The following is a 56551-nucleotide window of genomic DNA, read 5'->3' on the forward strand; positions in this document are numbered from 1 at the left end:
TATCTGGAAAAGGTATTGGATTCAGGGCTGGCTGAATTGAAGTCAATTTAACAATATGTTCACGCTCTCGCCCTGGGTGGTTTGATTGCTGGCGTTGCCATGGCTATCAAATCCATCAATCCGACCATTAAGGTCATCGGTGTGCAATCTGAAAATGTGCACGGCATGGCGGCCTCTTTCTATGCCGGTACCATGACCAATCACAGAACCAGCAGCACGTTGGCAGATGGTTGTGATGTAGCAAGACCCGGTTCGCTGACCTTCGAAATCGTCAAGCAATTGGTGGACGATATTGTGCTGGTTACCGAGGACGATATTCGTCACAGCATGGTCGACATGATCCAGCGTAATAAAATCATTACGGAAGGGGCGGGTGCACTTGCCTCTGCCGCGCTGCTCAGCGGCAAGCTGAAACATTACGTAGCAGGTAAAAAAACCGTCAGCATTATTTCTGGTGGCAACATCGATCTGACCCGAATTGCTGAAATTATCGAACAGAACAATATTCGTCAATTTAGCCTGTAAGGAATGCAGTCATGATATTAGACAGTGTTGCGACCAGTAATAGTAAAGAGAATACGCGTGCCTGGCGTAAATCTGATACCACTTGGGGGTTGGGTCTGTTCGGTACGGCAATTGGTGCCGGAGTACTATTTTTCCCGATCCGGGCCGGATATGGTGGTCTGATCCCGATATTGATTATGATGATATTGGCCTATCCCATCGCATTTTATTGTCACCGGGCTCTTGCCAGATTATGCCTCTCCGGCAGTAATCCTTCCGCCAATATCACCGAAACTGTCGAAGAGCATTTCGGCAAGATGGGCGGTGTGGTGATTACCTTCCTCTACTTCTTTGCCATCTGCCCCCTGCTCTGGATATATGGGGTCACCATTACCAATACCTTTATGGCGTTCTGGGAACATCAACTGCAACTGGTTCCGCTCAATCGGGGTGTTGTTGCTCTTGGACTTCTGCTGTTGATGGCCTTTGTGATCTACTTCGGTAAGGATCTGATGGTCAAGGTGATGAGCTATCTGGTGTTTCCCTTTATCGCCAGCCTGATCGTTATCTCCCTGTCGCTGGTGCCCTACTGGAACAGCGCAGTATTTGATCAGGTCAACCTGAGTGAAATATCCATGTTCGGTCACGATGGTATTCTGGTTACCGTCTGGCTTGGCATCTCCATCATGGTCTTCTCCTTCAACTTCTCGCCAATTGTCTCCTCTTTCATTGTCTCCAAGCGGGAAGAGTATGAGCACGAGTTTGGTCGCGATTTTACCGAGAAGCGCTGCTCCAAAATTATCTCTGGTGCCAGCATGCTGATGGTTGCCGTGGTGATGTTTTTCGCCTTCAGCTGTCTGTTTACCCTGTCGCCGCAAAATATGGCGGAAGCCAAGGCCCAGAATATTCCTGTGCTCTCCTATCTGGCCAACCACTTCTCCTCGATGACTGGCAGCAAGTCTGCGTTTGCCACCACGCTGGAGTATGCGGCGTCCATTATTGCGCTGGTTGCCATCTTCAAGTCCTTCTTCGGCCACTACCTGGGGACGCTGGAAGGGTTGAACGGCCTGATCCTCCGCTTTGGCTATCAAGGTGACAAGAACAAGGTATCTTTGAAGAAGCTGAACATGATCAGTATGTTGTTCATCATGGGTTCCACCTGGCTGGTCGCCTATGTCAACCCGAACATCCTTGACCTGATTGAAGCAATGGGTGCGCCAATAATCGCTTCTCTGCTCTGCCTGCTGCCGATGTATGCGGTGAGCAAGACACCGGCACTGGCAAAATATAAAGGTCAGGCCAGCAACCTGTTTGTCACCATCATCGGTGTGTTGACCATCCTGAATATTGTTTCCAAGCTGTTCTGAAAACCTTTTCTGCAAGTCATTAACCATTCAGGCCCCTTGGCGGGGTCTGGATGGTGCAGTCAGACGTGATCAATAACCGGTTTTTGTTGGTACTCATTATTTGTGCCGTCGGCAAGGCTATCCGTTATTTGATCGTCGGTGTAAACACTGTGGCAAACATGCCCTGACTGCAGTGACTCGACACTATTAATCTCGAGGCGATGTAATGAAGTTTGATTCGTTGGTTCTGGTTATCAATTGCGGCTCCTCATCGGTCAAATTCTCGGTACTGGAGAGTCAATCCTGTGAGGTGGTGATATCCGGTATGGCGGATGGTATTGAGACGGCCCATCCCCAATTGCAAGTGGGTAAAGAGCCCGCGATGTCATTACCTGAAAATAACCACACCTGTGCATTGGCTGCCATTGCGACGGAATTGAAAAAACGGGATCTGCTGGATGCGATTGTGCTGGTTGGTCATCGGATTGCGCATGGTGGCAGTGAATTTAGCGAAGCTGTGATCATTGATGAACATGTCTTGGCCAAAATAAAGCAGGTGTCACCCTTGGCCCCCCTGCACAATCACGCCAATCTGAGCGGTGTGATGGCGGCTCGTCAGCTATTTCCGACACAACCCCAAATTGCGGTATTTGATACCGGCTTTCACCAGACTTTGAAGCCGGAAGCTTATATCTATGGGCTGCCTTATCAATATTTGCAGGATTACGGTGTGCGCCGTTATGGCTTCCATGGCACCTCTCATCGCTATGTCGCCGAGCAGGCGGTCTCCTTCCTTGGGTTGAATGGCAACGATGCCGGTCTGGTCATCGCTCATCTCGGTAATGGAGCCTCTATTTGCGCGGTACAAGATGGCAAGAGCGTCGATACCTCGATGGGGATGACGCCGCTGGAGGGGCTGATTATGGGCAGTCGCAGCGGTGATATCGACTTTGGTGCGCTGGCCTATATCGCCAGCAAGACCGGGCAATCCATCGAAGATATCGAGCGGGTATTGAACAAGCACTCCGGCTTGCTCGGTATTTCCGGTCTCTCTTCCGATATGCGGGTGCTGGAGGCGGCTTATCACGAAGGGCACCCCGGCGCTAAACTGGCGATCCACGCCTTTGTCCACCGTATTGCCCGCCATATTGGCGGTCATGCCACCTCATTGCGCCGACTTGATGCCGTTATTTTTACCGGCGGTATTGGCGAGAACTCCACGTTTATCAGAAAACTGGTGTGTGAACGGCTGCAGGTATTTGGCATCGCCATGAGCGAAGCGTTGAATAAACAACCCAATGCCATGGGATGCCGGATTATTTCTGCACCCGCTTCGGCAATATTTGCAGCCGTCATTCCGACCAATGAAGAAAAAATGATTGCGCTGGATGCCATTCGCCTGGGTCAAGAGATCCGTCAGGTCGAGTGTGTCTGAATATTTCAACTGTAATGTCATGAATCGTGAACGAGGTTTATTGAATGAAAATTGATGTGCAATTGGAGCAGGATAGTTATATCCAGGCATGGCAAGGTTTTGCCGGTGAAAACTGGAAACATGAAATCAACGTTCGTGATTTCATTCAGCAAAACTATACCCCGTATGAAGGCGATGAACAATTTCTGGCCGATGCCACCGAGGCGACCACCACCTTGTGGAGCAAGGTGATGGATGGGATCCGCATCGAGAATGCCACCCATGCGCCGGTTGATTTTGATACCAATATTGCCACGACCATTACTGCTCACGGACCCGGTTATATCGAACAGGGGCTGGAAAAAATCGTTGGCCTGCAAACCGACAAACCACTAAAAAGAGCGCTGCACCCGTTTGGTGGTGTAAATATGATCAGAAGCTCTTTTGAGGCATATGGTCGGGAGATGGATCCCGAATTTGAATATACCTTCAGCGAATTGCGCAAAACCCACAATCAGGGGGTATTTGATGTTTATTCACCCGAGATGCTGCGCTGCCGAAAATCGGGAATTTTGACCGGTTTGCCGGACGGTTATGGCCGTGGTCGCATTATCGGAGATTATCGTCGGGTTGCACTCTATGGCATAGATTATCTTATCCGTGAGCGGGAGCTGCAGTTCGCTGATCTGCAACCGGCCCTCGAACGTGGCGAGAATCTGGAGCAGGTGATCCGTCAGCGTGAGGAGCTGGCTGAGCACAAGCGGGCACTGGTGCAGATCAAGCAGATGGCGGCGAGCTACGGCTGTGATATTTCAGCCCCGGCCCGCACTACCCAGCAGGCAGTCCAGTGGCTCTACTTTGCCTATCTGGCGGCGGTGAAGTCGCAAAATGGCGGGGCCATGTCCCTCGGTCGCACCGCCACCTTCCTCGACATCTATATCGAGCGGGATCTGAAGGCGGGGCTTATCAGCGAGCAGGATGCCCAGGAGCTGGTCGATCACTTCATCATGAAGATCCGCATGGTGCGCTTCCTGCGTACCCCCGAGTTTGACTCCCTCTTCTCCGGCGACCCCATTTGGGCCACCGAGGTGATCGGTGGCATGGGGCTGGATGGTCGCACGCTGGTGACCAGGAACTCTTTCCGTTACCTCCATACCCTCAAGACCATGGGGCCTGCGCCCGAGCCCAACCTCACCATCCTCTGGGCGGAAGGGTTGCCACGTGCCTTCAAGACCTATGCGGCCCGCGTCTCCATCGATACCTCATCCCTGCAGTATGAGAATGATGACCTGATGCGCACCGACTTCGAGAGCGATGACTACGCCATCGCCTGCTGCGTGAGCCCCATGGTGATCGGCAAGCAGATGCAGTTCTTCGGCGCCCGCGCCAACCTCGCCAAAACCCTGCTCTATTGCATCAACGGTGGGGTGGACGAGAAGCTGAAAATCCAGGTTGGCCCGAAAGTGGCGCCCATCATGGACGAGGTGCTGGATTACGAGACCGTCATGGCCAGCCTCGACAGCTTTATGGATTGGCTGGCGGTGCAGTACATCAGCGCGTTGAACCTGATCCACTACATGCACGACAAGTACAGCTACGAGGCCTCCCTGATGGCGCTGCACGATCGCGACGTCTATCGCACCATGGCCTGCGGCATTGCCGGTCTGTCGGTGGCGGTCGATTCGCTGGCGGCCATCAAGTACGCCAGGGTCAAGCCGGTGCGCGATGCGGACGGGCTGGCGGTCGATTTCGTGATTGAGGGGGAGTATCCCCAGTACGGCAACAACGACGAGCGGGCAGACTCCATCGCCTGCGATCTGGTCGAGCGCTTCATGAAGAAGATCCAGGCGCTGCCGACCTACCGCAATGCGGTGCCGACCCAGTCGATCCTGACCATCACCTCCAACGTGGTCTATGGCCAGAAGACTGGCAATACCCCGGATGGTCGCCGCGCTGGTGCGCCGTTTGCCCCGGGGGCTAATCCGATGCACGGTCGGGATCGCAAGGGGGCGGTCGCGTCGCTCGCTTCGGTGGCCAAGCTGCCGTTCAAATATGCCAAGGACGGGATCTCCTACACCTTCTCCATCGTGCCGGGGGCGCTCGGCAAGGAGCCCGCTAATCGCGAGAACAATCTGGTGGGACTGATGGATGGCTACTTCCACCATGAGCGGGATGTGGAAGGGGGTCAGCACCTCAACGTCAACGTGATGAACCGCGAGATGCTGCTGGATGCCATCGACAATCCGGACAAGTACCCCAGCCTGACCATCCGGGTCTCCGGTTATGCGGTGCGCTTCAACGCCCTGACCCGCGAGCAGCAGCAGGATGTCATCTCCAGAACCTTCACCAACATGATCTGATTGATGTGCCCGGAGTGAGCGGGTTTGCTCCGGGCTGACCACTTATATGAAATCAAGGAGAAAGCTAAAGATGCGACAGGTTATCAGTACCAAAGCGGCACCGGGTGCCATCGGCCCCTATGTGCAGGGCGTTACCTTAAGCAGCGTGACCGGCAACATGATCTACACCTCGGGCCAAATCCCGCTGGATCCGGTGAGTGGCGAGATCCCGGAGAGCATCGAGGCGCAGACCCTGCGTTCGCTGCAAAACGTTCAGGCAATTATCGAAGCGGCAGGCGGCCAGGTGCGCAACATCATCAAGACCACGGTGTTTGTCTCGGATTTGAACGACTTTGCTGCGGTGAATCAGGTCTACAACGACTTTTTCACCAAGCACGATGCCATGTATCCGGCGCGCTCTTGCGTGGAAGTGGCCCGCTTGCCAAAGGATGTGAAGATCGAGATTGAGGCGATTGCTGCGCTGTAGCCCCCATCGGAAGGTGTCAGCACGCCAAAACAAAGCGGCTGCCATTGGCAGCCGCTTTTTCTATCTGGTCATCGGGCAGATCAGGCGATCCGTTCGATACGAGCCATGTAGAAACCGTCGAAGCCGGTCTCGGACGGGCTCACGGTGTGATCGTCACGCAGACGGAAGTTCTCGTTGGCCGCGAGGAACTTGTCCACCTGCTGGCGGTTCTCCTGCGGCAGGATGGAGCAGGTTGCATAGACCAGCAGACCGCCTACCTTCACCATCTGGCTGTAACGCTGCAGGATCTCTTCTTGCAGCGCGACCAGCACCGGCAGACGCTCGGCGGTATCACGCCACTTGGCATCCGGATTGCGCTTGAGGACGCCCAGACCGGAGCAGGGCACGTCCAGCAGTACGCGGTCGGCGCTCTCTTTGAGGCGCTTGACGGTCTTGCTGCTGGTGATGACCCGGGTCTCCACGTTGTGGGCACCGGCGCGACGGGCACGCTGCTTGAGGTTCTCCAGCTTCCACTCTTCCACATCCATTGCCAGCAGACGGCCTTTGCCCTGCATCATGGCGGCGATGTGCAGGGTCTTGCCACCGGCACCGGCGCAGGCGTCGATGACGCGCATGCCCGGGGTGACCTCCAGCGCCGCAGCAACCAGCTGGGAGCCTGCGTCCTGCTGTTCGAAGCAGCCATCGGCAAAGGCCTTGGTGCGGAACAGGGCGGCGTCAGAGGTGACCTGCAGGGCAGTCTCCACACCTTCAACCGGAATGGTGGTGACCTGCTCTTTGGCCAGAATGGCTTGCAGCTCATCACGGGTGCACTTGAGGGTGTTGACCCGCAGGTAGCGCTTGGGCATCCAGGCCAGGGCGGCACGCTCGGCAGGCCAGGCTTCACCCAGCTGCTCGCTGCCGAGTTTCTCCAGCCAGCTCGGGCAACCATCCATCAATACCGGGTTCTTCTTCGCCTCGGTCAGACGGCGGCGGAAGGCATCTTCATTGAAGCGATCCAGGGTCGGGTTGTTGGGCTGGGCAATCTTGTGGAAGGCGTGCCAGCTGTGCAGCAGCGGCCAGACATTCTTTTCGGCCTGACGCACCTGAATACCGGTGAGGAAGCAATAGAGGCTGAGACGACGCAGCAGGTCGCCGGTGACCAGGGCAATCCTTGCCTGTTCTTGCGGTTTGAGTTCGATACCGGAGAAGTGACGGGCATAAGCGCGATCCAGGGTGAGACCCTGACCGAGCACATCGTCAACAATGGCAACGACCAGATCCCCGAAACGGGGCAACAGTGGGGATTTGAGCATGAGATTAACCTTGGCCAGATAAAGATGAACCGCACCTTTGTGAAGAGGGGCAGTTCTAAAATTGACAAATCCGCGCAATGATAGGGGTTAGACGGGGTTGGCGCAACACTCCCACTCGGGAATGGTGGAAAGGGTTGCTTCAGCTTTGTATTGATGTGGCCGAATAAAAATAAAGTACAGGCCGCAATTCAGGCGATTGCATTAATACAAGGACTAAAAACAATGCATGTGACGAAATACTCTACGGTGGCCTTGCTGATGGCCAGCATGCTGGGCTCAACCAGCCTGATGGCCAGCGAATGGGGCACGGTTGCCGCCAGAGCAACAGCAGACGAGGGTTATGAGGTGCGGGCCCATCAGTTCCGGGTCGCCAAAGTGCCGCTCGACTATTTTGCCGGACTGCAAGCCGGGGCGAGTGAGCTGACCCTGCCGCTGCCCGATGGGGGGGAGGTCACCTTTGCTCTGGAAGCCTACGACGTGCTGCCCGCAGACCTTGCAGCCAAGTATCCGCAGATCCGCACCTTCAAGGGTTACAACTCGGCACATCCGGTCGATACCGGGCGCTTCGATCTGGGGCCGCAGGGTTTCCACGCCATGTTCAGCCATCAGGGCCAGATGGTATTTGTCGATCCGCTGCGCAATGCCGAAGGGTATGCCGTCTATTACCAGAAGGATGCCCATAGCCGTCTGGAAGAGGATGCCGACAAGGTAATCGGGCCGGGTGTCAGCAAACTGGTGCGCAAAGTGCAGGTTGATGGCAATGCGCGCAAGCGTTACACCATCGCTATCTCGGCAGCCGGTGAGTACACCCGATATCACGGTGGCTCCACGGTGCTGGCCCTGGCGGCCATCACTACCCTGCTCAACCGGGTGAACGAAGTCTATCAGCGCGACGTGGGGGCCGAGTTCGTGCTGGCCAGCGGTAATGACAGTGTGATCTTTACCGATCCGGTCAGCGATCCCTTTGTTAACACCGATGCGGATGCGGATCGCAACGTCGATGTGCAGGCGCAGGCCTTTGCTGATGGGGATTTGGGGGCATTTGATATCGGCCATGTGCTCAACACCGGTGGCGGAGGCTTGGCGGGGTTGGGTGTGTTATGTGTTGATGCCATGCCGCCTTATTACGCCTACGGGGCCAAGTCGTCAGGTATGACGGGTTCGTCAGACCCCGTAGGGGATGCTTTTTTTATCGATTATGTGGCCCATGAGATTGGCCACCAGTTCGGTGCCGATCACACCTTTAACGGTACAACGGGCAGTTGTGGTGGGGGCAACCGGGCCACCGGGCAGGCGTTCGAGCCGGGCAGTGGCAGCTCCATCATGGCCTATGCCGGCATCTGCGGTGAGGAGAATATCCAGCCGCACAGCGATCCCTATTTTCATAGCAAATCCATCGAGCGGATGCGTGCGCACATGGCGACCGTATCGACTTGCGGAACCACACTCCCGTTGAGCAATAATGCCCCGCAGGCTGCCGCCGGTAGCGATTATGTGATCCCGGCCAATACGCCATTTGCCCTGAAGGGGGCGGGAGCGGACCTTGACGGTGATCCTCTGCTCTACAACTGGGAGCAGATCGATCTGGGCAACGAATCGAGCAGCATCGCCACCATGGTTGACGATGGCACCCGGCCGCTGTTTCGCTTTGTTTCCCCCACCCGTTCTGCCGAGCGGATTTTGCCAAGCTTGCCATCGTTGCTCTCCGGTACTTTAGCCAAAGGTGAAGCTTGGCCGACCACCAATCGGGATCTCAATTTCAGACTGACGGTGCGCGATGGTCAGGGTGGCGTTGCCAGCGATGACATGAAAGTGCAGGTGAACAATACCGGCGCGGCATTTCGTATCACCAGCCCACTTTCCGGGGTCACTCTCACGCCGGGGGGCAGTCAGTCCATTGCATGGGATGTGGCGGGCACCATGGTGGCTCCTATCAGTTGCAGCAAGGTGGACATCTCGGTGACCCAGGATGAGGGTGTGAGCTGGACAACCCTGGCGGCCGGTCAGCCCAACAATGGCGCTGCAACGGTGACGCTGCCCGCCAATCTCACCAGCAGCGTCAGGCTGAAAGTGGCTTGCAGCGACAACATCTTCTTTGCCATCAGCCCCCTCAAACTGCCTTTGGTGCAAGGTGGCTCTAATTCAGGTGGCGGTGGTGGTGGCGGGTCGCTCGGATTGTGGACGCTGGCACTGGCGCTGCTCGGCTGGCAACGGAGGCGCACATGAGGGTAATTCCCCTGTTGCTGCTTGCTATGCTAGGTGGCTGTCAGGCCGATGCCAGCACGCTGAAACAGGAGCTGAGTGCAAACCTCGCCAAGCAGGATTACCGCCTGATAGTAATAGCCGGGCGGGGAGAGTTCGCCCCCGGTATTGCAGCCGAGCAGCAGGCCTCAGCCAAGGCACGCTGCGGCGTGCGTTATCTGGATGGGTTGGGTGATGTGATAAGACCCGAGCAGAAAGAGGCACATGCCAGGCTGAGTGCTTATGCCAGCGAGTATAACCAGCTCATGGTGACGCACTGCCCGGCAGCATCGGGTGCTGACAAGCAGTAATACGTCAATATACCCATCCAGATGAGGGGCACTTCTGCCCCCAGGTTATCCGTGAAGGCGCCAATGGCGCCTTCATTTTTTCCGTTTTTGAAGGGAGTCCGCTTGTTTCACCGGAGGTGTGGAGATCGGTAGTAGCAGGATTTTTAAGCGTGATAGCGGTTTTGTGCGGATTTTCTTTTCTGTCTGTCACGCAGAACGGCCATTTACGCTGCACCATACTTGGGATCACCAAGGTAGGGCAAGGAGGCTCTATGAAGCATGGCATTGCGGTGATTATCACCAGTTTGTCTGTTCAGGTTGCGGCAGAACCCCAGTGGACCTTCATGGATGAGAGCGTGGCAAGGGGGGGCGTCTATGATGTGCGAGCTGACAAGGTCAGAGTGGTCGTTCCGGACAAGCCTTTTGAACCCGGGCATCTTGCCAGTGTGTTGACCTTGCCGCTACCCGATGGCACTACGGTGCAGTTTGATGTTCATCCCAATGCCCTGCTCCCTGACGCGTTGGCCCTACGTTACCCTTCTATCAATACCTACAATGGCAAGGCCATCGATCAGGCCACGGATACCGGTCGATTCGATGTCACCATGCATGGTTTTCACGGTATGTTTACTCACCGGGGGCGTACCTTTTACATCGATCCGCTTCAGGACGGTTTCTCCTATGCCGTTTATGAGCAGCAGGATGCCTGGCGCCGACAGTATGTGGATCAGGTGCTGGATTCTCTGGGGGCCGATCGCGAGCGGGCCGTGCTGGTCGATGGCAATTTGCGCAAGCGCTACACCATCGCCATCTCGGCAACCGGGGAATATACCCAGTATCACGGTGGTACCAAGGTTGCTGCACTCTCGGCTATTGCAACACTGTTCAATCGGGTCAATGAAGTCTATCGCCGTGATGTGGGTGCCGAGTTTCAGCTTGCAGCCGATACGGACAAGGTGATTTTCACCGATCCGGCAACGGATCCCTTCACCAACTCGACCCAGGATATCGCCATCAATCAGACCCAGCAGGGGATCTTGTTAAATCCAACCTTTGATTTGGGCCATCTGCTGGCGACATCCGGTGGCGGCGTGGCGACCCTGAGATCCCTGTGTAACCCCTTCAGCCGTTCACGGGGCATGACGGGGGGCTCACCGCCTGTCGGCGATGCCTTCTTTATTGATTATGTGGCGCATGAGCTGGGGCATCAGTTGGGGGCCGAACACTCTTTCAACGGCACAGCCGACAGTTGTGCGACGGGTCGCAAGGCTGATTCAGCCTGGGAGCCGGGCAGTGGCTCGACCATCATGGCCTATGCCGGGATCTGTGGTGAAGAGAATCTGCAGGTTAACAGCGCGCCTTTTTTTCACAGCAAGTCGATCGAGCAGATGCGCACCCTGATGGTTTCTCTGCCCACTTGCGGCACAGATCTGGCGCTTGCCAATAACGCGCCGGTCGTGGATGCGGGGGGCGATCGGGTGATCCCCGCCAATACCCCTTTCACACTGGTCGGCAGCGCGCTGGATCTGGACGGTAATCCCCTGAGTTACACCTGGGAGCAGGTTGATCTTGGCAATGCGTCCTACAGTGTGGCGACCATGATGGATGATGGAACCCGTCCGCTGTTTCGTTTTGTCTCTCCGACATCGGATCCCCGTAGAACCTTGCCCGCCATGAACTCGCTGATCTCGGGTGTATTGGCCAAAGGAGAGGCGTGGCCTGCGACCAATCGTAACCTTCAGTTCCGCCTTACCGTGCGCGATGGGCAGGGGGCGGTGAGCAGTGATGAAATGGTGGTTCAGGTGATCAATACCGGCGCGGCATTTGCCATCACAGCCCCGCAGATCGGCACCATGGTGGCGGGTAGTACCCAGATGGTGACATGGGATGTTGCAGGGACCGATCAGCCCCCCATTAACTGCTCTCGCGTGGATTTGGCACTGACACAGAATGGCGGGTCTAGCTGGACGACGCTGGCAAGCGGATTGGCCAATAACGGCTCGGCCAGTGTGGTGTTGCCTGCACCGTTGACCAGCACGGCCAGGCTGAAGTTGGCATGCAGCAATAATATTTTTTTCTCTATCAATGGGATAAAAGGTAATGCGTCGGCCACGACGGAGAGTGCAACCGTCATTACTGGCAACAGTGCGGGCGGCGGTGGTGGTGGCGCTGTGAGTCTTATCGTGATCTTCCTGATGGGAGGGGCAGCCGGATGGCGCAGATATTACGGCTAGTCGCCAGTTTGCTGCTTTTGCATATCTGCACAGGGCTGGTTATGGCCGCCTCTCTGACCGAGACAATAGAGGAGAGCCTTGCCGCGCAGGATTATCGGCTCATCGTGCGCGGCGGGCGTGGCGGTATGGCCCCGGGAGTTGTGGAGTCACTGCAAGCAGAAGCGAGGACCCGATGCGGAGTGCGTTATCTGGAAGGGTTCGGTGATGTCATTGAGATGGGCAAGGAGGCGGAGTTCGAGCAACGGATTGACTATGCCACCCGATATAACCGGCGGATGCTGGAAAAGTGCATGCCGGAGGCGATTGAGAGGTAATAGTGTGCAGGTAAGCACAGCGGGGAGGCAGTTGCCTCCCCGCTGCGTTATGGCTTGTCACTGGCAGACGGGCGGAGCACAATGCCTGCGTCACTCTCTTGATGGTCGTGGAACCATTATTTATTTGAAGGAAAATCAAGATGATGGATGTTGCTGATCTGCGCCGTGAATACTCCCGTGGCGGGCTGCACCGGGCCGACTTGCCGAGCGATCCGCTGGTGTTGTTCGAGAAGTGGTTGGCGCAGGCTTGTGAGGCCAAACTGACCGATCCCACCGCCATGGTGGTGGCGACCGTCGATGCCGAGGGTCAGCCCTGGCAGCGTACCGTGCTGCTCAAGCACTACGACGCCCAGGGGATGGTCTTTTACACCAACATGGGCAGCCGCAAAGCGCAGCAGCTGGAAGGCAACCCCCGTATCAGCCTGCTTTTCCCCTGGCACACGCTGGACAGACAGGTTCATGTGACTGGCCGGGTGGAGAAGATGAGCACCTTCGAGGTGATGAAGTATTTCCACAGCCGTCCCAAGGATAGCCAGATCGCCGCCTGGGTCTCCAAACAGTCGACCCGCATCTCGGCCCGTGGCGTGCTGGAGGCCAAGTTCCTCGAGCTCAAGCAGAAGTTTGCCAATGGCGAAGTGCCGCTGCCGAGCTTCTGGGGCGGCTTCCGGGTGGTGATCGAAACGGTGGAATTCTGGCAGGGTGGCGAACACCGGCTGCACGACCGTTTCTACTACACCCGCGAAGGGGATGGCTGGCATATCGAGCGTCTGGCCCCCTGATCGCGCTGTTCAAATTCGTTTTCACAAGGAGTGTGTATGCGTCTGTATGGTGATCTGCGTTCCGGCAACTGCTACAAGGTGTGGCTGCTGGCCCGCTGGCTGGATCTGCCCCTTGAGTGGGTAGCGGTGGATATTCAGGCGGGGGATATCCGTACCCCCGCGTTTTTGGCCATGAACCCCAACGGCAAGATCCCGGTGCTGGAGATGGGCCAAGGCGATGCGTTGGCGGAATCCAATGCCATCCTCTTCTATCTGGCGCAAGGCAGCGCCTTGTGGCCCACCGATCCGCGCCAGCAGGCCGAGGTGCTCAAATGGATGTTCTTCGAGCAGTACAGTCATGAGCCCTATATCGCGGTGGCCCGCTTTATCGTTCACTATCTTGGCCGCCCCGAGTCTCAGGAGGCGCGGCTCGACGGGCTGAAAGCCGGTGGCGAGAAGGCGCTGGCGGTAATGGAACAGCAGCTGAAACAGAGCCCCTACCTGTGCGGTGATGCGCCGACCATTGCCGATATCGCCCTTTATGCCTACACCCACGTGGCAGAGGAGGGGATCTTCTCCCTGCAGGGGTGGCCAGCTATCCGTAGCTGGATCGCCCGTATCGAAGCTCATCCCCGTCACCTGACGCTGCCGGCGGCCTGTCAGGCCAGCTGATGGAACTGCTGATCGAGGCGACTCTGTGGCAGCCGCAGTGGACTGCGCTGTTGCGGCACTGGCAGCAGCGAGGCCATCGCTGGCAACTGCTGCTGGGCAAAGAGGCGGCGTCCGCCCTCGATCAAAGCGATGCTCCCTGGGCGAGTTGTCCCCCTGACGGGGTGCTCTGCCCGGGGGTCCTGCTGGCCGCCTGGCTCGATGGCGATCTGCTGGCGGATTTTCATGTTGATCCCAGCCGCCAGATCCTGATCAGTGCCTCTACCTCGCTGCTGACCCTCGCCAGGGAGCAGGGGCTGCTGACCCTTGGCCCGGTGGGGGCTGACTTGCCGCTCACCCCCGAGGCCGATTTGGGCGCCGTGCTAAATCGCCTGCTGGCGCGCCGCGTGACGGTGCCGACCCTGGTTGAGGATCATCCGCTATCAGGCGTCGTGCTGCGACCACTGCAGGCGGCCGATGATCGTGAGATCGTGCGCTACTGCAGCGACGAGGCGCTGGCCCGCTACACCCTCAATATTCCTCATCCCTATCCGCCGGAGGGGGCCCGCGACTGGCTGGCGCTCAGCTGGCGCAAGGCGGCGCTTGGGCTTGGCTGGAGCTGGGCCATCACCTTGCCAGAGGAGCAAGGAGCGGCGCTGGTCGGGGTGATCTCCCTGCACTGGAATGGCGAGCTGGCCTGGTGGGTTGGCGTGCCCTGGCAGAATCGCGGTCTGGCCACCCGGGCCGCACGCTTGGTCAAGGGGTTCGCCTTTGACCAACTGCAACTGCCTGCGCTGACGGCTCGCCATATGCCAGACAATTTAGCCTCCGGCCGGGTGATGGCAAAACTGGGGATGCACTATCGCGGGCGGCGCCAGCTCAGCGGTCGTCAACCGTGCGAGGTGAGCTACTGGCGGCTGGATCGCGCTCCCACCTTGCCCAATTCCTTGCCCGAGGAAATTGCCCATTGGCTTGCTGATGAGCGGATCGCCGTGGTGATCCTGTGGGATCCCGCAACGAGCAATCGGCAGGCAGCCAACGGCAAGCTGGCCATCTCGCTCTTTGTGGATGAGACCGGATCGGGGGAGGCGCTCTGCTCTCTGCGCTACCCGCCGCATCTTGAGCAGTTGCTGGAGCTGCGCTGTTACCCCGTTGATCTGCTGGATCAGGCTGAACCGGAACAGATGTCCCATCTTGGTGGTGTGTTGCTCAAAGATCGGGATGAACAGGGGCTGGCATGGCTGCTGCAACTGGCCGCGCTGCAGCGCCAGGGGCCCGATCTGCTCAACCGTGAAGAGCGTGCATCACGGCTCCACTGGTTCAACCAATTGATGGCGCAGGCGCTGGAGGAACAGGGTGACTTGCCGCAGATACGTTATCAGCAGTTACGGCTGCTGGTGGAGCTGCCGGAGCTGGTCGACGAGCTGGATGGCTACTGGTATCAAGCGCCCGAATTGACCTTCGCGCGGTTGTCGAAGGAGGCTCCCGCCCTCTGGCTTGCCTACTGCGAGGCGATGAACCGGGTCACCCCGGCTACGCTGTCAGCCTTGCAGCAGCAGTTTGCAGCTCGTTTTCCTGAGTGCACCCTCCCATTTTTGGACAAAGGTACTCAGAGTGACCAGCCGTTATGTGGAATAATGCCTGCTCTGCTGTACGAGGAGTAATACCAGATGTTGAGAACCGAGCGCCCCGGTGACATGCTGCCGGTTTATGAGCTGCTGAGTGCCGCCTTCGGTCGTTCCGATGAGGCCGAACTGGTCAACCGCCTGCGCGAATGTGGCGCTGCCGTGGTGACCATGGTCGAAGAGGAAGAGTACGAGTTTATGGGGCACCTGATGCTAAGCCCGATCACCATTAACGGCCTGGAAGGGCCCTGGCTCGGTCTGGCGCCGGTCGCGGTTCATCCCGACTGGCAAGGTCAGGGGATTGGCTCGGACCTTATTCGTGAAGGGCTTGATACGGCGCTCGAGATGGACTGGAAAGGGGTGGTGGTACTCGGGGACCCGGTCTACTACAACCGTTTCGGTTTCCGCCCGGCCAGCGAGTTTGGCCTGCACTGCATCTATGAGGTGCCTGCCGACTGCTTTATGGCGATGGAGCTGCAGGAACGCGGTTTTGCGGGAGTGCAGGGTGAGGTGCTCTACCACCCGCTGTTTGATGAACTTCCCGACGAGTTACCGGATGCGCTGACAGAAGAGGCCCATCTATAGCGAGAAGTCGCAGCGACAAGCCATAACGAAAAAGCCCTCATCGAGGGCTTTTTCAGTTTATATCGGTCCCTGCTGGGCTGACTCAGGTCCGTCACTCGGGCAAGTTAACTCAGGCGACGATGTCCAGCTGGGTGCCCTTGCGATTATCTTCGCCCACCATGTCGCCCATCTGCCGGGCGAGCGGGCTCTGCTGGAATTGCATGTAGTCGCTCAGATTCTGTTGGCGCTGGTAGCGATTCGCCGCCTGATACACTTCAGCAGTGCTCGGGCCCGACTTGCTGTCGGTCTCCTGACCGCTGGCTTCCAGGTAGCGCTCCACCACGGCTTTATCCTGCTGGTTGGCCGTATAAGAGACCGCCATGGTCCTGCGAGCCGTTGCCGTCTCCTCGCTTTGCGCCTTCACCTCATCCTTTTTGGCCAACGCTTCATTGCGGGCTTTATTGATCTGCTCGGGTGTCACATCGGGGTAGGAGGGGTATTTGCTGTAATCGGGCAGTGGCATGGGCTGGGAGGTGATTTGCATGGTGGCGCTTCTCTTCTGAACAGGAACGACCGCATGATACGTGGCCGCTTTCGTTCAACAAAGCACCACATGCAGGTTCATCAAGAGTAGGTTCAGCTTCGCGAATAGATTGTTAATTGAGCAGCTGCGGAGCCATTTAAAAGGCGCCATAAGGCGCCTTTTTATCGTTCAATTACAGCAGGTTCAGTTGAAGAACCAGTAACCGCGGTTGACCAGACGGGTCAGCAGTTGCAGGAAACCGGCCTGATCGGCCAGTTCAACCATGTCGGCCTGAGTGATGATGTCTTTGTCACACAGCAGCGAAATGGCGGCGGGATCGATGCTTGGCAGGGTCCAGGCTTCGCCGTCGATATAGCACTGCTGGCTATCACCGCTAAACCAGACCGATCGCAGACCCGGCACCTTGATGGCGGGCTCGCCCTGGGTCAGCAGGTCGGCAACCTCTTCGGCGCTGTAGTCCGGCTCGACCGGATTGACATCCAGATCGTGCTTGGCCTCGGAGATCATGGTGCCGAACCACTCCTTGAACAGGGTCTCGTCATCGAGGGCCTGCTGCATCAGCTCACGCAGACGGTGCAGCTCGTGGGGCTGGATCTCGCCGTGACGGGCACGGGGCTTGAGATCCGGGTCGCTGTAACGCTCGGTACGCACCTCGTTGTCGATCAGGTGATCGGCAAAGGAGGAGATCAGCGCCTTGGCATCCGGTGCGCGGAAGCCGACCGAGAAGTTCATGGAGGGTTCGATGGCGTAGCCTTCGTGGGGGAATCTGGGCGGAATGTAGAGGATATCGCCCGGCTCCATGATGACGTCGATGATCGCCTCGAACGGTTCGCAGTGCAGCAGCGCGGCGTGGGCGGCAAACTCGTTGAGCGGCAGCGCATCGCCAACCCGCCAGTGACGCTTGCCCAGGCCTTGGGTGATGAATACATCGTAGTGGTCGATGTGGGGGCCGACACCCGCATGCGGGGTGGAGAAGCTCACCATCACGTCGTCCAGTCGCCAGCCGGGGATAAACTGGAACGGCACGGCCAGTTCGTTCACCTCGGGCGCCCAGTGGTTGCAAGCCTGTACCAGAATGGTCCAGTTCTCTTCGCCCAGATGGTCGTAGGATTCGAAGGGGCCGTGGGCTGCATCCCACTTGCCGTCGAAACGGGTGACGAGGCGGGACTCTACCACCTCTTCCATGGCCAGACCCGCCAGCTCGTCCGGGCTGATGGGATCCTGAAAGTCGGTGAAGCCGCCCTTGATAAGGAGCGGGCGCTTCTGCCAGTAGTGCTCGAGGAAGTGAGCGATATCCAGATTGAGTTCGTACATAGATCTTCTCGTCAAAGGGTTCGACAAAGGTCAGGAGAGGTCTTGCCAGAGGCGGCTGCCAAGCTCGGGCAAGCCCTCTTGCAAACCCTGTATAGGGTGCCACATAAAATAACCGGGGCCCTGTTGCAGATCATGCACAGGGCCCCGGTGGTGTCATTTATCCGCTTATTTCAGCAGATCAACCAGACGCTGGGCGTCACCGATGTAGTTGGCCGGGGTCAGCTTCTTCAGCTCAACCTTCACCGCTTCCGGCAACTCCAGGGTGTCGATAAAGGTACGCATCCCTTCGGCATCGACGCGGCGACCACGGGTCAGCTCTTTGAGCTTCTCGTAAGGCTTCTCGATACCGTAGCGGCGCATCACGGTCTGGATCGGCTCGGCCAGCACTTCCCAGTTGGCGTTCAGGTCAGCGGCCATGGCATCGCTGTTGGCTTCCAGCTTGGAGATACCCTTGAGGGTCGCCTGATAGGCGATCAGCGAATAACCCACCGCCACACCCAGGTTGCGCAGTACGGTAGAGTCGGTCAGATCACGCTGCCAGCGGGAGATGGGCAGCTTGCTCGCCAGATGTTGGAACACGGCGTTGGCCAGACCCAGATTGCCTTCGGAGTTCTCGAAGTCGATGGGGTTGACCTTGTGCGGCATGGTGGAGGAGCCGATTTCCCCCGCGATGGTGCGCTGCTTGAAGTGGCCCAGAGAGATGTAACCCCACACATCGCGGTCGAAGTCGATCAGGATGGTGTTGAAGCGGGCCATGGCGTCGAACAGCTCGGCGATATAGTCATGCGGCTCGATCTGGGTGGTGTAGGGGTTCCAGGTCAGGCCCAGAGAGGTAACAAACTCCTCGGAGAACTGGTGCCAGTCCACATTCGGGTAGGCGCTAAGGTGGGCGTTGTAGTTGCCGACTGCACCGTTGATCTTGCCGAGGATCTCCACCGCCATGATCTGCTTGAACTGACGCTCAAGACGGTAGGCGACGTTGGCCATCTCCTTGCCCATGGTGCTCGGGGTGGCAGGCTGACCGTGGGTACGGGAGAGCAGCGGCATGTCACGGTACTCGTGAGCCAGACGCTTGAGCTCGCTGATCAGCTTTTCGCAATAAGGCTTGATGACCTCTTCGCGAGCGGTTTTCAGCATCAGACCGTGGGAGTTGTTGTTGATGTCTTCCGAGGTGCAGGCGAAGTGGATGAACTCGCTGACAGCCGCCAGCTCCGGGTTCACTTCAACCTTCTCTTTGAGGAAGTACTCCACCGCTTTCACATCATGGTTGGTGGTGCGCTCGATCTGTTTGATACGGGCGGCGTCACTCTCGTTGAAGTTGCTGACGATGCCGTCGAGCAGGGCGTTGGCGGCCGCGCTCAGGGCAGGGACTTCCGGGATCCCGGCGTGGCTGGCCAGTTTTTGCAACCAGCGCACCTCGACTTCGACGCGAAAACGCAGCAGGCCGAATTCGGAGAAGATAGGGCGCAGGGCATCGGCCTTGTCGCCATAACGACCGTCAATCGGGGAAACAGCAGTCAGCGCGGACAGCTCCATGGGGTGAACTCCTGATGATTTGTGTGGGGGATCCGTATCCACTCGCGCGTGGTGCTGAGTCGTCGTCAGGGCGGATATGCGGCTGTTCACCCTGATGTTGACCTCGCTTGCCCGCGCGCGAGCCGATGATTAGTAACGTTTGGCCAGCTCCACCATCTTCTTGCGAGCGAAGATGATCTGGGTGCGGCTGCCACCGAGCTGACGCCACAGCACGCAGGCACGAATGCCAGCCAGCAGCAGGGCGCGCACCTTGTGCTGCACCAGCGGTTGCTGCAGGAACAGCGGGGTGCCTGCCACCTGAATGCGCGGCCCGATGGGGCTGATAAGATCGCTGTAGATGCTCGCCATGTTGGCCAAAATCTGCTCGTCGAGCAGATCGAAGTGCTGTTGCTGGCGACCAATCTGGCTGATCCGCTCACCCAGCATATTGAGAATGTCCTTGCGCTTGGCCAGCTTGCGCTCCAGTGCAATCAGACTCACCACGTAGCGGGTCAGCTCGGCATTCTTCTGGCTGCCGTCGGCACCCAGCTGCTCGACCAGCGCACGGTAGCCGTCGCGTATGGCCAGATGGGTGTTGTTGAACACCTCGAGCGGCTGGCTCGGGTTGGTCACCAGAATGCTGGAGAGGCTCTCGCGCAGGGCCGCCTCGTCACAGCTGCCGTCTCGGGCCACCTTCTGCACCAGATACGCGGCCTGGCAGATGCCGGCAAAGGCCATTGTTCTGTCTTGGAATTTATCGCTCACGTCTGCTGCCTTCTGTTAAGGATTCAAACCGGATGGCTGAAACGCTGTTCGATGATGCCGCCGCCCAGACACACTTCCCCGTCGTAGAAGACGGCGGACTGGCCCGGGGTGACCGCAGCCTGCTTTTCGTCGAAGATGACCCGGATGGTCTCGTCGTCGATGGGCTGGATCAGGCAGGGGATATCCTGCTGACGGTAGCGGGTCTTGACGGTGCAGCGGCGCGGCTCGCGAATGGGGGTGCGATCCACCCAATGCAGCTGGCTGGCGATCAGACCATCGGAGTAGAGGCGGGGATGTTCGCCCTGCGCCACCACCAACACGTTGCGCTCGACCTCTTTATCGACCACATACCAGGCCTCTTCGGTGGCATCTTTGCGACCACCGATGCCGAGCCCCTTGCGCTGGCCCAGGGTGTGATACATCAGACCCTGATGCTCGCCGATCACCTTGCCATCCACGGTCTCGATTTTACCGGGCTGGGCGGGCAGGAACTTGGCCAGGAAGTCCTTGAACTTGCGCTCGCCGATAAAGCAGATACCGGTGGAGTCTTTCTTCTTGGCGGTGATGAGATCCAGCTGCTCGGCGATGCGGCGCACCTCGGGCTTCTCCAGATCGCCAACCGGGAACAGGCTCTGACCCACTTGCTTCTCGCTCAGGGTATAGAGGAAGTAGCTCTGATCCTTGTTGGTATCGAGACCGCGCAGCAGGCGCGGGCGGCCTGTGCTGTCGTCACGGCGCACATAGTGGCCGGTGGCGATGTAGGTGGCACCCAGCTCTTCGGCGGCAAATTCGAGGAACGCCTTGAACTTGATCTCCTTGTTGCACAGGATATCCGGGTTCGGCGTGCGGCCCGCCTTGTACTCTTCGAGGAAGTGCTCGAACACATTGTCCCAGTACTCGGCCGCGAAGTTGATGGTGTGGAGTTTCATCCCCAGCTTGTCGCAGACAGCCTTGGCATCAGCCAAATCCTGGGCGGCAGAGCAGTACTCGTCCGTGTCGTCTTCTTCCCAGTTCTTCATGAACAAGCCTTCGACCTGATAGCCCTGCTGCTGGAGCAGGTAGGCCGAGACGGAAGAATCCACGCCGCCGGACATGCCGACGATCACCTTGATTTGGCTGTTGTCTGTCATTAGTCGAAGTTACCAGTTCGTTTAAACGGGGCGTATTCTACCAGAGTTTTGCGCCCCCGGTCACATATCCATGCCGCAGTTCCCATCAGGAGCCTGATAGCAGGAAATCGTTTTTCTGTTTGTCAGCACCATGATGAAAAAATGGTGCCAAACGATATCGGATAGCCTGTTCACGATCTGTCACGAGAGGCCGTCAGCAAGGTAAAGAGCAGCGCAGGAACCGGAGCGTATGTATATACGTGAGCTTTCCTGATTGCAAACAAGCGAGCAGCACATGAGCCTTGATCACGGCCTCGCAGTAAGAGCGTGGACAGGTTCTCAAATAAAGGCCTTGAGTGCCGACAGCGGCAGCCGTGTCCCCGCCAGATAATCCTCGATGCACTGCCACACCAGCGGGCTTCTCAGGGCCGGTTTGCACTCGGCGATCTCCTCCAGGGTGAGCCAGTGGCAAGCCAGCACATCGCCATCAGGATCCTCTGGATGGTGCTGACCGGGCGCTTTTTCAAGGTCGAAGATGATGGCGGTGCGCACATAGGTGGCCTCGCTGTCGGCCGGTTTGTAGAGATAGGTGCCAAGCCAGGCAGTAGGCGTGGCGGTCAGCCCCGTCTCCTCTTTCAGCTCGCGGCAGGCGGCGGTGAGCAGATCTTCACCGGCCTCCACATGACCGGCGGGCTGGTTGAAGCGGCGCTGGCCTTTTATCTCCTCTTCCACCACCAGAAAGCGGCCCTGCCACTGCACCAGCGCGGCGACCGTCAATCTGGCCTGCATGCGCTCGTGCGGCGTTTTCTCCTGCGATGCAGGAAGGTTATCGCTCATAAGGACTCCTTGTCTCGTTACCGGTTTGGCCCCGGCCGAAGCGGGGGCTCGATTCAGCGTGTTCGATTGCCTGCGGGTTGCGCGTTATTCCGAGGGCTTGCTACGGGCCGGTCGGCGCGCGGTGCCACGGCCGCCGCTGCGATTGGCCGGGTGCGGGCTCGTGTCACGGTTGTCGCGCCCCTGGCCCTGACCATGGGGGCTTCGGGTCGGTTGGGCAGCGCGCGGATTGCTGCTGCCTGAGCCCTGACTGCGCGGTTTGTTGGATGCCTGTGCCCTGCGCGGGGCGGGCGCCAACTCGGGAGCGGGCAGGGCGCGGCTCTCGCCGGGGGCCAGACCATCCAGGGTCCAGTCGCCGATGGCGTAGCGAATAAGGCGCAGGGTGGGGTGGCCGATATGGGCGGTCATCCGCCGCACCTGCCGATTGCGCCCCTCGATGATGGTGATCTCCAGCCAGCTGGTGGGGATCTCCTTGCGCTCGCGAATGGGGGGATTGCGCGGCCACACCACAGGTTCATCCATGATGCGCGCCTCGGCGGGCAGGGTCATGCCGTCGTTGAGCTCCACACCGGCGCGCAGAGCAGCCAGTTTCTCCTCGCTCGGCACTCCTTCCACCTGCACCCAGTAGGTCTTGGGGGTCTTCTCCCCCGGCTGGGTGAGGCGAGCCTGCAGCTTGCCGTCATTGGTGAGCAGCAGCAATCCCTCGCTGTCGCGATCGAGCCGCCCTGCGGCATAGATACCGGGTTCCTTGATGTAATCCTTGAGGGTCTCCCGGCCCGCCTCGTCGGTGAACTGGCAGAGCACCATGTAGGGCTTGTTCAACAGCAACAGCTTGCGATCTTCGGGCGCCAGCTCCGGTTTGCGGGGGGCGGCATGACGGGGTGCGGCTGGTTTGGCCGCCGAGCGCGGGGCGTTATCGCGCGGCGAACGGCTGACAGAGAGACGGGAACGGGGAGATTTCATCGGATACACACTTCAGACAGACGATGGCAGCGAGTGTACCACAGGGTGCTGAGGGCAGGATGAATGGCTGTTGCGTCACAACAAGCAGCGCCCAGAGCTAATTCGTCTAGCTCAGCAGGCTCTCGATGACAATAGCCTGACGGGCGGGGGCCGAGCCTGCCTGCAACAGGGCGTGGCTGACTACATCGTCGATCATCGCCTGCGCCAGTCGGGTGAGGGGGCGCAGGGTCTCCCGTCCACTGCCAACCGGCACCGCCAGCAGAATAATGGTCTCTACCGGCCCGATTTGAGAGCCCCACTCGATGGGCTCCTTGCAGCTAAGCAGGGTCAGCGCTGGCTGGCTGATCCCTTCGCTCAATACATGGGGCATGGCAAGGCCCGGGCGGATGATGGTGGCAGAGACCTGCTCGCGCCCCTCTACCGCGGCGGTCAGGGTGGCGCGGTTGGTGACCAGCTCGGCGGGCAGCAGATCGATCAGATGTTCGAGTGCCTCGCTCTTGCTCAGCGGTTCGGGGCTGTGGGCCAACTGGCGCAGGGCAAAATGGTAGTCGGGCAGGGCGTTGGCCAGTCGCAATTCGGCCAGCGCGGCGGTGCGCGGGCGCACCAGCGGTTGACCCAGTTCGCCGCACCAGCAGGTGAAGGCCATATGGGCCAGTTCGGCATCGCACCCTTCGATCTGCAACTGGCAGAGATCGCCGGGCTGGGTGGCGAGGGTCAGCAGGGAGAGCTGGTTGCTGGCGGCAACGGTCTGGCGCCGGGTGAGGTTGGCGCAGCGGATGGTGGATTTGAACATCCCCGCCAGCCGGTTCAACTGCTTGGCCTGGGTGATGCTCAACCCCTGCTGGCAGTAGAAGGTGATCTCGCGGGTCAGCATCAGGCCGGGATCGGCAGGGCCTTGAGTACGGCGTTGGCATCCAGCAGCACGGTTTCTAGTGTCACCTGATGGATGGGGCAGCCGAGGAAGCGCTCTTTCTGCTCGATCTCGATATCGGAGGCAATCAGCACCAGATCGGCGCTGGCAATATCGCGGGCGGTCAGCATGTTCTCCATGCCCATGGCGCCCTGAGTTTCGACCTTGATCTTGAGCCCCAGCGCAGTGGCGGCTTTTTGCAGGGCATCGGCAGCCATATAGGTATGGGCAATACCGGTCGGGCAAGCGGTGACGGCGACGATCTTCATCTGCTCTCTGTGATGCTGACAAGGGGGAGCCACAAGATAGCGCCAGCGGGGGGCTTTTACCAAAAGTCCATATGAAAAGTGGGATCTTGATGGGGATATGCCTGCCCCTTGAGCGGCAGCGCAGGCAGATGTCGGGCCAGTAGGGTGTCCGGTTTCCCCAAACAACAAGGGCCACCCGTGTGGGTGGCCCTGAACAATCAGCGACAATCTTGAGGGGATCAGGCGGTCTGGGCTGCCAGCTCGGTGGCTTTCAGTTCGCGCTTGATGCGGCGGATCTTGCGCTCTTCGGCCACGGCTACGCAGGCCATCAGCACCAGACAGGTGGCTGCGGCGATGTCCAGCGCGGCGAAGGTGCCGGTCCAGCCGGTCAGACCGAAGATGGGGGTGCCATCGGCGATCATGCCCAGACCCAGTTTGGCGAAGCTGTCACCAATCAGGTAGGCAAAGGTGCCCTTGACGCCATCGGCCACGCTGATGCCCTGCTTGGGTACGAAGCCCACGGCGGCCACGCCGATCAGCAGTTGCGGACCAAACACCAGGAAGCCCAGGGTGAACAGTGAACCCAGGAACATGAACTGGGTAGTCGCATGCTGGTAGAGACCCAGGGTGGCGATGATCAGCGCCAGCGCCACGCAAGCCACCAGACCACGACGGCCGTTGGCCAGATCGGAGAGGTAACCCCACATCAGGGTGCCGACCAGTGCGCCCACTTCGAAGAAGGTGAAGCCCTGAATGGCGATCTCTTTGGAGAAGCCCAGTACCTGGTGAGCGTAGACGGTGGACCACTGGTCGATACCGATGCGCACCACGTAGAGGAAGATGTTGGCAAAGCAGAGCAGCCAGATCACCTTGTTCAGCAGCACGTACTTCACGAAGATCTGACCCTTGGTCAGCTTCTGTTCTTCGGTGGCGATATCTTCTTCGCTCGCCACTTCGTCAAACAGCTCTTCTACCTTGCCCAGACCATAGGCTTCCGGTGAATCGCTACCAAAACGCAGGCCGATAAAGCCGACGACCAGCGCGATGATGGACGGGAAGATAAACATGCCGAGCACGTTGCCATCAAACAGGTAGTTGGCACCGAACAGCGCCACACCGGCCGCACCGGCACCGCCCACGTTGTGGGAGAGGTTCCACATACCCAGATAGGTGCCGCGCTTGTTGCGAGGGGTCCACTTGGTGATGGTGGAGTAGCTGCACGAGCCGCCACAGCTCTGGAAGAAACCGCTGGCTGCGTAGAAGAAGATCATGAAGTAGAGGCTGAAGCCGGTGCCGCCCATGCTGGCGCTGAAGCCCAGCATGCACAGAGCGGAGAGGATCAGCATCAGCGGCAGGAACTGCTTGGTGTTCTTGCCATCGGCGTAGTAGGAGACGATGGTCTTGCCCACCCCGTAGGTGATGGAGAAGCCAAGGCCGATCATGCCGAGCTCGGTCATCGAGAGACCGTACTCCTGGATCATGTCATTTTGCGCAATGTTGAAGTTCTTGCGGATCAGATACATGGTCAAATAGCCAATAAATACAACCAGATAAGATTGCATAAACGGCTTGAACCAGAGCTTGCGCCGGGCTTCGACCGGCAGGTCCAGGGTGGGGACCCGGACCTGTTGGAGAAATTTCAACATCTTCGTTCATCCTCTGCGAGATAGACGGTATTTCCGCCGCGCCCCTCATTTGTAGATAGGTTGTAAGAGGTCACGCCACGGAAGGGGGAACGGAAAGTCAGGGGCTGCCAGCCGTTGCTGCGCTCGACGCTCCATCCATATAAACCCGGGCCCGGCACGGGATGACGGGGCACATTGCCCGTCGCGGTGCGGGTCACGACATCAGGTGAGGTGACTCTAATCAGGGGTGAAATAAATGGCTTGAGAGCCATCCCTAGTGGGGCTAGGAAATTTTCCTAGTTTTGTCCGATTTGGCCCCCAAGCGTGAAGAGGATCACATTGAGCAGGCCAGATTGATGGCGAAGTGGCCAGCTTGGCGAACGGTTTGGCTGTCACAGGCCGGTGACATGGCCGCCCGGTGCAAGCGGCCTTGTATTGGTTTTTCGGTTGCCTAGACCTTCAGCAGAGGGGATGGCGAGTAGTCATGTCTGTCTGCCTCACTGATGTCAGAGGCGGCCGATAATCGGCTCAGACTATGGTGATGCAGGGTGGTCAGGGCCTGATAGAGGGTGCTGCCATCCATGGCGCTCAGGGGATGCTGGCTCCAGAGGATGAGATGATTATCCGGAGAGAGTGCGATACGCGGGCTGGCGGGATTGGCCGAGAAGAGATTTTGTTGCAGTAGCACTATGGCCTGCTCTGCATCTTTGAGGGGAGAGAGGCGCATAAAGAGGGCAAGCTGGCTATCGCCGATCGCTGCCAGATGGATGGTATGGCTATTGTCCAGTGTGATGCTGGCAACGCCCTCTGTGGTAGTGAGCGGGATCCCGAGGTGGTGGCCCAGGGCGTTTAACGCGGCGTCAAATTGTTCGTTCATGTGTGGCTGCCTGCAGCAGAGGTGGAGAGAGGTGGGCAAACTATCGAAAAACAACCATTTCATTTGTCATTTATGGGTGTCGATTTTGTTGCTATCGGTCACTTTGCAATATGGCTAAAAATTTCCGACCGGCAGTGCAAGGAGAGGGGAATAGCACTTTTTATACTCGCGGCTCACTCATGTCATTCGAGGTAAACATGACCTTAGCGATTCACTCTCTTCACCAACAGGTAACCCGACTTGTCGAGCAGCAACATGGCGAGGTGACCGGCAAATTGAGAGGCGGCGTGGCTGCCAACACGGAGGGACGTTTTCAGGGGTTGACCGTCACCAATGGTGCCCGGGATACAGAACAAGCATTCGCTCGGGAAGTGCTTCATCATGTGCAGGAGATTGCCCTCAATCAGAACGATGTCGCTGAGCTGCACAAGAGCACAGTGCGCTTCAATCACAATAACTTCGAGCTGCGCAGCCTCGGCCATGGCCAGAGCCAACTGGTGGGATTGCGCAGCGACCAGCTGACCCTCAGGGATGCCAAGACCTTGCTGGATGCCGCCATGCGTCAGCAGGGAACACAGCATCACGGGGCGAGCGCGCCAGCAGGTCAGGATGCGCCGCCATTGCCGCCACGTCAGGCTCCGGCCCTTCCTCCGCGCAATGCCGGCCCGGCACTGGCCCAGCAGCATGAACGACTGATGAGTGCCGCGCCCAGAATGGTGACCCCTGCGGCGGTTGATCCTTACGGGGTGCAGACGAAGCGGGAACTGAGCAGCAGGCTGGCCGGTTTACAGCAACAGCTGCAACCCTCGGTGCAACCTGATCGTTATCTGCAAAGCCGCGATGGCAGTCAGCTCAACCGCTTCAACGATATTCGCGCCAACAAGATGACCGCCGTGCGCCCTGATCTCAACGCCAACTATGTGCAGGTCGGAACCCATCGCTCCATTGCTTGCCAGTACCCGCTCGACAGTCAGCTTGAGAGTCATTTGCAGATGCTGTTCGACAACCGGACGCCGGTACTGGCGGTTCTGGCTTCCGCCAACGAAATCGCCAATCCCCAGTTCAAGATGCCCGACTATTTTCGTCAGAGCGGCCAATATGGGGCGGTATCGGTAAAGTCCGATCACAAGATGAGTGTCGACCTGGGTGATGGCATTCAGGCCGATGTTTATCAGATGGCACTGACCATGCCCGGCTCTGGCAAGAAGGGGATCCAGGTGCCTGTGGTTCATGTCAGCAACTGGCCAGATAAAACCGCCGTCAGCGCCGAGGTGACTGAACGGCTGTCAGCCCTGCTGGAGCAAAATGCGCAAGCGAAGCGCGCCATGTATGAGAAGGCGGGCAGTTCGGCGGTGGGGGATGAGAACAAATTGCTACCGGTGGTTCATTGCCGTGCCGGGGTGGGACGTACCGCGCAGGTGATCGGTGTCATGGCGATGCACGATCCGCGCAATGCGGCCCTGAGTACGGAGGAGGTGGTCAGCAGCATGCGCACCAGCCGCAATGGCGTTATGGTGCAAAAACAGGAGCAGCTGGAGGTATTGATGACCCTGGCTCAGCATCAGCAGCGCCCATTACTGCGGGCATAACAGAAGGCAAATCCCCTTGGCGGGTTTGTTCGACAAACGCAAAGAGGCCACCCCGTGGGGTGGCCTCTTGTCATGTTTTACGAGCCGCGATGGCGAGGAGGCACTCAGGCCGCCTTGGCCAGGGTTACCTCGTCACTCTTTTTGACCCGCAGTTTTTTCAGGGCAACCGCCACCACGCCGGTGACGATGGCACCACAGACCATGCAGAGCAGCGCCAGCAGCGGTTTGTTGACCGCACCCAGCAGGGCGACGATGGGGCCACCGTGAGCGACGCTGTTGGTGATGCCGAACAGGAAGGCCATCACCGCAGCGGTCATGCTGCCCAGAATGTTGGCCGGAATAACGGCCAGCGGATCACGGGCGGCGAATGGAATCGCCCCTTCGGAGATCCCCACCAGACCCATGGCACCGGCGGCTTTGCCCGCTTCGATTTCAGAGGCATCGAAGATACCGAGCTTGCGACCGAGCACGGTCGCCAGCGACATGCCGAGCGGCGCGGCCGGGATGGCGCAGGCCATGGCTCCCATAAACTGGGTCTGACCGGAGGCAATCATGCCGACGGAGAACAGAAACGCCACCTTGTTGACCGGGCCACCCATATCAAAGCCAGCCATACCACCCAGCACGATACCCAGCAGCACCAGACTGCCACCGCTCATGGAGAGCAGCATGGCGTTCAGGCCAGTCATCATGTCGGCAATCGGGGCGCCGATGATGAAGATGAATACCGCAGCGATAAACAGGGAACCCACGATCGGAGCGATCAGGATCGGCACCAGCGGTTGCACCATCTTGTGGTACTGGCGGGTCGCAATCCAGCGCACCAGATAGCCGACCAAGAGGCCCGCAATGATGGCACCGATAAAGCCGGTCCCGGCATCAGCGCCGTAGAAGCTGCCGTTGTTGGCGATCCAGCCGCCGATAAAACCTGGCGCCAGCGCCGGACGATCACCGATGGCGTAGGCGATATAGCCCGCCAGAATGGGGATCATCAGGGTGAAGGCGGCCACGCCGACGTTGAGGATCTGGTTCCACATGCTCCCTTCCGGGATCTGCATGCCGCTCGGGGTCGGGTTGCCGCCGATGGCCAGCGCCAGCGCAATCAACAGACCGCCGGTCACCACGAACGGGATCATGTGCGATACGCCGTTCATCAGGTAGCGATAGAGATCGGAACTGCCGCCTGCGCTCTTCTCGTCACCCTTTTTATCTTCTTTGCCAGCCACATAGGCCGGGGCTTTCAGCGCCTGCTGGATCAGACCCTTGCCATCCTTGATGGGGGCTTTCACGCCGGTTTTGATCAGCGGCTTGCCAGCGAAGCGGGCCATGTCCACCTGCTTGTCACAGGCGACCACGATAGCGGTGGCACGGGCAATCTCGTCCGCAGTCGGGCTGTTCTTGACGCCGATGGAGCCATTGGTCTCCACCTTTACCTCATAACCCAGCTCGCGGGCGGCGCGCTCCAGCGACTCGGCCGCCAGATAGGTGTGGGCGATACCGGCCGGGCAACCGGTGACACCTATGATGAAACCCTTGCTGGTGGCTGGGGCCGCGTTCTGCTCCTCTTTCTTCGCCAGCAGCAGCGCCAGCGCGTCGGCCGGGCTCTTGGCCGCCAGCAGCTTGGCGATAAAGCCCTCTTCGATCAGCTTGCCGGAGAGCTCGGCCAGCACCTCGATATGGTGATTGGCGCCGCCATCGGGGGAGGCAATCATGAAGAAAATGTGGGACGGCTTGCCATCTTCGGCGCCGTACTCGATGCCGTTGCGGCTGATGCCGATGGCGACCGCCGGGTTGCACACCGCCGCACTCTTGGCGTGGGGCAGGGCCACGCCCTCCTCAAAGCCGGTGTTGCCCAGCTCTTCGCGGGCCCACAGATCCTTGATAAAGGCCTGCTCGTCGCTGACCTTGCCTTGCGACGCCAGCAGGCGGGCCATCTCGGTGAAGACCTCTTCCTTACGCGTCGCTTTCAAATCGAGATTGATCAGATGTTCATTGATCAAGGTGGTGATCATGGCGCTCTCCCCGCTTCCGGTGACGGAAGCTATGCGTGAGTACGTATCGACGTACTGGATAAAAATGACCTGATCATTATCGCGGCTCGCTCGCCCCCTCCCTATCGGACAAATGTGCTAATCACTGGATTTTTGTGCGCAGTAAAACGCGATGTGATGAAGATCCCGTTTTCAGGCAGGACTCGCCATTTTCAGGTCGTTGCTGATTTTTTCTTTAAAAACAAACAAATGAATTGGTATAAAGCGTGCAGCAAGGTTTGTTATGCGCCATGTCAATAAATTAATCACCTGCGGGGTCTGGATTTATATGTGGTTTAACGGTGCCGCGATATGTGACCTTTCTCACAAAAAGTCGCGCTTTCGTCGGGCGGATTAGGATTTTTATGCGCCTGAAGGCAGAAGCCAATTGGATTGGCAGGGCGAGCGCAGAGGGGGACGTAGGGCGCAATGAACGAAGCGAATGGCTCCGCCTGTTTGGGAAGCGCGTGTGGTGGCAAGAGAGGGAGTGGCTGAAAAGATAGAGGTGATGACGCGAATGTCCGAATAGGCTGCGCTATTGGCACCAGCGGGCCATGACCGTGCCGGCACGAAATGAATGTTGCATCTGTCAGTTTAAAATACTGTCTATGCCTTAAATTTCGAATATTAATGTGGTTATTGTAGTTATAAACCCACGTGGATCACAGATAAACCCTACCACAGCAGGTAGCATGCCCCGACTGGCACTAACAATAAGCGAGAAAAATAACAATGCACTTCACTCTCAAACTGAGCGCGGTGGCGGTACTGCTTGCCCTCTCCGGATGCCAAAGCAGTGACGACAGTACCCCGGGCGATGTCAATCTGCGGTTGATGGAGACCTCCGACGTTCACTCCAACCTGCTGAGCTTCGACTACTACCAGAACAAGCGAGATGATTCGCTGGGCCTTGCCCGCACGGCCTTGCTGATCAAGCAGGCCCGTGACGAGAACAGCAACAACCTGCTGATCGACAACGGTGACCTGATCCAGGGCACTCCCCTTTCTGACTATGTCTTTTCCCAATACAAGGGCGATCCCGATTATCTGACCAAGTCGGCAGGTCACCCCGCCATCAAGGTGCTCAACGAGCTGAAATATGACGTGGGCAACCTCGGCAACCATGAATTCAACTACGGCCTCGAGTTCCTGGCGAAAACCCTCTCCGGGGCCAACTACCAGGTCGTGAATGCCAACGTCTTCGATGGCAACACCCTCAAGCGCGGCAGTGACGGCAAGGTTGACTGGGATGCCATGCCGCAACACTTCAAACCCTATGTGCTGCTGGATCGTCAGGTAAAAGATGCCAACGGCAAGACGCAGACCATCAAGGTGGGCGTGCTGGGGATGAACCCGCCCCAGATCCTCCAGTGGGACAAGCACAACCTTGAAGGCAAGGTCGTCGTGGCTGACATGGTCGAGACTGCCGAGCACTACATCCCCGAGATGCGTGCCAAGGGTGCCGATCTGGTGATCATTGCGGCGCACTCCGGTATCACCGGCACCCCGCAAGAGCCTCTGATGGAGAACGCCGCCATCTATCTTGCCCAGGTGAAGGGGCTGGATGCCCTGCTGCTGGGCCATGCCCACAAAGCCTTCCCCGGCGAGTATCCCGATATCGAAAAAGTGGATAACAAAACGGGCAAGATTGCTGGCGTTCCGGCCGTTATGCCCGGCGTGACCGGTAACCATCTTGGCATCATCGATCTCAAGTTGACCTATCAGGATGGGCGTTGGCAGGTGGCGGATAGTCACTCTGAACTGCGCAAGGTCAAAGCGTTGCCAAGCGGTGAAGAGGATCAGGGGGTCGTGAATCTGATCCAGACCGTCCACGACGAGACCATTGAGTGGCTGAGCCTGCCCATCGGCAAGCTGACCGCCCCTATTCATAGCTTCTTCTCGGTCGCGCAGGATGATGCCTCCATCCAGATCGTGAGCGATGCCCAGCAGTGGCATGTCGAGCAGGTGAAAGCGGATTGCCTGAAGCAGAACGGCCTTAATTGCGGCCTCAAGGAAGACCTGCCCGTGCTGTCGGCGGCGGCGCCGTTCCGTGGCGGGCGCAACGGTCCCAACGACTACACCTGGGTGCAGGCGGGCGACATCTCCGGGCGTAACGTCGCGGATCTCTATGTCTTCCCCAATACCTTGCAGGTGGTGAAAGTCGATGGCGCCACCGTGAAAGAGTGGCTGGAGAAGAGTGCCGTCCAGTATCGTCAGATTGACCCGAACTCCGATCAGGCGCAGTGGCTGGTGGTTGACGATTTCCGTCCCTACAACCTCGATGCGATCAAAGGGGTGAGCTACGAGGTGGATGTCACCCAGCCTGCTCGCTATAACCAGGATGGCAAGAAGGTCAGCGACAGCCAGCGCATTAGCCAGCTCACCTACAATGGCAACGCGATCGATCCGAAGCAGAACTTCTACGTGGTCACCAACAACTACCGCGCCAGCGGTGGTGGCAGCTTCCCGGGCATCAATGGTCAGGCACTGGTACACGAAGATCCGATGGAAACACGGGAAGTGCTCTCTGCCTATGTGAAGCAGCTGAGCAGCGCCAACCAAGATGGTTTCGAGGTCAAAGCCGCTGACAACTGGCATCTGAAGCCGTTGCCCGCCACGACCAAGGTCTACTTCTACTCCTCGCCAAACCCCGAGGTCGAGAAGCTGGCAGGCCCCACTCTGAAACGGGTGGAAGGCGTGGTGGCCAACGATCCCAAGTTTGCCAATCATGCTGTCTACCAGCTGTTAGGTCAGTAATGCCGGGCGGCCTGCGGGCCGCCTTTTTTTACCCCGCTCTTGCCATTACACGGCTTGTGGGCTGGTCAACTACCCCGGCTGCTGCGCTTGGCTCGATAGCGATGCACGAGCCAGTCAATTCCCGCCATAGTCGCCGCGACGCCGAGCATGACCAGAGTGAGGCGGCCGCCCTTCTGCCATGAGAGCAAATCCAGATGAAAATCCTGCCGAATAAATTCCGGGATCAGGCCGATAGGCAAGGTAATAGCCAGATAGGATATAAATTTTCTGAAAAAAATATGGTCAGGTTTTGGAGTCTGTTTGTATTGGTCCATCAAGTCTCCTGTTAGCTGTTAACGGTCAGTTGAGTGAGATAGCTATTTACCTCTGCCCGAGTCGTGAAACGGTGCTTGTCGTTTGGGAATCGATCAAACAGTTCGCGATGGAAGTGGCGGGAGCTTTTGCCAGCTCGCTGCCCATATTCCGATGCCCACACCAGCAGTTGTTGAAAGTTCTTTTCCGCAGCCACTGCATCGCGCTGTTTGGCGCTTTGTGACCCGCGCGATAGCAGTGAATCCCGGCATACAGACCAGTCGAGATCCAGAAAGAGCAGGGTATCGGCAGTATCAAGCAGCTGTTCGGCGAGGGCGCCAAATATCCCTTCGACCACCCATGATTAGTCGAGAGCGGGGCAGGGTAAAACCGCGGCTGAGCGAAAACCTGCCAAAGATCAATAAATTACTTATTAAGCGGCTGCTATCCGCCCACTTGGGACAGTGACCGCAGGCAGAGCTTCACCCCTTGTTGGGAAGCACAACCACTCAATACTCCAGAAACTTTTCCCCGCAGCGTTCGCAGATAAGATGTTTTACATGGGTGGCCTGATAGGCGAGGGTCTGGCCGAATACCGCATTGGTCAGGCTGCTGGAGCGAAAGGCTTGCCAGAAGGCTTTGCGCGGGTCTTTGGGCATCACATCCTGGCTGTGATCCCGTGGCACCAACACCACGATATGGCGGGTGCGCTCCCTGCATTTGTCACAGCGATGGATTTCAGTTGGCGGGTTCTGGTCGTGCGGGTTGCTCATAAAGGGGCTCGTGAAGAGAGTGGACGCCCATCATATCCCTCTCCACTTGGCTCTCAATCTCTCCTTGCCAGCGCAGTGAGCAGGCTCACGTTTTGCGCCGCCTTCTTTGTTATTTGACCTCGACAGCCGTCAGCCAGCGCACCATAACCGCAGCGACTAAGGCCGATTCTCGCTTCTGCGGTTTGCTGGTGAGTGGTGATGTGATGGCGGATGGGGGCAAGTTCGGGCTGCTGCAGACGGGCCAGCCTTGCCAGCTCAGGCCGATGCACGCTTTTGCAGGTTGGGGGTGATGATATGGCGGTTGGGGGCGAGCTCGGGTTGCTGCATCCGGGCCAGCAGCCGCCTTGCCGCCTGACGGCCAATCTCCCGCGCCGGTGAGCTGACGAAGGTGAGGGCGGGGGTGGTGAGTTCCGCTTCCGCCACATCGTCAAAGCCGAGCAGGGCCACCTGCTGGCCGATGTAGTTGTCCTTGCCCACGGTGCGCCCGCTTGCCTCCACCCCGTAAATGCCACCGAGCGCCACCTCGGGGTAGTGGCAGAGAATAGCGGTCACCTTGGGATGCTGGTGCAGCAGCTGGGCGATGGTGTCGGCGGCGCTGCGCTGGGTGCGTTCGCACTCCAATACCCACTCCGGTTTGAAGGGGAGGCCATATTGCAGCAGGCTGGCGCAGTAGCCGCCGATGCGCTCGGCGCGGGTGAGGGAGTCGGCCCGCCCGCCGACATAGGCGATATGGCGGTGACCCTGTTCGATGAGATAAGTGGTGGCCTGTTTGGCGGCGTGGGTGTTGTCGGGGCCGATAAAGTCCACATCATCCCGATAGTAGGAGCGGGCGGCGCACACCACCGGCAGTTCGGAATCGAGCAGGGTCTCCAGGGTCTTGGCCGCCGCGCCGCGCACCGGATTGAAGATGATGCCCGCCACTCCCTGCCGTGACAGGGACTGGATGCTCTGTTGCAACCGCTCCGGGCTGTGGCCGCACTGGGTCAGAAACAGCAGATAGCCCTGCTGCTCCAGCACCTCGCTCACCCCGGCGGTCACCTCGGTATAGAAGGGGTCGGTGATGTCACGCAGGATCAGCCCTACCAGATTGGATTGCTGGCTGCGCAGGTTGGCGGCGGCGCTGTTGGGCACGTAGTCGAGCTCTTTTATCGCCTGCTGCACCCGCTCGGCGGTGGCGGGCGAGATGCGCCCCTTGCCGTTGAGCACCATTGAGACGGTGGTGACCGAGACTCCCGCCCGCTGGGCGACATCGGTGATCTTGACGTTTTTCGAGACGAGCGGTTTGGACGGCATAGGGCGAAAGGGGTGCGATGGCTGGTTGAGTGCGAGGCCCCAGCATACCTGCTCGGATGCTCAAGTGAAACGTTACATCACCATTGGGCCGATCCGGCTCACAAATTTGGATCCTGCTGCCAGCCAGCCCCCTCATTCTGTGATCTTGTCGGCACTTGCAAGTTGATAAAACGATTTATCATCCAACAAAACCTGATGCTGACCCGCGCCTCTGCTTCGAGATTGCGTCGAGATCGCCTCGAGCGGGGGAGGGCAGCCACAGACATTGCTGTTTATTCACAAGGAGCCGTTTCATGGCCAAGCCTCAAGCCAAATCCACCATCTGGGAGTTCCTGCAGAGCCTCGGCAAGACCTTTATGTTGCCGGTCGCCCTGCTGGCCTTCTCGGGCATTTTGCTCGGTGTCGGCAGCTCGCTCACCAGCGATGCGGTCAAGCAGAGCATGCCCTTCCTCGACAATACCGTGCTGCAACTGCTGTTCCTCTGGATGACCAAGGTGGGGCTGGTGGCCTTTATCTACCTGCCGGTGATGTTCGCGGTGGCTATTCCGCTGGGGCTTGCGCGAGAAGAGAAGGGGGTCGCGGCCTTTGCCGGTTTCGTCGGCTATGCGGCGCTCAACCTCTCCATCAACTTCTACCTCACCGTGGCCAACGTCATCGGTGACGCGGCTGCGGAGAAGGCCTACGGGGTGAAATCGATCCTCGGCATCAGCTCCATCGACACCGGGATTCTGGGGGCCATCATCGTCGGGGTGATCGTCGCCAAGCTGCACGCCCGTTTCTACACCTACAAGATGCCCGATGCGCTCGCCTTCTTCGGCGGAGCCCGCTTCGTGCCCATCATCACAGTGCTGGTGCTGGGGGTTGTCGGCTTGGTCGTGCCGTTCGCCTGGCCCTGGTTTGCCGCTGGCATTAATGGTATCGGTGCGCTCATTTCCCACGCCGGTCCCTTCGGCCCCTTCCTGTTCGGTACCGGTGAGCGTCTGCTGCTGCCGCTCGGTCTGCACCACATTCTGGTGGCGCTCATCCGCTTTACCGAAGCAGGCGGCACGTCACTGGTGTGCGGCAACGAGGTGAGCGGTGCCCTCAATATTTTCTACGCCGAGCTCTCTTGCGCCGATACCAGCGGCTTCTCGGTCTCTGCCACTTCGTTCCTCTCTCAGGGCAAGATGCCTGCCTTCCTGGGCGGTCTGCCGGGTGCGGCGCTCGCCATGTATCACTGCGCTCGTCCGGAAAATCGCGGCAAGATCAAGGCGCTGCTGGTCTCCGGTGTGGTGGCCTGCGTCATCGGCGGTATCACCGAGCCGCTGGAGTTCCTGTTCCTGTTCGTGGCACCGGTGCTTTACGTCATTCACGCCATCCTGACCGGTCTGGGCTTTATGACCATGGGGCTGCTCGGCGTCACCATCGGCAACACCGATGGCAACCTGATCGATTTTCTGGTGTTCGGCGTGCTGCAAGGCACCGCCACCAAGTGGTATCTGGTGCCGGTCGCGGCCGCCATCTGGTTTGCCATCTACTACAGCGTGTTCCGCTTCGCCATCGTGCGCTTTAACCTCAAGACCCCGGGTCGTGAGATTGAAACCAGCGAGGCTGCCCAGCCCGCAGGCAAGAAGGCAGGCAACAGCGGCTACAACGGTGAGATCATCCTCAACGCCTTGGGCGGGGCCGATAACATCCTGGCGCTCGATAACTGCATCACCCGCCTGCGGATGTCGGTGCAAGACATGAGCCGGGTCGATGACAAGGTATTGAAGGCGAACGGCGCCATCGGGGTGATCAAGCTCGACGAGCACAACCTGCAGGTGGTGATCGGCCCGCAGGTGCATCTGGTGAAAAACCAGCTGCAGAGCCTGATGGGGGCCTGAACCGGCCAATAAGATCCGAACGGGGGGCGCAAGCCCCCCTTGTTTGCCTCTCCCAATATGTCTCCTGTTTATGGAGGGAGAAACTTCATGCACGATATTTATGACTTCGACCGCGTAGTCGACCGCCACGGCACCTACTGCACCCAGTGGGACTATGTGGCCGACCGTTTTGGCCATGCCGACCTGCTCCCCTTTACCATCTCCGATATGGATTTCGCGACCGCCCCCTGCATTCGCCAGACGCTGGCAACGCGGCTCGAACACGGGGTCTTTGGCTACAGCCGCTGGAATCACGGCGATTTCAAAGGGGCGGTGAGCGACTGGTTTGCCAGCCGCTACGGGGCGACCCTCGACCCCGAGACGCTGGTCTACGGCCCCTCGGTCATCTATGTGATTGCCCAGCTGGTGAGCCTCTGGTCGGCGCCGGGTGAAGGGGTGCTGGTGCACACTCCCGCCTACGACGCCTTCGGCAATATGCTGGTTGCCAACGACAGGGTGCTGCTGCCTTGCCCGCTCAAAAAAACAGAGGGGAGTTACCAGATCGACTGGCAATGTTTCGAGCAACAGGCAGTCCGCCCCGATTGCCAGATTTTGCTGCTCTGCAGCCCCCACAACCCCACCGGCCGGGTCTGGACGCGGGATGAATTGAGCCGAATGGCCACCATCTGCCAGCGCCACGGGGTGAAAGTCATCTCGGACGACATCCATATGGATGTGAGCTTTGCCCGCTACCTGCCGTGGGGCGAGGTGGCGCCGGACGATCACTGGGCGCTGGTGAGCTCGGGCTCGAAATCCTTCAATATTCCCGCCCTTGGCGGCGCCTATGCCTTCATCGCCAACGCAGCGGCGCGGGCCGCCTATCTGCAACGGCTCAAGGCGGCCCATGGCCTCTCATCACCGCCCATCCTCGGGGTGCTGGCCCATATCAGCGCCTATCGGGACGGCGCTGCCTGGCTCGATGCGCTGAAAAGTTATCTGCACGGCAACCTCGCCCATGTGGCGGCGCGGCTCAATGCAGCCTTCCCCTCCATCGACTATCGGGTACCCGAGGGGACCTATCTCGCTTGGATTGATCTGCGCGGCCTTGGCATCGACACCACCGAACGAATGGATACGCTGCAAACCTTGCTGGTGGAGAAATACCGGGTCGCCATCATGCGCGGCGACACCTACGGCCCGGAAGGCACAGGCTATATCCGCCTCAACGTCGGCTGCCCGCGCTCGAAGGTCGATCAGGGGCTCGATGCCCTGATCGGCGCACTGGGGGAGCAGGTGTAGGGGCAAATCCATTCAACATGAGAAACAAAACGGGGCCATCAGTGATGGCCCCGTTCTGGTTGTGCTGTGTTCCCTTATCAACCGACGCCAAACTCAGGCGCGAATGGTCGTCGGGATACCGCAATTCGGGCGTGATACGGCTGGTTCGATTGCGGGCTCACTGACCCCAGGGGTTGCCGGGGCCGTGCTTTGGCTCAGGGCGTCGGCTTGATGCAACATGCGGCTGACCATGTCGGTCAGGAGATCCACATCCAGTTTATCCAGCCACTCGCGGCACCAGAGCAGGGTGCTCTGCTCGCTGCCGCGACTGAGTTGCAGCACCGGCCAGTCGGCCATGGCGGCGAGGGAGGGGGTCTGGATATCCCCCAGCGGGATAAACAGGGTCACCAGTTGATCCCGCTCGCGAATATGGAGGCTGAAGGGGCCCGCCTGCAGATCCAGTCCCTCTTCGTGCAGGCACTCCTGCGGCAGGGATAGCTGGCGAACGAGGGTCGATAGCATGGCATGAAACATCATTAATCCTCCTGACGGGCGTTATCAAAGACCGACTCTGTGGGCGGCCACAGGTTGGCGATAGGGGGGCGGGCGGGGGTGCCGACCAGTGGCGCACCGATGGTTGCGGCCCAGGGGTCGACCACTTTGGCGTGTGGCCCCCAGCTCTCCGGCTTGGTGAGTTCACTCCCCTCGGCACGGCCAATCACCACAAAGCAGTGAGTCTGGGCGTGACCTTGTGCGCCACGGTGGGCCAGCACTTCGATCCGCTGATCACTGTTGTGGCGCAGCAGTTCGGCCGCCGCCGAATAGGCCAGGGTCGAGCAGCAACCGGCCTTGGCGTCATCCACCGCCTTCGCGATGTTTTCCATGGTGCGCAAGGAGAGTGGCTGCTTGTTTTTGGTGATCTGGATGGCGGCCATATTGGCGCTGTTGTTGGCGCGCTGGTTGGCCGCCAGACGCTGGGGATCCTGCCCGAAGTCGTTGAGTTTGCCGATGATCTTCTGGTAGCCCGGGTTGTTGGGCCGGACAAAGGTCTGGGCGTCGGTGCAGGCGTAGCTGCCCAGTTTTTCCAGTCCGGCCATGCTCTTTTGCAGCAGTGCCTGAGTGCCACCCGCCATCACTTTCGGTTCATGTCGCGGGGCGGCTCTGGTGATGGCCCCCTGTTCGGCCAGCGCCTGTTTCAGTTCGGTCAGACGAGCGCCGCGAGCGGCCACCTCTTTCGGGTGGTGCTGCTCCCAGTGCTGGATTGCATCCTGCACCCGCTGCGCCTTGCCGCTATCGGGGGCTGCTTGCAACTGGCGCAGGGCGCTGATGACCTGCTTGAGATCGCTACTCTGGAAGTGGCCGATGCCACGCTGAACGGACTGTTCGAACAGCTTGTTGCCCCGGGTCAGCAGCGGGCTGGCTTCTGCCTGATGGGACGGTGCGGTGTGGTTGAGGTGAATGTGTCCACCGATTGCTGGTAAGGCCATGATGTGATTCCCGACAGGGTTGACGATAAGGGGATGATAACGAGCCGTGGCGGTGCGCTATATCAGGGGGCGGTCGGGGATTTGTCAGTTTTTCGCTGTTTATGCCGTTTGTTCGGCCAGGCGGGCAGCATGCAGCCTTACCACTGCGGCCCTTCGCTCTGGCGCCACTGCTCCAGCCAGCGCAGGACTTCGGCGGTCGCCTCGATCTGGTCGGCGGGGATGTAGTTGTTGAGCTGGGCATCTCGATAGAGGGCGCGGGCCAGCGGGATACGCTGCAGCACCGGGATCCCCTCCTCTTCGGCAATCTTGCGCACCTGCAGCGCCTGGGCATCGGTGAACTTGAGGGTGACCACCGGCAGCGGGGTTTCTCCCCGCTCGTAGCGGATGCCGATGGCGATATGGGTCGGGTTGGCAACGATCACCGAGGAGCGCTTCACGTCGGCACGCATGTTGCTCGACTGCAACTCCTGATGGAACTGGCGGCGCTTGCTCTTGATCTCCGGGCTCCCCTCCATCTCCTTGTACTCCCGCTTCACCTCGTCCTTGCTCATCTTGAGCTGCTTGATGTGCTGGTAGTGTTCGAAGGCGTAATCGGCGATGGCGATCACCACAAAGCCCATGGCGCAGACCGCCATCAGCTGGCCCAGCATGCCCCCCAGCACCGGGGTGATGCAGCTCATGCCGCAGCCGGGCAACTGGAGCATCGCCTGGAGGTTGCCCTCGATAGTGACCCATACCAAGAGGCTCAGCAGGGCCACCTTGAGCAGGGATTTGGCGAACTCCATCAGGCTCTTGATGGAGAAGATCTTCTTGGCCCCCTCCACCGGATTGATCTTCTTGATGTCTGGCTTGATGGACTCGCCGCTCAGCAGAAAACCGTACTGGGCGAAGTGGGAGACGAGCACCACCAGCGCCGAGACCGCGAGGATCGGGATGCAGAGATAGGCCATCTCCTGCATCAGGTTCTCCAGCACATGGTTGAGCGCCTGGCTAAAGGGGAGGTTGAGATGGGATTCGGGGATCAGCATCAGCTTACCCAGATGTTCGAGGTAATAGTCGGACATCGCCATCAGCATGCCGATCAGGCTCAGGATGATGGCGGTGGAGACCACCTCCTTGCTCTTGACCACCTGCCCCTTCTTGCGGGCGTCCCGCAACTTCTTGGGGGTGGGTTGTTCGGTCTTCTCGCCGCTCATCGCGCCTCCAGAATGGGGATCAGCAGTTGCAACGGGTCCATCACCGCCAGCACCTGTTTATAGGCGTGATCCATCATCAGCTTGATGTAGATGACCAGCAGCAGGCTGGCGACGGCGCTTTTTATTGGCATCGCCAGCACGAAGACGTTGAGGGAGGGGGCGAAGCGGCTGATCAGCGCCAACCCGAATTCGGCCAGAAACATGGCGATCAAGAGCGGCGCCGCCAGCAAAGCGCAGAGCAGCAACATATGGCTGAACTGGCCGTAGAAAAAGTTGACCCACTGCTCGTCGATGGTGGGGAAAAAGTGCGCCACCGGCCAGCTTATGTAGCTCTGGAACAGGGCGGCCAGCAGGGCGAGAAAGGCGCCGCTGGCAAAGAACAGGGTGATCAGGGTCTGGGTCAGCAGCAGGCCGGTGGGACTGGTCTGGCTGCCGAGACTGGGGTTGAACAGGGATCCCATGGCGGCACCGCGCTGGTTGTCGATCAGAAACCCGCTCGCCTCGATGGCCCAGAAGGGGATGGCGGCGACAAAGCCGATCAGCAGGCCGAGCAGCACCTCCTTGGCGATCAGCATGGCCAGCGCCATGCCATCGAGCTGATCCGGCAAGGTGTCGGCGACCGTGGGGTAGGCGTAGAGCGCCAGCGAGCAGACCACGCCGTTGCGGATCATCGCTCCCCCCAGCATCTGCTTGCTGAGCACCGGCAGCATCACGAAGCAGCTGATAAAGCGCGGCAGCAGCAGGGTATAGGCCAGCATCTGGGCCTGCAGGCTCTCCAGCGTCATTGGATCTGCGGCACCTTGAACAGCACCATGTCGGCAAAGCTGTAGAGCTCGTTACCCAGCCAGGCGGTGGTGGCAAACAGGGTGATCACCACGGCGATCAGCTTGGCGACAAAACCCAGGGTCTGCTCCTGGATCTGGGTCAGCGCCTGCAGCAAAGAGACCAGGGTGCCCACCAGTGCCGCCACCAGCACCGGTGGCATGGAGAGGATCAGCACCAGCCAGAGCGCCTGGCTGGTGAAGTGAAGGATATCGGCGTGACTCATGCTAGCCTCCGTAACTGATGACCAGCCCGTGGGTCAGGCGGGCCCAGCCATCGAGCAGCACAAACAGCAGCAGCTTGAAGGGGAGCGAGATGGTCATGGGAGAGACCATCATCATCCCCATCGCCAGCAGGATATTGGAGATGATGAGATCGATGGCGATAAAAGGCAGATAGATCAGAAACCCGATTTCGAAGGCGCGGCTCAGCTCGCTCACGGTAAAGGCGGGCAGCAGGATCAGCAGGCTGTCTGGCTCCAGCCGGTCGGCATATTTGCTTGGCCAGAGCTGCTTGGTGCTGTCGATAAAGAAGGCGTGCTCCCGCGGCTTGATCTGCTTTTTCAAAAATTCGCGGTAGGGGGCCATCCCCTCGTCGAGGAACTTCTCCACCGATTCGGATTTGGTCAGCGACACCTCGTTCTGGCGCAGGTAATCCTGGGTCGCGAAGCCGACCGGCGCCATCACATAGATGCTGAGAATGATCGCCAGCCCGTACATCGCCATGTTGGGGGGGATCTGCTGCACCCCGAGGGCGTTGCGCAGCAGCGAGAAGACCACCGCCAGCTTGACGAAGGAGGTGGCCATCACGGCGATAAAGGGAAGCAGGGCCAGCAGTGCCAGCCCGACGATCAGGTTTAGCTCGTCCGGCAGCTGGATCATGACTGTGACTCGTTGCCGAGGCGCTCGACCCGCACACCCAGGCGTCCCTGGATCTCCACCAGTCGGCCCACCCCCAGTGAGTGGCCGTTGCTGATGATGCGCACTTCGCCATCGAGGGGTGTGCCAAGATCGATCAGTGCGCCCGGTTGCAGGCTGGTGAGGGTGTGCCAGTCCAGCGTCTGGCGGCCCACTTCAAAGCTCACCTGGATCGGCAGTTGCTCCAGCTCGGTCGGGCCGAAGGGGTCAGCGGGTTCAGCGTTGTGCATGGCAGTCAGTTCCAGATGTTGTTGATGGGGTTGGCAGTAGGCAAAGGGGCGACCCTCCACGCAGACCAGCAGTTGCTGGCCGAGCTGCGGATGGGGCGGTGGCAGCAGCACATCGCCAATAGCGAGAGTGGCGATCTCATCCAGGGTCAGCCCCATCTCGCCCCACTGCAGGGAGAGGGTGAGGGGCAGCGGCAGCCGCTGCTGCGGTGGCCGTGGCGGCAACTTGCTCAGCAAGAGCTCGGGCTGCGGCAGCCAGAGGGCGAGGCTGGCCCCCTCCCGTTGCAACAGCAGTTGCAGGGCGGGTTCGTCGGCCTTATCGCGACTCTCTTGCCGGGTCAGCGCCGAGCAGGTGAGGCCCCCGAGGGGCTGTCCCAGCCGTTCGATCAGCGCCAGTTGCAGCGGCTCGGGCAGACTGAACAGCGCCGCCTGCTGCAGATCCGTCGCCAGCCAGTGCGCCAGCTCGGCGCCGTGGCACAACAGCGGCAAAGAGAGCCCCTGCCACTGCAGCTGCAGCCGGGTATCGAGCGTCGCTGGTGGCAAACCGATGGTGAGGGCCAGCTCGCCGCCGCTCCAGTTAAAGTGCTGGCGGTATTGGCTCAGGGTCTGTTGCAAAGTCAGCTCCGCCAGCGAGGCGGAGTTGAGGGTAATCGGTGTCATGCGTCGGCATCCCACTCTTCGTAGATGGATCGTTTATGGCGCGAGCCCTGTTCACTGTCGGGCTGGCCGAAGAGATCGAGGGCCACCCGCTCGCCGGGATAGAGGCGCTGCAGGCGGTCGACCAGATCGCTGCGCCCCTGATTGAGTTGCAGCTCTCCTTGCTCCGTGGCGAGGATCTCGATCTGCAGCTCGCCACCCTGATGGGCGATGCGAATGGCGAGATCGCCCAGTTGTGGCAGTGTCAGGCGCAGCAGCGGCGGCCGCTCCGGGCGGCCCAGCTCCTGATAGATATCCACCGCCAGCCGCTCCAGCAGCTGACCCAGCTCCCGATGACTGTCAGCAGGTGCCAGCCGGGCGAGCTGCAGATCCCCGGGGGTCACAGCAAGGGGGGCGACCCATATGGCCGGGTTGGCAAGGAGCTCGCCTTTGGGTGCCGTTTCACCTGTAGTGACTGGCTTTATTGCCGTCAGCTGTTGTATCTCTGCGTCAAGCTGAGCGGCCAGTTCACCGATATCAGTTCGCAGGGAGGAGGCAAGTTTGGGTGTGATCGCCTCGTTGTCCGTTGCCAATGGCAGTTGATGTGGCGCGGTATTAGTGATGACATCTATCGCGTTTGCGTTAGCTGCCTTATGAGCCTCAATGACTGGATGCTGTTCATTCAGCCACTCGTTTTCTGTCGGTGTAACTTGGGCAACATGATCATGGGGCTGGGCAATGGCGGTTAGCCCTGGCTCGGTCGGATGAGTGGCTATGGTAAGTGTTAGGTGTGCCTGTTCGAACGCCGGTGTTATTGCGTTTATTGATGCCACGGTTGGTGGCACGAATGGTGTGTCGGCCGTTACCGCTATCGGGTTTGCGTCGACCCGTTCAGTGTCAGAATGTGCAGCAAAATCCGGCTCATCGCGTCTTTCTTTGGCTGAGATATCCAGTACGGTCACTCGCTCAGGGTTATCCGTGAGGCTCTGGCTTTGCTGTCTGTCAAAAGGGGGGGATGCCACCTGTTTCGGGTCTGTCTGCTCGCTACCCTGTCGCAGCTGTTTTGCAGTGATCTCTTTATGGTCTGGCCACATCCCTTTGGCGGAGCGTCGCGGGGGGAGTTGCTTGCCTTCTTCTGAAGGGGGGCGGTGGGCATGCAGTTGCGGCAAGGGTTGGACGTCCGTCGGTCTCGGTGACTGACGACTTTGCGCTTTCCCCTCAGGTCGCGGGTTGTTGGTGCGCTCTTTGAGATCCTGTTCTTGCTGCATCGCCTGCTCGAAACGCTGCTGTTGCGACCGATTGGCCTCAGCCATCTGGGTGTCGCCCCGGGCTGTTGCTGCGCCCTGTATCGGGAGAATTCGGTTCATGACTCGTTACATCCTGATCTGCTGGCGGAACTCTTCCTGTTCCTGCTCTTCGTTGTAGTCACGCAGGCCTTGCTGTGAGGCCTGCTCCTGACGGTGTAATTCGGCAAATTTCTGTTGCTGCTGGCGGGCGCGATGCACCGCCAGCTGGCGCTCCTGCAAACGGATGCGCTCCTCGGCGACCCGCTCGGCCTGCTCGACGGCGGTTTGTTCCAGCTGCGCCTCTTTCTCCCGCAGCAGCGCCACCTGCTGTTGCCACGCTTTGAGCCCCTTGCGATCGAGTTGCTCCGCCTGACAGAGGGCGAATAGCCGATCTTCTTCGGCCAGGCGCCACTGGCGGTAGTCGAGACTCTCCTGCTCCGCTTCGCGTTGGCGGCTATGGGCGAGCTGCAATCGCGCCTGTTGGGTGGCGAGCTGCTGCTCGGCGCGATCCAGCCGCAGGTCTTTTATTCGTTGCAGGCGGCCAATCATCGGGTCAGTGCCTCCAGAGTGGCGAGGGCGTCCGGGAGTGAGCTCGGCTCATGAGTACCCTGTTTCAGCCACTGGCGAATTGCCTCGATACGGGCAATCGCCTCGTCGGCTACCTTGTCCTGCCCTTTCTGGTATTCGCCGATCTGCAGCAACAGCTCCACCTCTTCATATTTCGCCAGCCAGCTACGCAGTCGACCGGCCTGCGCCTTATGCCCGGGCGCGATGATCTGGTTCATCACCCGGCTGGCGGAGCGCAGCACGTCGATGGCCGGGTAGTGGTTGGCCGCCGCCAGTTTGCGCGACAGTATGATGTGGCCATCGAGGATGGAGCGGGTTTCGTCGGCGACCGGTTCGGTCATGTCATCCCCCTCTACCAGCACGGTATAGAGGGCGGTGATGGAGCCCTTGTCCGACTGACCGGCGCGCTCCATCAGACGGGGCAGGGCGGCAAACACCGACGGCGGATAGCCCCGTCGGGTGGGCGGCTCGCCTGCGGCCAGACCAATTTCCCGCTGGGCACGGGCAAAACGGGTGACGGAATCCATCAGCAGCAGCACTCGCTTTCCCTTATCGCGGAAATACTCGGCGATGGAGGTGGCGACAAAGCCTGCCTTGGCCCGCTCCATGGCGGGGCGATCCGAGGTGGCCACCACCAGCACGGCCTTTTTTAAACCCTCCTCTCCCAGATCCGCTTCGATAAATTCCCGCACCTCACGGCCACGCTCACCGATCAGCGCCAGCACGGTGACATCCACCTCGGCGCTGCGAATAAGCGACGCCAGCAGGGTGCTCTTGCCGCCACCGGCGGCCGCGAAGATCCCCATCCGTTGCCCCTCGCCGCAGGTCAGCAGGCCGTCGATGGCGCGAATGCCGAGCGAAATGGGCTCGGCGATGCGCTTGCGGCTCATGGGGGTCGGCGCATCCCGATAGACCGGATACCAGGCCTCGGGCTCCGGCAGATGGCCGCCGCCAAAGGGGTTGCCGAGGCCATCGAGCACCTGACCGAGCAGATGCTCGCCGACCCCGACCTGATGCATGGCACCGGTCGGGCTCACCTCGGTGTTGGAGGAGATGCCAAACATCTCGCCAAGGGGGGTGAGCAGCGCTTGATGCTGGGCAAAACCAATCACCTCTGCCTGCAGGGAGAGGGTGTTGTCGGGGTTGCGCAGATGGCACAGCTCGCCGATCCGCACTCCCGGGACGACCGCCTTGAGCAGGGTGCCGGTCACCTGGGTGACCCGGCCACGGATCTGGATCAGGCGGCACTCGTCGATGGCATGCCGAAGCTGGCCGGGGATGTGGTCGAGGGAGAGGGTCATAACAATCTGCGCCATTGAAACTGGTGGCCACTATAGGGGATGGGGGGCTGCGGGGATTTCAGCGCGAGTCGGGACTTTTTAGAAAACCGTTGGGGGCGGGCTAAAAATTCACGGCCGATTTTGGCATAGGGACGCGGGGCCGATTTTTATAATGCCATCCTCGTCAATCCATTCGTCACGGGAGTTTCCATGGCCATTATCCAGAGCAACCCCTATGCCCCTGCCGCCCAGCCCGAGCTGCGTGGTGAAGAGGCTGCATCCCGTCAGGCTCCCCTGCAGGGTGGGCAATTTCAGGGGGAGCGGGTCGTGCTGGCCAGTGCCGCCCAGTCGCTGGCCGATGCCGCCGAAGAGCTCACCTTTGTCTTCTCCGAGCGATCCGAACTCTCGCTCGCCAAGCGCAAGCTGAGCGACAGCCACGCCCGCATCAGCGAGATCGAGGCGCTGGTGGGGGACTACCTCGACAAGGTGCCGGAGCTCGAACGCCAGCAGAAGATCAAGGAGATGGTGAGCCACCTCGGCAGCGGTCGGCTGGCCAACCTCTCCCAGTTGCTGGCCTACCTCGAGAGCTATTCGGGGGAGGTAAGCGAGCAGTTCGAGGCGCTCTGTCAGGCGCGCAAGGCGCTCTCCGGACGACCGGAGATGCAGGGCACCCTGGCGCTGGTCGAGCAGGCGCTGGCCAAGCTGGCGGACGAGCAGGGCAGTGCCATCGTGCTGGGGGCACGCATTACCGGCCCTGCGGCCGAAGCGGCCAAAGCGGGCGTGGGGGCCGAGCAGGATCTGCGGGATCTCTATCGCGATGCGGTGCAGGACTATCGCGCCCTCTCTACCGCCTGGCGCGACATCCACAGCCGCTTTGGCAACGGTGCACTGGAGAAGGTGACCGGTTTCATGATGAAGGCCCTGAGCGCCGATCTCGACAGCCAGCAGCGCTGGCTCGACCCGGTCAAGCTGGAGCGGGTGATGAGCGACATGCACAAGCTGCGGCTGCTCAACACCCTCTCGGCGCAAGTGGACGAGCTGTGGCAACGGGTGAAGGAGGGCTCGGCCCATGGCATACGGGCCTTCTGATCTGATGGGCGATCTGATCGCCCTGGTGGAGAAACGCTGGGCCAGCGTGCGCGATGTGGAGCAGGTCGGTGTGGCGCTTGAGCTGTCAGATTGTCGCCAGCAGGTGCTGCTTTATCAGGAGCTCAAGCGGCTGATCCGCCTGCTGCCGGTGGAGCTGTTCAGCGAAGAGGAGCAGCGCCAGAACCTGCTGCAGTGCTGTCAGGGTGCGCTCGATAACGCCATCGAGCGGGAAGAGGATGAGTTGTCTGGAGAGTCGTCATGAACTGGATTGAACCCCTGCTGGTGCACTTTTGCCAGGATCTGGGCATCACCATCGGGGATAACCCCCATTCGCTGATCCAGCTTGAGCTGGAGCAGAGCGGCACCTTGCAACTGGAGCGCCATCAGGGGCAACTGACCCTCTGGTTGGCGCGCGCCGTGCCCTGGCATCAGAGTGGCGAGGCGATCCGCCGCGCCATGACCCTCACCGCGGCGGCGCAAGGCCCGGCGCTGCCGGTGCGCAGCGGCTGGCTGGGGGAGGATCAGCTGATCCTCTTCGTCACCCTCGATGAGCGGGCCGTGACCCTGCCCCAGCTCCATCAGGCAGTGACCACCCTGACCCGGCTGCAACGAGAGGTGCTGGCGTCATGAGCCGGATCACAGCTGCCCGTCATTGGGTTATCGAGTCGTCTGGCGTCAATAGACCCGCCCGTTTTAAGGGGGATAGGGGATGAGCCGGATCACTGCGGCGCATATCGGTATCGAACAGCTCAGCGCCATCTCCCTCGACGATCAGGAGCGCAGCCTGCCGGGGCGTTATGCCCTGCTGCCCGATGGCCAGTCCATCGAACCCCATATCAGCCGCCTCTACCCCGAGCGGCTGGCGGATCGGGCGCTGCTCGATTTCGCCACCCCGGATCGCGGCTTTCACGACTTGCTGCGACCGGTTGATTTCAATCAGGCGATGCAGGGGCTGCGCAGCGTGCTGGCCGAGGGGCAGAGCCCCGCATTGCGAGCGGCCGCCGCGCTGCTCGAACAGATGCACGCCGATGAACAACTGATGCAGATGACCCTTCATCTGCTGCACAAGGTATGACCATGGCTCTTACGTCACAGCAGCAGGATGCGCTGCTGCTCACCGGCTGGCTGCAACTGCAATATGGCCACCCCGACAAGGCGAGCGTGCTGCTGACCGCCCTGCTGCAGATCCACCCCGACCATCAGGGGGGGCGACGAACCCTGCTGGTGGCCCTGCTCAAACAGGGCGAGGGGGAGGCCGCATTGGCCCATGTCGATCAGCTGATGCAGCAAGGGGCGGCCGACGGCCCGCTCTGGCTCTGTCGCAGCCGTGCCTGCCAGTTGGCGGGTCGGCTGGATGAAGCCCGTTTCGCCTATCAACAATACCTCGAACTGGAAGAGCAGAATGAATCAACGCTCCCTTGAGCTGCTGCGCCGGATAGGCGAGCGCAAGGACATCATGCTGGCGATCCTGCTGCTGGCCATCGTTTTCATGATGGTCTTGCCGCTGCCGCCGGTGGCCCTCGATATTCTGATCGCCATCAACATGACCATCTCGGTGGTGCTGCTGATGATGGCGGTCTATATCAATTCGCCGCTGCAGTTTTCCGCCTTTCCGGCGGTGCTGCTGATCACCACCCTGTTCCGGCTCGCCCTGTCGGTGAGTACCACCCGGATGATCCTGCTGCAGGCCGACGCGGGGCAGATCGTCTACACCTTCGGCAACTTCGTGGTGGGGGGCAATCTGGTGGTGGGGATCGTCATCTTCCTCATCATCACCATCGTCCAGTTTCTGGTGATCACCAAGGGCTCGGAGCGGGTCGCCGAGGTGAGTGCCCGCTTCTCCCTCGATGCCATGCCCGGCAAGCAGATGAGTATCGACGGCGACATGCGTGCCGGGGTGATCGATGTGCACGAGGCGCGGGAGCGGCGCGGTGTCATCGAGAAGGAGAGCCAGATGTTCGGCTCCATGGATGGCGCCATGAAGTTCGTGAAAGGGGACGCCATCGCGGGCCTCATCATCATCTTCGTCAACATCCTCGGCGGCGTCACCATCGGGGTGACCCAGAAGGGGTTGTCCGCCGCCGATGCGCTACAGCTTTACTCCATCCTGACGGTGGGGGATGGCATGGTCTCCCAGGTGCCGGCACTGCTGATCGCCATCACCGCGGGGATCATCGTGACCCGGGTCTCTTCCGAAGAGTCCTCCGATCTGGGTACCGACATCGGCGCTCAGGTGGTGGCCCAGCCCAAGGCGCTGTTGATCGGCGGTCTGCTGCTGGTGCTGTTCGGGTTGATCCCGGGTTTCCCGATGATCACCTTCTTTACCCTGGCGGCCATCGTCACGGCGGGCGGTTACTTTATCGGGGTGCGTCAGCGCAAGGCGCAGAGCAGCAACAGTCAGGATCTTCCTGCCGTGCTGGCGCAAGGGGCGGGAGCCCCCGCCGCCCGCAGCAAGCCAAAACCGGGCAGCAAGCCGCGGGGCAAGCTGGGGGAGAAGGAGGAGTTCGCCATGACGGTGCCGCTGTTGATCGATGTGGATGCTGCGTTGCAGGCCGATCTGGAGGCGATCGCCCTCAACGACGAGCTGGTGCGGGTGCGCCGCGCCCTCTATCTCGATCTCGGGGTGCCCTTCCCGGGTATTCACCTGCGTTTCAACGAGGGGATGGGGCCCGGCGAATACCTGATCCAGCTGCAGGAGGTGCCGGTTGCCCGCGGTCTGCTGCGACCGGGCCATCAACTGGTGCAGGAGAACGCCTCCCAGCTCGATCTGCTGGGGATCCCCTACGAGGAGGGGGCGCCGTTGCTGCCGGGTCAACCGACCTTGTGGGTCGCTAATGAACATCAGGAGCGGCTGGAGAAGTCGCGGCTTGCCACCCTCACCACCGATCAGGTGGTGACCTGGCATCTCTCCCATGTGCTGCGGGAATATGCCGAGGATTTCATCGGCATTCAGGAGACCCGCTACCTGCTGGAGCAGATGGAGGGGAGCTATGGCGAGCTGGTCAAGGAGGCACAGCGCATCATCCCGCTGCAGCGGATGACCGAAATCTTGCAGCGGCTGGTGGGGGAGGATATCTCGATCCGCAACATGCGCGCCATTCTCGAGGCCATGGTGGAGTGGGGCCAGAAAGAGAAGGATGTGGTGCAGCTCACCGAGTACATCCGCAGCAGCCTCAAACGCTACATCTGCTACAAGTACGCCAACGGCAACAACATACTGCCCGCCTATCTGCTCGATCAGCAGGTGGAGGAGCAGATCCGTGGCGGCATTCGCCAGACCAGTGCAGGCAGTTATCTGGCGCTCGATCCCACCATTACCCAGAGCTTCCTCGATCAGGTGCGCCATACCGTCGGTGATCTGGCCCAGATGCAGAACAAGCCAGTGCTGATCGTCTCCATGGATATCCGCCGCTATGTGCGCAAGCTCATTGAGGGGGATTACCACGCCCTGCCGGTGCTCTCCTATCAGGAGCTGACTCAGCAGATCAATATCCAGCCGCTCGGACGGGTCTGCCTGTGAGGGGTGATCCGCTGATCCCCTGGCTGCAGGGCAGGGGGCTCGATGTAACCCCCTACCATCTGGGCAATACCCCCATCCAGCTCGGTCACGGTTTTTGCTATCGCCATATCTACCTCGCCTGGCGGGTCGATCCTGCGACCCGGCGGGTCTGGATCCTGCTGGTGCGTCGTCAGGGCGAGCGGGCCGGACTGGCCAATCCTTTTTCCGCCCTCTATCTGCTGGCTGACGCCACCCTGGCGGTGCTCGGTCCGGGCCATTTTCTCTACGGCAATGTCGATGTGTTTCGCGGCAGCAGCTTAAGCGGCGAACGGCTCGGCCAGTTCTATCTGCGCTGGACCGGCGCCAGCGAACCCGAGCCCGGCTGGTTCATGCTGGCGGCCGAGCGAGTCTGTTCCCTGCGGGATATGCGAAAACGACAAAAGCACGGCCTTGCGTGACAGGCATGTCCAAAGGGGCCTCATAGAATAGGAGCCAAGATGAAACAACCGCGTTTTGCCCACCATAGCGAGACCATCGCGCAGGCAGAGCAGGCCATCGCCGACAGCGATCACCGCAACGCCCTGTTGCAGGAGATGCTGGCGGGACTGGCCCTCTCGGATCAGACCTGTCAGTTGTTGTTCGATGCCCCGACCGAACAGGTGGCAGTGGCCGAGCAGGAGCTGTTGGCGGAGATCCAGCGCAGGCAGGCACGACAGCCTGCCCAGCCGGGAGAAGCCCGCAAGAGCCGCCGCCCGGCCATGATGCGCGGACTGATGATTTAAGGAGTTGTGATGAGCACTATCCCTGACTACAACAGCAACCCGGCCGAGTTTATGCGTTGGCTCGATGGTCAATCCCTCGACAAGTTGCCAGGCAATAAAAATCCCAAGCTGGCCGAGTTGCTGGCCCTGCTCGAGGGCAAGATCACCATCAGTGCTGATCAGCCGACTCCGCTGACCAAGGCGCAGTTGGAGAAGTTGCTGGCGGCCTATCTGACGGATCCGGCCAGCGTCAACGGGGCCTGGCCTGAGGGACAATTTCAGGTTGGCCTGGAGGCCGCCATTACCGCCATCAAGGGAATGATAGAGCGGGGCGGGAAACAAACCCCGCCGGTCACCAGCTGGACCGTCTCTGAATTTATGTTGCTTGGTCTCAGCGCATTGACCATGGATCGCGTCGATGACGACATCATCACCGTTTTTACCGGAGTGATGGCGTTTCAGGACAACAAGCGCAAGGCGCTCAGTGACGAACTGAAGGATATGACCGCCGAGTTGAAGATCTACGGGGTGATCCAGTCCGAGATCAACAAGGTGCTCTCTGCCAAAAACGACCAGACCTTCAAAACCGATTTCAACCTGATGGATCACACCCTCTATGGCTACGGGTCGGTGGCCGATTTTCAAAAGGGGCCCGAGTACAAGTTGCTCAAGGAGATGCAGAAGGATGGCAAGGTCACGGTCAAGGATTTCCTTGAGAGTGACAAGAAGAAGAGCGGCGCGATGAAAAATATCGAAGCCAGCTACAGCTATGACAAGGACAACAACAAGCTTGGCAACTTCTCCACCAGTGTGGGTGACCGTGCCCGTCCGCTCAATGATCAGGTGAGCGAGAAGACCACCCGTCTCAATGACGTCAGCTCGCGCTACAACGCCGCCATCGAGGCACTCAACCGCTTTATCCAGAAATACGACAGCATCATGCGCGACATTCTTGGCGCAATTTAAGGAGAGATCATGCAGACCGACACCACCCTGACTCCGGAATATGAAGCCGAGCTTGAGGCCTTTATGGCGGATGGCGGCACCCTGGCCATGCTGCAGGATATCTCTGGCGACACCCTGGAGCAGCTCTATGCCCTGGCGTTTGGCCAGTATCAGGCCGGCAAGTGGCAGGATGCCCACAAGATCTTCCAGGCCCTCTGCATGCTGGATCACTACGAGCCGCGCTATTTCCTCGGGCTGGGGGCCTGTCGTCAGGCGATGGGTGAATTCGAGACGGCAGTTCAGAGCTACAGCTTTGGCGCCATGCTCGATCTGAACGACCCCCGTTTCCCGTTTCATGCCGCCGAATGCCGGCTGCAACAAGGTGATTTGAACGGGGCCGAGAGTGGCTTCCACTCGGCCCACCTGCTGGCGGAGACAGATCCGTCGCAGGTCGACCTGGCGGCAAGCGCCAAGGTCATGTTGGAAGCCATCGCACTCAGAAGGGATCAGCAAGATGAACCCGATCAGCAATGAAAGACCCGTTTCCCCGCTGGGAAACACCGGTGACGTTGCGGGCCTGACGCCCGTTACCCACCCACGCAGTGAGACACGGCTCGATGCCGCAACAGCGCAAATTACCGGGCAACTTCGCAAGTCAGGCGTGGCCTTGAATGCCCCTCTTGCCGTGAGCAATGGTCAGCCCGGTGCGAAACAGGTGGCCGACATTGAACGGCTGCTGGCATCGGTCAGGCAGAACACCAGCTTGCTCCTGCCGCGTACCAGCGCTCTGGTGACGGCAGCCTTTACGTCACCCGAATCCTTCGAGATTGAGCTGGGCAAGTTGACCAGCGATCTGGAGAAGACCCAGATCAGGTTGAAACTGGCAGATCTCAAGCGTGCCCGTGAGCTGAACGAGAAGAAGATCGGCGAGAACCAGGAGAAGCTCAAAGAGGCGGAAGAGAGTGCCCAGAAGGCCAAAAAGTCCGGTCTGGCCAGCAAGATCTTCGGCTGGATCAGTGCGATTGCATCCATCATCATCGGCGCCATCATGGTGGCGACCGGTGTAGGTGCTGCGGCAGGTGCGCTCATGATTGCAGCCGGCACGGTCGGGGTGGTGAATATGGCGGTGCAGCAGGCGGCCGCGGATGGCCTTATCTCCAAGGAGGTGATGGATAAGCTGGGCCCAATATTGACAGCGGTCGAAGCGATTCTCGCGGTGGCCTCAGCCGTGGTCACTTTTGGGGCCGGTGCCGTCAAGGGGCTCGCCAAGCTGGGCGTAAAAATGGGATTCAAGATGGCGGGTAAGGGGACGAGTGAGATTGGCCTCAAGCTTATCCAGAACTCCGCCAAGGCTTATCTGAAAGCCGCAGATATCTCGACCAGGCTGGGGGGAAGCACGGCGAGCACCATTGCGAAAGTCGCCAAGGTGGGTACCCAGGCGGCGGATATGATCGTCGATGTGGGCAGTGGGGTGACCAAGGTGGTCGACAATGCCTACCAGGCCAAGTCACTGGACAAGCAGGCTGAGCTACTGGAAAACCGTCAGGAGATGACCGCGCTGCAGGGCGTTATCGACAAACTCAAAGAGGCGATCGCCCAGATCATCGAGGCGTTCCAGCAGACCATGGAGATGATCTTCCAGATGCTCAACGCCAAAGGCGACATGATGAACAACCTGGCCCGCAGACCCGCCGCTATCTAAGGAGTACCGACCATGATTGACAATAACTACACCAATAGCGTGAACCATGTGCCCCTGTTGCCGGAGGCGAGAGTCGGAGAGGGGCAGACAGGCAACCTGATAACCGCCCATGAAGCGGGTGGTTCAACTGGCCTGCCGGGGGCTGCCCGGAATGGTCTCCCCGTGCTGTCCCGTCCGGTCATCCCGTTCGATACCAAGGAGGTACCGCAGATGCTCGAGCAGCTGGAAAGCGTGATGGATATGATGTCACTGCTGTTCAAGCTGGCCCGGCAGGCGCGTGAAATGGGTCTGGTCCAGCGGGATACCGAGAACAAGCTGGTTATCACCCATCAGAAAGCACAGGTCGAGGAGATGCGCCATGGCGCCAAGCTGATGATCGCCATGGCGGTGGTGTCCGGTGTGATGGCGGGAGTGTCCGCCATCATGGGGGGCTTCTCCTTGAGCAAGTCGGGCAAGGCGATCAAACAGGACAAGGCGCTTAACGCCAATATCGCCGGGCGGCAAAAAGAGCTGAAGCAGGTCGCTGATATCAAGAAGACGGCGGGCCTTGAAATGGGGGATGCGGGGCAGGATTTGACTGCCAGGATCAAGGTCGACAAGGCGGCCCTGCAAACCCTGAACAAGAAATTTGAGGCCAATAACAGCCGTCAGCAGGTTTTCAATACCGTGCTCCAGTCTGGAGGACAAATGGGCAACTCGGCAGTGCAGGTATCGCAAGGGAAGAGTCAGGCAGATGCCAAGGAAGATGAAGTCAAGGCGAGCATCAGCCAGGCCGAGAAGCAGAAGATTGAGGACAATATGTCCTTCAATGTCAACTTTATGAAAGACGTGTTGCAAATGATGCAGCAGTACGCCCAGAGCCAGAATCAGGCCTGGAAAGCGGCATTCGGCGTTGCGTAAACGCCATCCCATGCAAGGCGCCCGTTCGGGCGCCTTTTTGTTTTTCCGGCCATTTTTCTTAAAAGTGGCGCCCTTGAGTGACAGCCCCCATTGCCGTGGCAGGCTAACATCTCCTCCTCTCTGCTGGAGGAAATCATGGATGTAACTGTCATCACCAATCGACTGCTCACTGAATTTGCCACCAAATATGGTTTGCCAGCCCTGACCCTGAATCAGGAGGGGGTTGCGGCGCTCTGTTTTGACGAGCAGTTGCAACTCAGCCTGATCCTGGTACCGGAGCGCGATCAGCTGGTGTTGCAGGCCGACGTGGCCGAGCTGCATCAGGTCGGCGAGGGGATCTTTCGTCAGCTGGCCAGCTTCAATCGTCACTGGTATCAGTTCAATCTTCACTTCGGTTTCGATGAAGAGAGCCTGACGGTGCAACTCTATCGCCAGATGACGGCAAGCCGGTTGACTCTGGCATACCTTGAAGAGAGCCTCGCCAGCATGCTGGAGCATGCCGAGTTCTGGCAGGAGTTGCTGCAACCCGCCACTCGGGACGCAGGCAGCAGTGATCAGGTGATGGGAGTGCGGGTATAACCATGAAGATTCAGGAATCACAAGGCGCACTGGCCCTGCATGG

56 protein-coding genes and 2 pseudogenes (1 of these 58 cut by a window edge) are annotated in these 56551 nt (G+C 59.6%); 31 read left to right on the top strand and 27 right to left on the bottom strand.

All coding sequences use genetic code 11. The features are described from left to right. Positions 1-69 precede the first annotated feature (69 nt). The 5 genes and pseudogenes from PG888_RS13500 to PG888_RS13520 all read left to right on the top strand — a co-directional run. Positions 70-525 (top strand): annotated as a pseudogene (locus PG888_RS13500) (pyridoxal-phosphate dependent enzyme); the annotation flags it as partial. Between the two features lie 11 nt (positions 526-536). Next, positions 537-1871 carry a threonine/serine transporter TdcC gene (tdcC, locus tag PG888_RS13505; protein WP_182937944.1) on the top strand — a complete coding sequence of 445 codons (1335 nt, stop codon included), beginning with the start codon at positions 537-539 and terminating at the stop codon, positions 1869-1871. 205 nt (positions 1872-2076) lie between these two features. Then, positions 2077-3285 (top strand): propionate kinase, encoded by a 1209-nt coding sequence (gene tdcD, locus PG888_RS13510; protein ID WP_182937943.1) that lies wholly within the window; start codon positions 2077-2079, stop codon positions 3283-3285. A gap of 44 nt (positions 3286-3329) precedes the next feature. Then, a complete protein-coding gene (gene pflB / locus PG888_RS13515; RefSeq protein ID WP_182937942.1) occupies positions 3330-5624 on the top strand; it encodes a formate C-acetyltransferase in 2295 nt (764 codons plus the stop codon). Positions 5625-5694: 70 nt separating this feature from the next. Beyond that, complete coding sequence (locus PG888_RS13520; protein ID WP_182937941.1) at positions 5695-6090, top strand: RidA family protein; 396 nt, start codon at positions 5695-5697, stop codon at positions 6088-6090. 80 nt (positions 6091-6170) lie between these two features. On the opposite strand, the gene PG888_RS13525 is transcribed toward PG888_RS13520, so the two are convergent. Continuing rightward, on the bottom strand, positions 6171-7382 hold the full coding sequence (locus PG888_RS13525; RefSeq protein ID WP_182937940.1) for an RsmB/NOP family class I SAM-dependent RNA methyltransferase: 1212 nt from the start codon (positions 7380-7382) through the stop codon (positions 6171-6173). A 222-nt stretch (positions 7383-7604) separates the two neighbouring features. On the opposite strand from PG888_RS13525, the gene PG888_RS13530 reads away from it, so the two are divergent. The 8 genes from PG888_RS13530 (at position 7605) to PG888_RS13565 (ending at position 16077) form a co-directional block, all read left to right on the top strand. Then, on the top strand, positions 7605-9608 hold the full coding sequence (locus PG888_RS13530; protein ID WP_270693564.1) for a reprolysin-like metallopeptidase: 2004 nt from the start codon (positions 7605-7607) through the stop codon (positions 9606-9608). Next, positions 9605-9934, top strand: a complete 330-nt coding sequence (locus PG888_RS13535; RefSeq protein WP_182937938.1) for a hypothetical protein — start codon at positions 9605-9607, stop codon at positions 9932-9934. Before PG888_RS13530 ends, PG888_RS13535 begins: the two co-directional genes overlap by 4 nt. 251 nt (positions 9935-10185) lie before the next feature. Beyond that, positions 10186-12147, top strand: coding sequence for a reprolysin-like metallopeptidase (locus PG888_RS13540; RefSeq protein ID WP_182939776.1), 1962 nt, complete (start codon positions 10186-10188; stop codon positions 12145-12147). Beyond that, positions 12126-12461: a hypothetical protein gene (locus PG888_RS13545; RefSeq protein ID WP_182937937.1), complete on the top strand. Its 336-nt coding sequence runs from the start codon at positions 12126-12128 to the stop codon at positions 12459-12461. The genes PG888_RS13540 and PG888_RS13545 overlap by 22 nt, the downstream gene beginning before the upstream one ends. Before the next feature lie 140 nt (positions 12462-12601). Next, a complete protein-coding gene (gene pdxH, locus PG888_RS13550) occupies positions 12602-13240 on the top strand; it encodes a pyridoxamine 5'-phosphate oxidase (RefSeq protein WP_058052865.1) in 639 nt (212 codons plus the stop codon). A gap of 36 nt (positions 13241-13276) precedes the next feature. Further along, positions 13277-13891: a glutathione S-transferase family protein gene (locus PG888_RS13555; RefSeq protein WP_058052866.1), complete on the top strand. Its 615-nt coding sequence runs from the start codon at positions 13277-13279 to the stop codon at positions 13889-13891. Then, positions 13891-15531 (top strand): GNAT family N-acetyltransferase, encoded by a 1641-nt coding sequence (locus tag PG888_RS13560; protein ID WP_182937936.1) that lies wholly within the window; start codon positions 13891-13893, stop codon positions 15529-15531. The genes PG888_RS13555 and PG888_RS13560 overlap by 1 nt, the downstream gene beginning before the upstream one ends. 6 nt (positions 15532-15537) lie before the next feature. After that, entirely contained in the window at positions 15538-16077 is a 540-nt protein-coding gene (locus tag PG888_RS13565) for a GNAT family N-acetyltransferase (protein WP_058052868.1), read from the top strand. A 109-nt stretch (positions 16078-16186) separates the two neighbouring features. On the opposite strand, the gene PG888_RS13570 is transcribed toward PG888_RS13565, so the two are convergent. The 11 genes from PG888_RS13570 to PG888_RS13620 form a co-directional block, all read right to left on the bottom strand. Continuing rightward, positions 16187-16600, bottom strand: a complete 414-nt coding sequence (locus tag PG888_RS13570; protein ID WP_182937935.1) for a hypothetical protein — start codon at positions 16598-16600, stop codon at positions 16187-16189. 183 nt (positions 16601-16783) lie between these two features. Further along, positions 16784-17914 carry a ribosomal protein uL16 3-hydroxylase gene (locus PG888_RS13575; RefSeq protein ID WP_182937934.1) on the bottom strand — a complete coding sequence of 377 codons (1131 nt, stop codon included), beginning with the start codon at positions 17912-17914 and terminating at the stop codon, positions 16784-16786. 165 nt (positions 17915-18079) lie between these two features. Further along, a complete protein-coding gene (gene purB, locus PG888_RS13580) occupies positions 18080-19450 on the bottom strand; it encodes an adenylosuccinate lyase (RefSeq protein WP_182937933.1) in 1371 nt (456 codons plus the stop codon). 129 nt (positions 19451-19579) lie between these two features. Then, on the bottom strand, positions 19580-20194 hold the full coding sequence (hflD, locus tag PG888_RS13585) for a high frequency lysogenization protein HflD (protein WP_005334622.1): 615 nt from the start codon (positions 20192-20194) through the stop codon (positions 19580-19582). Between the two features lie 23 nt (positions 20195-20217). Beyond that, positions 20218-21324: a tRNA 2-thiouridine(34) synthase MnmA gene (mnmA, locus tag PG888_RS13590; RefSeq protein ID WP_005353619.1), complete on the bottom strand. Its 1107-nt coding sequence runs from the start codon at positions 21322-21324 to the stop codon at positions 20218-20220. 318 nt (positions 21325-21642) lie between these two features. Continuing rightward, positions 21643-22140 (bottom strand): NUDIX hydrolase, encoded by a 498-nt coding sequence (locus PG888_RS13595; RefSeq protein ID WP_182937932.1) that lies wholly within the window; start codon positions 22138-22140, stop codon positions 21643-21645. A gap of 84 nt (positions 22141-22224) precedes the next feature. After that, complete coding sequence (gene rluE, locus PG888_RS13600) at positions 22225-23100, bottom strand: 23S rRNA pseudouridine(2457) synthase RluE (RefSeq protein ID WP_182937931.1); 876 nt, start codon at positions 23098-23100, stop codon at positions 22225-22227. A gap of 106 nt (positions 23101-23206) precedes the next feature. Further along, complete coding sequence (locus PG888_RS13605; protein ID WP_182937930.1) at positions 23207-23974, bottom strand: PTS sugar transporter subunit IIA; 768 nt, start codon at positions 23972-23974, stop codon at positions 23207-23209. Next, the gene (locus tag PG888_RS13610; protein ID WP_042656196.1) at positions 23974-24279 is read right to left on the bottom strand and encodes a PTS fructose transporter subunit IIB; all 306 of its coding nucleotides are present in this window, start codon (positions 24277-24279) and stop codon (positions 23974-23976) included. The genes PG888_RS13605 and PG888_RS13610 overlap by 1 nt, the downstream gene beginning before the upstream one ends. A 218-nt stretch (positions 24280-24497) precedes the next feature. Then, positions 24498-25904 (bottom strand): hexose-6-phosphate:phosphate antiporter, encoded by a 1407-nt coding sequence (gene uhpT, locus PG888_RS13615; protein ID WP_042656195.1) that lies wholly within the window; start codon positions 25902-25904, stop codon positions 24498-24500. A 430-nt stretch (positions 25905-26334) separates the two neighbouring features. Then, the gene (locus PG888_RS13620; RefSeq protein WP_182937929.1) at positions 26335-26760 is read right to left on the bottom strand and encodes a CesT family type III secretion system chaperone; all 426 of its coding nucleotides are present in this window, start codon (positions 26758-26760) and stop codon (positions 26335-26337) included. A gap of 197 nt (positions 26761-26957) precedes the next feature. On the opposite strand from PG888_RS13620, the gene PG888_RS13625 reads away from it, so the two are divergent. Beyond that, positions 26958-28349, top strand: coding sequence for a protein-tyrosine phosphatase family protein (locus PG888_RS13625; RefSeq protein WP_182937928.1), 1392 nt, complete (start codon positions 26958-26960; stop codon positions 28347-28349). Between the two features lie 104 nt (positions 28350-28453). Here the strand turns inward: PG888_RS13625 and PG888_RS13630 are convergent, their stop codons facing one another. Continuing rightward, positions 28454-30361, bottom strand: a complete 1908-nt coding sequence (locus tag PG888_RS13630) for a PTS fructose transporter subunit IIABC (RefSeq protein WP_182937927.1) — start codon at positions 30359-30361, stop codon at positions 28454-28456. A gap of 750 nt (positions 30362-31111) precedes the next feature. Here PG888_RS13630 and PG888_RS13635 point away from each other — a divergent pair. Beyond that, positions 31112-33136: a bifunctional 2',3'-cyclic-nucleotide 2'-phosphodiesterase/3'-nucleotidase gene (locus PG888_RS13635; protein ID WP_182937926.1), complete on the top strand. Its 2025-nt coding sequence runs from the start codon at positions 31112-31114 to the stop codon at positions 33134-33136. A gap of 65 nt (positions 33137-33201) precedes the next feature. Here the strand turns inward: PG888_RS13635 and PG888_RS13640 are convergent, their stop codons facing one another. The 4 genes and pseudogenes from PG888_RS13640 to PG888_RS13655 form a co-directional block, all read right to left on the bottom strand. Further along, positions 33202-33450 carry a hypothetical protein gene (locus tag PG888_RS13640; RefSeq protein ID WP_182937925.1) on the bottom strand — a complete coding sequence of 83 codons (249 nt, stop codon included), beginning with the start codon at positions 33448-33450 and terminating at the stop codon, positions 33202-33204. An 11-nt stretch (positions 33451-33461) separates the two neighbouring features. Next, positions 33462-33791 (bottom strand): annotated as a pseudogene (locus PG888_RS13645) (AAA family ATPase); the annotation flags it as partial. Between the two features lie 145 nt (positions 33792-33936). Next, entirely contained in the window at positions 33937-34200 is a 264-nt protein-coding gene (locus PG888_RS13650; protein WP_058052881.1) for a hypothetical protein, read from the bottom strand. A gap of 255 nt (positions 34201-34455) precedes the next feature. Beyond that, a complete protein-coding gene (locus tag PG888_RS13655; RefSeq protein WP_182937924.1) occupies positions 34456-35493 on the bottom strand; it encodes a Mal regulon transcriptional regulator MalI in 1038 nt (345 codons plus the stop codon). Positions 35494-35786: 293 nt separating this feature from the next. On the opposite strand from PG888_RS13655, the gene malX reads away from it, so the two are divergent. After that, positions 35787-37358, top strand: coding sequence for a maltose/glucose-specific PTS transporter subunit IIBC (gene malX / locus PG888_RS13660; RefSeq protein WP_182937923.1), 1572 nt, complete (start codon positions 35787-35789; stop codon positions 37356-37358). A gap of 87 nt (positions 37359-37445) precedes the next feature. Then, the gene (locus PG888_RS13665; protein ID WP_182937922.1) at positions 37446-38636 is read left to right on the top strand and encodes a MalY/PatB family protein; all 1191 of its coding nucleotides are present in this window, start codon (positions 37446-37448) and stop codon (positions 38634-38636) included. Between the two features lie 93 nt (positions 38637-38729). Here the strand turns inward: PG888_RS13665 and PG888_RS13670 are convergent, their stop codons facing one another. From PG888_RS13670 to ascN, 10 genes are all read right to left on the bottom strand, one after another. After that, positions 38730-39152, bottom strand: a complete 423-nt coding sequence (locus PG888_RS13670) for a hypothetical protein (RefSeq protein ID WP_182937921.1) — start codon at positions 39150-39152, stop codon at positions 38730-38732. Next, positions 39152-40102: a hypothetical protein gene (locus PG888_RS13675; protein WP_058052884.1), complete on the bottom strand. Its 951-nt coding sequence runs from the start codon at positions 40100-40102 to the stop codon at positions 39152-39154. Before PG888_RS13675 ends, PG888_RS13670 begins: the two co-directional genes overlap by 1 nt. A gap of 137 nt (positions 40103-40239) precedes the next feature. Further along, the gene (ascU, locus tag PG888_RS13680; RefSeq protein WP_058052885.1) at positions 40240-41298 is read right to left on the bottom strand and encodes a SctU family type III secretion system export apparatus subunit AscU; all 1059 of its coding nucleotides are present in this window, start codon (positions 41296-41298) and stop codon (positions 40240-40242) included. Further along, on the bottom strand, positions 41295-42083 hold the full coding sequence (gene ascT, locus PG888_RS13685) for a SctT family type III secretion system export apparatus subunit AscT (protein WP_058052886.1): 789 nt from the start codon (positions 42081-42083) through the stop codon (positions 41295-41297). The genes ascU and ascT overlap by 4 nt, the downstream gene beginning before the upstream one ends. Further along, positions 42080-42346, bottom strand: a complete 267-nt coding sequence (gene ascS, locus PG888_RS13690) for a SctS family type III secretion system export apparatus subunit AscS (protein ID WP_005334586.1) — start codon at positions 42344-42346, stop codon at positions 42080-42082. The genes ascT and ascS overlap by 4 nt, the downstream gene beginning before the upstream one ends. A gap of 1 nt (position 42347) precedes the next feature. Continuing rightward, the gene (gene ascR / locus PG888_RS13695; protein ID WP_182937920.1) at positions 42348-43001 is read right to left on the bottom strand and encodes a SctR family type III secretion system export apparatus subunit AscR; all 654 of its coding nucleotides are present in this window, start codon (positions 42999-43001) and stop codon (positions 42348-42350) included. Further along, positions 42998-43924 carry a type III secretion system cytoplasmic ring protein SctQ gene (gene sctQ / locus PG888_RS13700; protein ID WP_182937919.1) on the bottom strand — a complete coding sequence of 309 codons (927 nt, stop codon included), beginning with the start codon at positions 43922-43924 and terminating at the stop codon, positions 42998-43000. Before sctQ ends, ascR begins: the two co-directional genes overlap by 4 nt. Further along, positions 43921-44493 carry a type III secretion system needle length determinant gene (locus PG888_RS13705; protein WP_269475270.1) on the bottom strand — a complete coding sequence of 191 codons (573 nt, stop codon included), beginning with the start codon at positions 44491-44493 and terminating at the stop codon, positions 43921-43923. Before PG888_RS13705 ends, sctQ begins: the two co-directional genes overlap by 4 nt. 780 nt (positions 44494-45273) lie before the next feature. Then, on the bottom strand, positions 45274-45735 hold the full coding sequence (locus PG888_RS13710) for a type III secretion protein (RefSeq protein ID WP_182937917.1): 462 nt from the start codon (positions 45733-45735) through the stop codon (positions 45274-45276). Then, positions 45732-47054, bottom strand: a complete 1323-nt coding sequence (gene ascN, locus PG888_RS13715; RefSeq protein WP_270693584.1) for a SctN family type III secretion system ATPase AscN — start codon at positions 47052-47054, stop codon at positions 45732-45734. The genes PG888_RS13710 and ascN overlap by 4 nt, the downstream gene beginning before the upstream one ends. A gap of 189 nt (positions 47055-47243) precedes the next feature. Here ascN and aopN point away from each other — a divergent pair, with 189 nt between their 5' ends. The 14 genes from aopN to PG888_RS13785 all read left to right on the top strand — a co-directional run. Beyond that, entirely contained in the window at positions 47244-48122 is an 879-nt protein-coding gene (aopN, locus tag PG888_RS13720; protein WP_058052891.1) for a SctW family type III secretion system gatekeeper subunit AopN, read from the top strand. Beyond that, a complete protein-coding gene (acr1, locus tag PG888_RS13725; RefSeq protein ID WP_005334576.1) occupies positions 48103-48384 on the top strand; it encodes a type III secretion system gatekeeper subunit Acr1 in 282 nt (93 codons plus the stop codon). Before aopN ends, acr1 begins: the two co-directional genes overlap by 20 nt. Beyond that, a complete protein-coding gene (acr2, locus tag PG888_RS13730) occupies positions 48381-48752 on the top strand; it encodes a SycN family type III secretion system chaperone Acr2 (protein ID WP_111809607.1) in 372 nt (123 codons plus the stop codon). The genes acr1 and acr2 overlap by 4 nt, the downstream gene beginning before the upstream one ends. Positions 48753-48831: 79 nt before the next feature. Beyond that, positions 48832-49197: a type III secretion system protein AscX gene (gene ascX / locus PG888_RS13735; protein ID WP_111809608.1), complete on the top strand. Its 366-nt coding sequence runs from the start codon at positions 48832-48834 to the stop codon at positions 49195-49197. Next, entirely contained in the window at positions 49194-49544 is a 351-nt protein-coding gene (gene ascY / locus PG888_RS13740) for a type III secretion system chaperone AscY (RefSeq protein WP_156140623.1), read from the top strand. The genes ascX and ascY overlap by 4 nt, the downstream gene beginning before the upstream one ends. Beyond that, the gene (gene ascV, locus PG888_RS13745) at positions 49477-51642 is read left to right on the top strand and encodes a SctV family type III secretion system export apparatus subunit AscV (RefSeq protein ID WP_269475269.1); all 2166 of its coding nucleotides are present in this window, start codon (positions 49477-49479) and stop codon (positions 51640-51642) included. Before ascY ends, ascV begins: the two co-directional genes overlap by 68 nt. Beyond that, on the top strand, positions 51639-52079 hold the full coding sequence (locus tag PG888_RS13750) for an LcrR family type III secretion system chaperone (protein ID WP_182937916.1): 441 nt from the start codon (positions 51639-51641) through the stop codon (positions 52077-52079). The genes ascV and PG888_RS13750 overlap by 4 nt, the downstream gene beginning before the upstream one ends. Positions 52080-52118: 39 nt before the next feature. Further along, on the top strand, positions 52119-52403 hold the full coding sequence (locus PG888_RS13755; RefSeq protein ID WP_042872885.1) for an LcrG family type III secretion system chaperone: 285 nt from the start codon (positions 52119-52121) through the stop codon (positions 52401-52403). 9 nt (positions 52404-52412) lie between these two features. After that, complete coding sequence (locus tag PG888_RS13760; RefSeq protein WP_182937915.1) at positions 52413-53348, top strand: virulence-associated V antigen; 936 nt, start codon at positions 52413-52415, stop codon at positions 53346-53348. A gap of 9 nt (positions 53349-53357) precedes the next feature. Continuing rightward, a complete protein-coding gene (gene acrH / locus PG888_RS13765) occupies positions 53358-53861 on the top strand; it encodes a SycD/LcrH family type III secretion system chaperone AcrH (RefSeq protein ID WP_182937914.1) in 504 nt (167 codons plus the stop codon). After that, complete coding sequence (aopB, locus tag PG888_RS13770) at positions 53842-55029, top strand: type III secretion system translocon subunit AopB (protein ID WP_182937913.1); 1188 nt, start codon at positions 53842-53844, stop codon at positions 55027-55029. The genes acrH and aopB overlap by 20 nt, the downstream gene beginning before the upstream one ends. Before the next feature lie 12 nt (positions 55030-55041). Beyond that, the gene (gene aopD / locus PG888_RS13775) at positions 55042-55929 is read left to right on the top strand and encodes a type III secretion system translocon subunit AopD (protein WP_182937912.1); all 888 of its coding nucleotides are present in this window, start codon (positions 55042-55044) and stop codon (positions 55927-55929) included. A 135-nt stretch (positions 55930-56064) separates the two neighbouring features. After that, positions 56065-56508: a type III secretion system chaperone gene (locus PG888_RS13780; RefSeq protein ID WP_182937911.1), complete on the top strand. Its 444-nt coding sequence runs from the start codon at positions 56065-56067 to the stop codon at positions 56506-56508. 2 nt (positions 56509-56510) lie between these two features. Further along, a protein-coding gene (locus PG888_RS13785) for a T3SS regulon translocated regulator ExsE family protein (RefSeq protein WP_182937910.1) crosses the window boundary here: on the top strand, positions 56511-56551 show its 5' end (the start). The gene runs 193 nt beyond the window's last position; the window shows 41 of its 234 coding nt (coding positions 1-41); its start codon is at positions 56511-56513; the stop codon falls past the right edge of the window.

Source organism: Aeromonas sp. QDB23 (assembly GCF_027707745.1).
GTDB lineage: Bacteria > Pseudomonadota > Gammaproteobacteria > Enterobacterales > Aeromonadaceae > Aeromonas > Aeromonas allosaccharophila.

Bases quoted from the DNA above. Each gene is read 5' to 3' on its own strand.
- mnmA (WP_005353619.1), bottom strand. From the start codon at position 21,324: ATGACAGACAACAGCCAAATCAAGGTGATCGTCGGCATGTCCGGCGGC.
- PG888_RS13625 (WP_182937928.1), top strand. From the start codon at position 26,958: ATGACCTTAGCGATTCACTCTCTTCACCAACAGGTAACCCGACTTGTC.
- pdxH (WP_058052865.1), top strand. From the start codon at position 12,602: ATGATGGATGTTGCTGATCTGCGCCGTGAATACTCCCGTGGCGGGCTG.
- ascV (WP_269475269.1), top strand. From the start codon at position 49,477: ATGAAGCCCGTTTCGCCTATCAACAATACCTCGAACTGGAAGAGCAGA.
- PG888_RS13650 (WP_058052881.1), bottom strand. From the start codon at position 34,200: ATGAGCAACCCGCACGACCAGAACCCGCCAACTGAAATCCATCGCTGT.
- PG888_RS13710 (WP_182937917.1), bottom strand. From the start codon at position 45,735: ATGATTGGCCGCCTGCAACGAATAAAAGACCTGCGGCTGGATCGCGCC.
- PG888_RS13620 (WP_182937929.1), bottom strand. From the start codon at position 26,760: ATGAACGAACAATTTGACGCCGCGTTAAACGCCCTGGGCCACCACCTC.
- PG888_RS13525 (WP_182937940.1), bottom strand. From the start codon at position 7,382: ATGCTCAAATCCCCACTGTTGCCCCGTTTCGGGGATCTGGTCGTTGCC.
- tdcD (WP_182937943.1), top strand. From the start codon at position 2,077: ATGAAGTTTGATTCGTTGGTTCTGGTTATCAATTGCGGCTCCTCATCG.
- PG888_RS13575 (WP_182937934.1), bottom strand. From the start codon at position 17,914: ATGTACGAACTCAATCTGGATATCGCTCACTTCCTCGAGCACTACTGG.
- PG888_RS13655 (WP_182937924.1), bottom strand. From the start codon at position 35,493: ATGCCGTCCAAACCGCTCGTCTCGAAAAACGTCAAGATCACCGATGTC.
- rluE (WP_182937931.1), bottom strand. From the start codon at position 23,100: ATGAAATCTCCCCGTTCCCGTCTCTCTGTCAGCCGTTCGCCGCGCGAT.
- PG888_RS13780 (WP_182937911.1), top strand. From the start codon at position 56,065: ATGGATGTAACTGTCATCACCAATCGACTGCTCACTGAATTTGCCACC.
- PG888_RS13630 (WP_182937927.1), bottom strand. From the start codon at position 30,361: ATGATCACCACCTTGATCAATGAACATCTGATCAATCTCGATTTGAAA.
- PG888_RS13610 (WP_042656196.1), bottom strand. From the start codon at position 24,279: ATGAAGATCGTCGCCGTCACCGCTTGCCCGACCGGTATTGCCCATACC.
- PG888_RS13535 (WP_182937938.1), top strand. From the start codon at position 9,605: ATGAGGGTAATTCCCCTGTTGCTGCTTGCTATGCTAGGTGGCTGTCAG.
- tdcC (WP_182937944.1), top strand. From the start codon at position 537: ATGATATTAGACAGTGTTGCGACCAGTAATAGTAAAGAGAATACGCGT.
- PG888_RS13520 (WP_182937941.1), top strand. From the start codon at position 5,695: ATGCGACAGGTTATCAGTACCAAAGCGGCACCGGGTGCCATCGGCCCC.
- aopN (WP_058052891.1), top strand. From the start codon at position 47,244: ATGGCCATTATCCAGAGCAACCCCTATGCCCCTGCCGCCCAGCCCGAG.
- ascU (WP_058052885.1), bottom strand. From the start codon at position 41,298: ATGAGCGGCGAGAAGACCGAACAACCCACCCCCAAGAAGTTGCGGGAC.
- PG888_RS13760 (WP_182937915.1), top strand. From the start codon at position 52,413: ATGAGCACTATCCCTGACTACAACAGCAACCCGGCCGAGTTTATGCGT.
- PG888_RS13555 (WP_058052866.1), top strand. From the start codon at position 13,277: ATGCGTCTGTATGGTGATCTGCGTTCCGGCAACTGCTACAAGGTGTGG.
- ascX (WP_111809608.1), top strand. From the start codon at position 48,832: ATGAGCCGGATCACTGCGGCGCATATCGGTATCGAACAGCTCAGCGCC.
- PG888_RS13540 (WP_182939776.1), top strand. From the start codon at position 10,186: ATGAAGCATGGCATTGCGGTGATTATCACCAGTTTGTCTGTTCAGGTT.
- PG888_RS13670 (WP_182937921.1), bottom strand. From the start codon at position 39,152: ATGATGTTTCATGCCATGCTATCGACCCTCGTTCGCCAGCTATCCCTG.
- PG888_RS13595 (WP_182937932.1), bottom strand. From the start codon at position 22,140: ATGAGCGATAACCTTCCTGCATCGCAGGAGAAAACGCCGCACGAGCGC.
- ascY (WP_156140623.1), top strand. From the start codon at position 49,194: ATGACCATGGCTCTTACGTCACAGCAGCAGGATGCGCTGCTGCTCACC.
- ascS (WP_005334586.1), bottom strand. From the start codon at position 42,346: ATGAGTCACGCCGATATCCTTCACTTCACCAGCCAGGCGCTCTGGCTG.
- acr2 (WP_111809607.1), top strand. From the start codon at position 48,381: ATGAACTGGATTGAACCCCTGCTGGTGCACTTTTGCCAGGATCTGGGC.
- PG888_RS13675 (WP_058052884.1), bottom strand. From the start codon at position 40,102: ATGGCCTTACCAGCAATCGGTGGACACATTCACCTCAACCACACCGCA.
- acrH (WP_182937914.1), top strand. From the start codon at position 53,358: ATGCAGACCGACACCACCCTGACTCCGGAATATGAAGCCGAGCTTGAG.
- pflB (WP_182937942.1), top strand. From the start codon at position 3,330: ATGAAAATTGATGTGCAATTGGAGCAGGATAGTTATATCCAGGCATGG.
- PG888_RS13635 (WP_182937926.1), top strand. From the start codon at position 31,112: ATGCACTTCACTCTCAAACTGAGCGCGGTGGCGGTACTGCTTGCCCTC.
- PG888_RS13640 (WP_182937925.1), bottom strand. From the start codon at position 33,450: ATGGACCAATACAAACAGACTCCAAAACCTGACCATATTTTTTTCAGA.
- PG888_RS13605 (WP_182937930.1), bottom strand. From the start codon at position 23,974: ATGCTGACCCGCGAGATCACCTTCTACTGCCAGCAGGGGTTGAGCATC.
- ascR (WP_182937920.1), bottom strand. From the start codon at position 43,001: ATGATCCAGCTGCCGGACGAGCTAAACCTGATCGTCGGGCTGGCACTG.
- uhpT (WP_042656195.1), bottom strand. From the start codon at position 25,904: ATGTTGAAATTTCTCCAACAGGTCCGGGTCCCCACCCTGGACCTGCCG.
- acr1 (WP_005334576.1), top strand. From the start codon at position 48,103: ATGGCATACGGGCCTTCTGATCTGATGGGCGATCTGATCGCCCTGGTG.
- PG888_RS13545 (WP_182937937.1), top strand. From the start codon at position 12,126: ATGGCGCAGATATTACGGCTAGTCGCCAGTTTGCTGCTTTTGCATATC.
- malX (WP_182937923.1), top strand. From the start codon at position 35,787: ATGGCCAAGCCTCAAGCCAAATCCACCATCTGGGAGTTCCTGCAGAGC.
- PG888_RS13565 (WP_058052868.1), top strand. From the start codon at position 15,538: ATGTTGAGAACCGAGCGCCCCGGTGACATGCTGCCGGTTTATGAGCTG.
- PG888_RS13570 (WP_182937935.1), bottom strand. From the start codon at position 16,600: ATGCAAATCACCTCCCAGCCCATGCCACTGCCCGATTACAGCAAATAC.
- ascN (WP_270693584.1), bottom strand. From the start codon at position 47,054: ATGACCCTCTCCCTCGACCACATCCCCGGCCAGCTTCGGCATGCCATC.
- sctQ (WP_182937919.1), bottom strand. From the start codon at position 43,924: ATGACACCGATTACCCTCAACTCCGCCTCGCTGGCGGAGCTGACTTTG.
- PG888_RS13755 (WP_042872885.1), top strand. From the start codon at position 52,119: ATGAAACAACCGCGTTTTGCCCACCATAGCGAGACCATCGCGCAGGCA.
- PG888_RS13530 (WP_270693564.1), top strand. From the start codon at position 7,605: ATGCATGTGACGAAATACTCTACGGTGGCCTTGCTGATGGCCAGCATG.
- aopB (WP_182937913.1), top strand. From the start codon at position 53,842: ATGAACCCGATCAGCAATGAAAGACCCGTTTCCCCGCTGGGAAACACC.
- PG888_RS13560 (WP_182937936.1), top strand. From the start codon at position 13,891: ATGGAACTGCTGATCGAGGCGACTCTGTGGCAGCCGCAGTGGACTGCG.
- aopD (WP_182937912.1), top strand. From the start codon at position 55,042: ATGATTGACAATAACTACACCAATAGCGTGAACCATGTGCCCCTGTTG.
- ascT (WP_058052886.1), bottom strand. From the start codon at position 42,083: ATGACGCTGGAGAGCCTGCAGGCCCAGATGCTGGCCTATACCCTGCTG.
- purB (WP_182937933.1), bottom strand. From the start codon at position 19,450: ATGGAGCTGTCCGCGCTGACTGCTGTTTCCCCGATTGACGGTCGTTAT.
- PG888_RS13665 (WP_182937922.1), top strand. From the start codon at position 37,446: ATGCACGATATTTATGACTTCGACCGCGTAGTCGACCGCCACGGCACC.